57 protein-coding genes (1 of these 57 only partly in view) are annotated in these 54,621 nt (G+C 63.5%); 28 read left to right on the forward strand and 29 right to left on the reverse strand.

Going from position 1 to position 54,621, the window contains the following annotated elements; all coding sequences use genetic code 11:
* Window positions 1–874 precede the first annotated feature (874 nt).
* The 3 genes from rpsN to rpmB are packed head-to-tail and all read right to left on the reverse strand — an operon-like array spanning window position 875 to window position 1,588.
* Complete coding sequence (rpsN, locus tag AB0N72_RS07455) at window positions 875–1,180, reverse strand: 30S ribosomal protein S14 (RefSeq protein WP_011776360.1); 306 nt, start codon at window positions 1,178–1,180, stop codon at window positions 875–877.
* Between the two features lie 4 nt (window positions 1,181–1,184).
* A complete protein-coding gene (gene rpmG, locus AB0N72_RS07460; protein ID WP_003798558.1) occupies window positions 1,185–1,352 on the reverse strand; it encodes a 50S ribosomal protein L33 in 168 nt (55 codons plus the stop codon).
* Entirely contained in the window at window positions 1,352–1,588 is a 237-nt protein-coding gene (rpmB, locus tag AB0N72_RS07465; RefSeq protein WP_011776361.1) for a 50S ribosomal protein L28, read from the reverse strand. The genes rpmG and rpmB overlap by 1 nt, the downstream gene beginning before the upstream one ends.
* A 384-nt stretch (window positions 1,589–1,972) precedes the next feature.
* Between rpmB and AB0N72_RS07470 the strand changes: the two genes are divergently transcribed.
* From AB0N72_RS07470 to AB0N72_RS07480, 3 genes are read left to right on the forward strand one after another with little or no spacing between them, the layout of a single operon-like run.
* Complete coding sequence (locus AB0N72_RS07470) at window positions 1,973–3,457, forward strand: ferredoxin reductase family protein (protein ID WP_363934177.1); 1,485 nt, start codon at window positions 1,973–1,975, stop codon at window positions 3,455–3,457.
* The gene (locus AB0N72_RS07475) at window positions 3,454–3,906 is read left to right on the forward strand and encodes an FMN-binding protein (RefSeq protein ID WP_363934179.1); all 453 of its coding nucleotides are present in this window, start codon (window positions 3,454–3,456) and stop codon (window positions 3,904–3,906) included. Before AB0N72_RS07470 ends, AB0N72_RS07475 begins: the two co-directional genes overlap by 4 nt.
* 34 nt (window positions 3,907–3,940) lie before the next feature.
* Window positions 3,941–4,681 (forward strand): FAD:protein FMN transferase, encoded by a 741-nt coding sequence (locus AB0N72_RS07480; protein WP_363934181.1) that lies wholly within the window; start codon window positions 3,941–3,943, stop codon window positions 4,679–4,681.
* Here AB0N72_RS07480 and AB0N72_RS07485 read toward each other — a convergent pair.
* Complete coding sequence (locus AB0N72_RS07485) at window positions 4,665–5,432, reverse strand: SGNH/GDSL hydrolase family protein (protein WP_363934183.1); 768 nt, start codon at window positions 5,430–5,432, stop codon at window positions 4,665–4,667. The two genes, AB0N72_RS07480 and AB0N72_RS07485, sit on opposite strands and share 17 nt — an antisense overlap.
* Window positions 5,433–5,495: 63 nt before the next feature.
* Entirely contained in the window at window positions 5,496–5,975 is a 480-nt protein-coding gene (locus AB0N72_RS07490; protein ID WP_363934185.1) for a MarR family transcriptional regulator, read from the reverse strand.
* Between the two features lie 69 nt (window positions 5,976–6,044).
* On the opposite strand from AB0N72_RS07490, the gene AB0N72_RS07495 reads away from it, so the two are divergent.
* Window positions 6,045–6,332 (forward strand): YciI family protein, encoded by a 288-nt coding sequence (locus AB0N72_RS07495; protein ID WP_363934186.1) that lies wholly within the window; start codon window positions 6,045–6,047, stop codon window positions 6,330–6,332.
* A gap of 18 nt (window positions 6,333–6,350) precedes the next feature.
* Here AB0N72_RS07495 and AB0N72_RS07500 read toward each other — a convergent pair whose 3' ends face one another.
* From AB0N72_RS07500 to AB0N72_RS07525, 6 genes are all read right to left on the reverse strand, one after another.
* The gene (locus AB0N72_RS07500; protein WP_363934188.1) at window positions 6,351–7,187 is read right to left on the reverse strand and encodes an SGNH/GDSL hydrolase family protein; all 837 of its coding nucleotides are present in this window, start codon (window positions 7,185–7,187) and stop codon (window positions 6,351–6,353) included.
* Between the two features lie 107 nt (window positions 7,188–7,294).
* Window positions 7,295–8,350 (reverse strand): siderophore-interacting protein, encoded by a 1,056-nt coding sequence (locus tag AB0N72_RS07505; protein WP_363934190.1) that lies wholly within the window; start codon window positions 8,348–8,350, stop codon window positions 7,295–7,297.
* Entirely contained in the window at window positions 8,347–9,171 is an 825-nt protein-coding gene (locus tag AB0N72_RS07510; RefSeq protein WP_363934191.1) for an ABC transporter ATP-binding protein, read from the reverse strand. Before AB0N72_RS07510 ends, AB0N72_RS07505 begins: the two co-directional genes overlap by 4 nt.
* 1 nt (window position 9,172) lies before the next feature.
* Window positions 9,173–10,156: an iron chelate uptake ABC transporter family permease subunit gene (locus AB0N72_RS07515; protein WP_363934445.1), complete on the reverse strand. Its 984-nt coding sequence runs from the start codon at window positions 10,154–10,156 to the stop codon at window positions 9,173–9,175.
* Between the two features lie 122 nt (window positions 10,157–10,278).
* Window positions 10,279–11,394, reverse strand: coding sequence for an iron chelate uptake ABC transporter family permease subunit (locus AB0N72_RS07520; protein ID WP_363934192.1), 1,116 nt, complete (start codon window positions 11,392–11,394; stop codon window positions 10,279–10,281).
* A gap of 5 nt (window positions 11,395–11,399) precedes the next feature.
* A complete protein-coding gene (locus AB0N72_RS07525) occupies window positions 11,400–12,479 on the reverse strand; it encodes an iron-siderophore ABC transporter substrate-binding protein (protein WP_363934194.1) in 1,080 nt (359 codons plus the stop codon).
* 478 nt (window positions 12,480–12,957) lie between these two features.
* Here AB0N72_RS07525 and AB0N72_RS07530 point away from each other — a divergent pair, with 478 nt between their 5' ends.
* Window positions 12,958–13,455 (forward strand): FBP domain-containing protein, encoded by a 498-nt coding sequence (locus AB0N72_RS07530; RefSeq protein ID WP_363934196.1) that lies wholly within the window; start codon window positions 12,958–12,960, stop codon window positions 13,453–13,455.
* A 77-nt stretch (window positions 13,456–13,532) separates the two neighbouring features.
* Here AB0N72_RS07530 and AB0N72_RS07535 read toward each other — a convergent pair whose 3' ends face one another.
* The 3 genes from AB0N72_RS07535 to AB0N72_RS07545 are packed head-to-tail and all read right to left on the reverse strand — an operon-like array spanning window position 13,533 to window position 19,457.
* Entirely contained in the window at window positions 13,533–17,015 is a 3,483-nt protein-coding gene (locus tag AB0N72_RS07535) for an ATP-binding protein (RefSeq protein ID WP_363934197.1), read from the reverse strand.
* A complete protein-coding gene (locus tag AB0N72_RS07540; RefSeq protein WP_363934200.1) occupies window positions 17,012–18,007 on the reverse strand; it encodes a DUF4194 domain-containing protein in 996 nt (331 codons plus the stop codon). Before AB0N72_RS07540 ends, AB0N72_RS07535 begins: the two co-directional genes overlap by 4 nt.
* Complete coding sequence (locus tag AB0N72_RS07545; RefSeq protein WP_363934201.1) at window positions 18,000–19,457, reverse strand: DUF3375 family protein; 1,458 nt, start codon at window positions 19,455–19,457, stop codon at window positions 18,000–18,002. Before AB0N72_RS07545 ends, AB0N72_RS07540 begins: the two co-directional genes overlap by 8 nt.
* A gap of 291 nt (window positions 19,458–19,748) precedes the next feature.
* On the opposite strand from AB0N72_RS07545, the gene AB0N72_RS07550 reads away from it, so the two are divergent.
* Entirely contained in the window at window positions 19,749–20,051 is a 303-nt protein-coding gene (locus tag AB0N72_RS07550) for a hypothetical protein (protein ID WP_363934202.1), read from the forward strand.
* Between the two features lie 62 nt (window positions 20,052–20,113).
* Entirely contained in the window at window positions 20,114–22,078 is a 1,965-nt protein-coding gene (locus AB0N72_RS07555) for an acyl-CoA dehydrogenase family protein (protein WP_363934204.1), read from the forward strand.
* A gap of 1 nt (window position 22,079) precedes the next feature.
* On the opposite strand, the gene AB0N72_RS07560 is transcribed toward AB0N72_RS07555, so the two are convergent.
* Complete coding sequence (locus tag AB0N72_RS07560; protein ID WP_363934206.1) at window positions 22,080–22,484, reverse strand: YchJ family protein; 405 nt, start codon at window positions 22,482–22,484, stop codon at window positions 22,080–22,082.
* A gap of 185 nt (window positions 22,485–22,669) precedes the next feature.
* Here AB0N72_RS07560 and AB0N72_RS07565 point away from each other — a divergent pair, with 185 nt between their 5' ends.
* Window positions 22,670–23,461 (forward strand): hypothetical protein, encoded by a 792-nt coding sequence (locus tag AB0N72_RS07565; RefSeq protein WP_363934208.1) that lies wholly within the window; start codon window positions 22,670–22,672, stop codon window positions 23,459–23,461.
* 13 nt (window positions 23,462–23,474) lie between these two features.
* On the opposite strand, the gene AB0N72_RS07570 is transcribed toward AB0N72_RS07565, so the two are convergent.
* Window positions 23,475–23,966 (reverse strand): flavin reductase family protein, encoded by a 492-nt coding sequence (locus AB0N72_RS07570; protein WP_363934209.1) that lies wholly within the window; start codon window positions 23,964–23,966, stop codon window positions 23,475–23,477.
* A 246-nt stretch (window positions 23,967–24,212) separates the two neighbouring features.
* Here AB0N72_RS07570 and AB0N72_RS07575 point away from each other — a divergent pair, with 246 nt between their 5' ends.
* From AB0N72_RS07575 to AB0N72_RS07595, 5 genes are all read left to right on the forward strand, one after another.
* Window positions 24,213–25,247: an aldo/keto reductase gene (locus AB0N72_RS07575; RefSeq protein WP_363934211.1), complete on the forward strand. Its 1,035-nt coding sequence runs from the start codon at window positions 24,213–24,215 to the stop codon at window positions 25,245–25,247.
* Between the two features lie 163 nt (window positions 25,248–25,410).
* Window positions 25,411–26,511 carry a sulfite oxidase gene (locus AB0N72_RS07580; protein ID WP_363934212.1) on the forward strand — a complete coding sequence of 367 codons (1,101 nt, stop codon included), beginning with the start codon at window positions 25,411–25,413 and terminating at the stop codon, window positions 26,509–26,511.
* Window positions 26,512–26,582: 71 nt separating this feature from the next.
* Window positions 26,583–26,960, forward strand: coding sequence for an RNA-binding S4 domain-containing protein (locus AB0N72_RS07585; protein WP_363934214.1), 378 nt, complete (start codon window positions 26,583–26,585; stop codon window positions 26,958–26,960).
* Window positions 26,961–27,090: 130 nt separating this feature from the next.
* Window positions 27,091–27,735 (forward strand): DUF6318 family protein, encoded by a 645-nt coding sequence (locus AB0N72_RS07590; RefSeq protein WP_363934215.1) that lies wholly within the window; start codon window positions 27,091–27,093, stop codon window positions 27,733–27,735.
* 332 nt (window positions 27,736–28,067) lie between these two features.
* A complete protein-coding gene (locus AB0N72_RS07595) occupies window positions 28,068–28,679 on the forward strand; it encodes a hypothetical protein (protein ID WP_363934216.1) in 612 nt (203 codons plus the stop codon).
* A 637-nt stretch (window positions 28,680–29,316) separates the two neighbouring features.
* Here AB0N72_RS07595 and AB0N72_RS07600 read toward each other — a convergent pair.
* The 3 genes from AB0N72_RS07600 to AB0N72_RS07610 all read right to left on the reverse strand — a co-directional run bounded on the left by AB0N72_RS07600 (window position 29,317) and on the right by AB0N72_RS07610 (window position 31,031).
* On the reverse strand, window positions 29,317–29,778 hold the full coding sequence (locus tag AB0N72_RS07600) for a DUF3817 domain-containing protein (protein WP_363934218.1): 462 nt from the start codon (window positions 29,776–29,778) through the stop codon (window positions 29,317–29,319).
* A gap of 62 nt (window positions 29,779–29,840) precedes the next feature.
* Complete coding sequence (locus AB0N72_RS07605) at window positions 29,841–30,446, reverse strand: hypothetical protein (RefSeq protein WP_363934220.1); 606 nt, start codon at window positions 30,444–30,446, stop codon at window positions 29,841–29,843.
* 78 nt (window positions 30,447–30,524) lie between these two features.
* Window positions 30,525–31,031: a hypothetical protein gene (locus tag AB0N72_RS07610; RefSeq protein WP_363934447.1), complete on the reverse strand. Its 507-nt coding sequence runs from the start codon at window positions 31,029–31,031 to the stop codon at window positions 30,525–30,527.
* 93 nt (window positions 31,032–31,124) lie between these two features.
* On the opposite strand from AB0N72_RS07610, the gene AB0N72_RS07615 reads away from it, so the two are divergent.
* The 5 genes from AB0N72_RS07615 (at window position 31,125) to AB0N72_RS07635 (ending at window position 36,794) form a co-directional block, all read left to right on the forward strand.
* Window positions 31,125–31,853 (forward strand): FadR/GntR family transcriptional regulator, encoded by a 729-nt coding sequence (locus tag AB0N72_RS07615; RefSeq protein WP_363934222.1) that lies wholly within the window; start codon window positions 31,125–31,127, stop codon window positions 31,851–31,853.
* Window positions 31,850–32,899 (forward strand): asparaginase, encoded by a 1,050-nt coding sequence (locus AB0N72_RS07620; RefSeq protein ID WP_363934224.1) that lies wholly within the window; start codon window positions 31,850–31,852, stop codon window positions 32,897–32,899. The genes AB0N72_RS07615 and AB0N72_RS07620 overlap by 4 nt, the downstream gene beginning before the upstream one ends.
* A gap of 13 nt (window positions 32,900–32,912) precedes the next feature.
* Window positions 32,913–34,328: an aspartate ammonia-lyase gene (locus AB0N72_RS07625; protein ID WP_363934225.1), complete on the forward strand. Its 1,416-nt coding sequence runs from the start codon at window positions 32,913–32,915 to the stop codon at window positions 34,326–34,328.
* A gap of 146 nt (window positions 34,329–34,474) precedes the next feature.
* Window positions 34,475–35,983 carry an amino acid permease gene (locus AB0N72_RS07630; protein ID WP_363934226.1) on the forward strand — a complete coding sequence of 503 codons (1,509 nt, stop codon included), beginning with the start codon at window positions 34,475–34,477 and terminating at the stop codon, window positions 35,981–35,983.
* Window positions 35,984–36,122: 139 nt separating this feature from the next.
* Window positions 36,123–36,794, forward strand: a complete 672-nt coding sequence (locus tag AB0N72_RS07635) for a FadR/GntR family transcriptional regulator (protein ID WP_363934227.1) — start codon at window positions 36,123–36,125, stop codon at window positions 36,792–36,794.
* Here the strand turns inward: AB0N72_RS07635 and AB0N72_RS07640 are convergent.
* The 5 genes from AB0N72_RS07640 to AB0N72_RS07660 are packed head-to-tail and all read right to left on the reverse strand — an operon-like array spanning window position 36,791 to window position 41,510.
* The gene (locus tag AB0N72_RS07640; RefSeq protein ID WP_363934229.1) at window positions 36,791–37,660 is read right to left on the reverse strand and encodes an amidohydrolase family protein; all 870 of its coding nucleotides are present in this window, start codon (window positions 37,658–37,660) and stop codon (window positions 36,791–36,793) included. The genes AB0N72_RS07635 and AB0N72_RS07640 overlap by 4 nt on opposite strands.
* A complete protein-coding gene (locus AB0N72_RS07645) occupies window positions 37,657–38,595 on the reverse strand; it encodes an aldo/keto reductase (protein ID WP_363934230.1) in 939 nt (312 codons plus the stop codon). The genes AB0N72_RS07640 and AB0N72_RS07645 overlap by 4 nt, the downstream gene beginning before the upstream one ends.
* On the reverse strand, window positions 38,592–38,906 hold the full coding sequence (locus AB0N72_RS07650; RefSeq protein WP_363934231.1) for an L-rhamnose mutarotase: 315 nt from the start codon (window positions 38,904–38,906) through the stop codon (window positions 38,592–38,594). Before AB0N72_RS07650 ends, AB0N72_RS07645 begins: the two co-directional genes overlap by 4 nt.
* Window positions 38,899–40,209, reverse strand: coding sequence for an alpha-L-fucosidase (locus AB0N72_RS07655; protein ID WP_363934233.1), 1,311 nt, complete (start codon window positions 40,207–40,209; stop codon window positions 38,899–38,901). The genes AB0N72_RS07650 and AB0N72_RS07655 overlap by 8 nt, the downstream gene beginning before the upstream one ends.
* Entirely contained in the window at window positions 40,206–41,510 is a 1,305-nt protein-coding gene (locus tag AB0N72_RS07660) for an L-fuconate dehydratase (RefSeq protein ID WP_363934234.1), read from the reverse strand. Before AB0N72_RS07660 ends, AB0N72_RS07655 begins: the two co-directional genes overlap by 4 nt.
* Window positions 41,511–41,649: 139 nt before the next feature.
* Between AB0N72_RS07660 and AB0N72_RS07665 the strand changes: the two genes are divergently transcribed.
* The 4 genes from AB0N72_RS07665 (at window position 41,650) to AB0N72_RS07680 (ending at window position 46,082) form a co-directional block, all read left to right on the forward strand.
* Window positions 41,650–42,561: a fumarylacetoacetate hydrolase family protein gene (locus AB0N72_RS07665; RefSeq protein WP_363934236.1), complete on the forward strand. Its 912-nt coding sequence runs from the start codon at window positions 41,650–41,652 to the stop codon at window positions 42,559–42,561.
* A 4-nt stretch (window positions 42,562–42,565) separates the two neighbouring features.
* Entirely contained in the window at window positions 42,566–43,327 is a 762-nt protein-coding gene (locus AB0N72_RS07670) for an SDR family oxidoreductase (protein ID WP_363934237.1), read from the forward strand.
* A gap of 160 nt (window positions 43,328–43,487) precedes the next feature.
* Window positions 43,488–44,780: a GNAT family N-acetyltransferase gene (locus AB0N72_RS07675; RefSeq protein WP_363934239.1), complete on the forward strand. Its 1,293-nt coding sequence runs from the start codon at window positions 43,488–43,490 to the stop codon at window positions 44,778–44,780.
* A gap of 57 nt (window positions 44,781–44,837) precedes the next feature.
* Complete coding sequence (locus AB0N72_RS07680; RefSeq protein WP_363934241.1) at window positions 44,838–46,082, forward strand: low temperature requirement protein A; 1,245 nt, start codon at window positions 44,838–44,840, stop codon at window positions 46,080–46,082.
* A gap of 76 nt (window positions 46,083–46,158) precedes the next feature.
* Here AB0N72_RS07680 and AB0N72_RS07685 read toward each other — a convergent pair whose 3' ends face one another.
* Together AB0N72_RS07685 and AB0N72_RS07690 are read right to left on the reverse strand one after the other, a co-directional pair.
* Window positions 46,159–46,695 (reverse strand): phosphohydrolase, encoded by a 537-nt coding sequence (locus tag AB0N72_RS07685; RefSeq protein ID WP_363934242.1) that lies wholly within the window; start codon window positions 46,693–46,695, stop codon window positions 46,159–46,161.
* Window positions 46,696–46,779: 84 nt separating this feature from the next.
* Window positions 46,780–47,571, reverse strand: coding sequence for an SDR family oxidoreductase (locus AB0N72_RS07690; RefSeq protein ID WP_363934244.1), 792 nt, complete (start codon window positions 47,569–47,571; stop codon window positions 46,780–46,782).
* Between the two features lie 102 nt (window positions 47,572–47,673).
* Here AB0N72_RS07690 and AB0N72_RS07695 point away from each other — a divergent pair, with 102 nt between their 5' ends.
* Together AB0N72_RS07695 and AB0N72_RS07700 are read left to right on the forward strand one after the other, a co-directional pair.
* Complete coding sequence (locus tag AB0N72_RS07695) at window positions 47,674–48,285, forward strand: WHG domain-containing protein (protein ID WP_363934246.1); 612 nt, start codon at window positions 47,674–47,676, stop codon at window positions 48,283–48,285.
* A 38-nt stretch (window positions 48,286–48,323) separates the two neighbouring features.
* Window positions 48,324–49,091: a hypothetical protein gene (locus AB0N72_RS07700; protein ID WP_363934247.1), complete on the forward strand. Its 768-nt coding sequence runs from the start codon at window positions 48,324–48,326 to the stop codon at window positions 49,089–49,091.
* A gap of 30 nt (window positions 49,092–49,121) precedes the next feature.
* Here AB0N72_RS07700 and gluQRS read toward each other — a convergent pair whose 3' ends face one another.
* On the reverse strand, window positions 49,122–50,009 hold the full coding sequence (gluQRS, locus tag AB0N72_RS07705; RefSeq protein ID WP_363934248.1) for a tRNA glutamyl-Q(34) synthetase GluQRS: 888 nt from the start codon (window positions 50,007–50,009) through the stop codon (window positions 49,122–49,124).
* A 362-nt stretch (window positions 50,010–50,371) separates the two neighbouring features.
* On the opposite strand from gluQRS, the gene AB0N72_RS07710 reads away from it, so the two are divergent.
* From AB0N72_RS07710 to AB0N72_RS07720, 3 genes are all read left to right on the forward strand, one after another.
* Window positions 50,372–50,833, forward strand: coding sequence for an Lrp/AsnC family transcriptional regulator (locus AB0N72_RS07710; RefSeq protein WP_363934449.1), 462 nt, complete (start codon window positions 50,372–50,374; stop codon window positions 50,831–50,833).
* A 106-nt stretch (window positions 50,834–50,939) separates the two neighbouring features.
* Entirely contained in the window at window positions 50,940–52,430 is a 1,491-nt protein-coding gene (locus AB0N72_RS07715) for a WXG100 family type VII secretion target (RefSeq protein WP_363934250.1), read from the forward strand.
* Window positions 52,427–53,074, forward strand: coding sequence for a hypothetical protein (locus AB0N72_RS07720; RefSeq protein ID WP_363934252.1), 648 nt, complete (start codon window positions 52,427–52,429; stop codon window positions 53,072–53,074). Before AB0N72_RS07715 ends, AB0N72_RS07720 begins: the two co-directional genes overlap by 4 nt.
* Here the strand turns inward: AB0N72_RS07720 and AB0N72_RS07725 are convergent.
* Window positions 53,071–53,526, reverse strand: coding sequence for an Lrp/AsnC family transcriptional regulator (locus AB0N72_RS07725; protein ID WP_363934254.1), 456 nt, complete (start codon window positions 53,524–53,526; stop codon window positions 53,071–53,073). The genes AB0N72_RS07720 and AB0N72_RS07725 overlap by 4 nt on opposite strands.
* A 101-nt stretch (window positions 53,527–53,627) precedes the next feature.
* On the opposite strand from AB0N72_RS07725, the gene AB0N72_RS07730 reads away from it, so the two are divergent.
* Window positions 53,628–54,269 (forward strand): LysE family translocator, encoded by a 642-nt coding sequence (locus AB0N72_RS07730; protein WP_363934255.1) that lies wholly within the window; start codon window positions 53,628–53,630, stop codon window positions 54,267–54,269.
* Here the strand turns inward: AB0N72_RS07730 and AB0N72_RS07735 are convergent.
* Window positions 54,266–54,621: the 3' portion of an SRPBCC family protein gene (locus AB0N72_RS07735; RefSeq protein ID WP_363934257.1), read on the reverse strand. The gene runs 109 nt beyond the window's last position; 356 of the gene's 465 nt are visible here — the last part of the coding sequence; its start codon lies beyond the right edge, outside the window; its stop codon occupies window positions 54,266–54,268. The two genes, AB0N72_RS07730 and AB0N72_RS07735, sit on opposite strands and share 4 nt — an antisense overlap.

Raw genomic sequence — 54,621 nt, forward strand, 5'->3', positions numbered from 1 at the left:
AACAGACACAACCACACCCACCGGAAATAACGGTAGAACGCGGCTGCACAAAATTCGAAACCAGCTGAAAACCAGACCACCACACACGGGGGTGCATGACAGAACTGGCATAAATTCAACCAATCAAAAAACAATCGGTATCAACAAACTTGGCACACTATTGAGTTCTCAAACAACAGGTCACTAACCGGCACCACCACCAACCCCCACAGGGCCACTGGATCGCTCCGGAGCAACTTTTCAAACTTACCCGATCAACCGGATCCATGCAAATCAACGTTTCCGCAGATCCTGATCCCATTCCTCGGCCCCACCCAACAACGGCACGCTCAAAAGCGAACCATTTTTCAGGCTGTTATCAAGGGGGTTGGCCCCCGCGGCTACCAGCTCCAAGCTGTCTCACTCGCGGCGACTCAGAAGACATTACACGGCCCCAAGCCCCCACACAAATCCACCCCCAACCCCGCCAAAAACCCCGCAAACACACCAAAAACAACCCCCAAGCACCCGGCCAAAACCCGAAAAGCCCCAAAAGCTGCCACGTGAAGCCCATCACACACCAACCCCAACCCCAACAACCCAACCCAACCACCGCCGTCGAACATCAACATGCACGAGCGTCCGCCCCAAACACCCAGAACATGCACGAGCGTCGGCGCCAAGCACCCGGGATGTGAGCGGGCGTCGGAAGGGGCGGGTATCCGGCAGCGCGCGTCCAAGGGAGGAACGACCGAGCGCGCCGAGGATGACCGCCCCCTACACGCACCCCCTACGCCCCCCCCGGAACATGCCCACCCGAATCACGAAGAGCGCCGCTTAAACACAAAAAAGGCCGGCAACCATAACGGTTGCCGGCCCTTTCAGAGCTTCGTGATTACCAGGAAGACTTGGTGATGCCCGGGAGCTCACCACGGTGAGCCATGTCGCGGAAGCGAACACGGGAGATACCGAACTTCTGGAGCGTACCGCGGGGACGGCCGTCGATCTGGTCGCGGTTACGCAGACGGATCGGGGAGGCGTTGCGGGGCAGCTTCTGCAGGCCGAGGCGTGCAGCTTCGCGTGCTTCGTCAGTCGCGTTGGGGTCAACCAGGGTCTTCTTCAGTTCGAGACGCTTGGCAGCGTAACGCTCAACAATGACCTTGCGCTGCTCGTTGCGAGCAATCTTGGACTTCTTTGCCATGTGTTTAGCGCTCCTCTCGGAATTCGACGTGCTGGCGGATCTTGGGGTCGTACTTCTTCAAGACCAGGCGGTCGGGGTCGTTACGACGGTTCTTGCGGGTTACGTAGGTGTAACCGGTGCCCGCGGTGGACTTCAGCTTGATGATCGGACGTACGTCCTTGTCCTTTGCCATTAGAGCTTTACTCCTCGTGCCAGGATGTCAGCAACGACTGAGTCGATGCCGCGTACGTCGATGGTCTTGATGCCACGGGCTGACAGGGTCAGCGTGACATTACGGCGCAGGGACGGAACCCAGTAGCGCTTCTTCTGAATGTTCGGGTCGAACCGACGCTTGTTACGACGGTGCGAGTGCGAAATGCTGTGTCCAAAGCCCGGCTCGGCTCCGGTCACTTGGCAGTGTGCTGCCATGACTCTCCTCCAAAGATTGAATGTAACGGCGTGCAGATGTTCCTGCGTTGCCGTGCGACAGGCAGTGTCCGCATCCGGGTCCACACCATTTCGGTAGTTTCCGCAGCAAGTACGGCGAAGAAGGCTGGCCTCAGGACCGCAATGGTTCAGGTCCTGGGATACCGGGCGAATACAGGAATGCACGCAACTTGAGCCCCTAACTACCGGCCACCGGGACGTCGGTAAAACCAACTGTCACCACCAACCGGAGCAATTGCACACGATCCGCACTACCTAGCGCCTAACTATTCTACGGGTCAGGCCAAATTAAGACCAATCCGGCATCATACGCCCTCATAAGCTCTTTCACAGCAGAATGAAAGGAAGCTTGGCGAGTCTTGGTACATGACCTCGCTGGCAGCCCCTGACTCTCCCGTGGAAAACCCTGCGTTGCCGGGCCGCCGGACGGCACCTGCCGCCGTCGAACGTTTCCGTCCGCAAGCACGACGGCGGCTGCTCCGGGCCGACGTCCTGGGTTTCGTTGGGTGGTTGTCGCCCGTAGCGGCGGTGTCGCTGTGGCTTGCCGACGGGGGCGCTGACGGGTTTTCCTCGTTCCCGGCAACCGTGACCTCGCTGGGAATCGTGGCGGGACTGCTCGGCATGGACCTGGTGCTGTTGATGCTGCTCCTCGCCGCCCGCATCCCTTTCGTAGACAACACAATCGGCCACGACCACGCCCTTGAGCTCCATAAGAAGCTGGGCAAACCGGCGCTCTACCTGCTCCTGGCCCACGGCCTGCTGATCGCGATCGGCTACGGCGCGGCTGAAGACCTCGACCCTGTCAGCGAATCAGTGTCGCTCTGGGTCAACGTCCCGGACATGTGGCTCGCTTTCCTCGCAATGGCCCTCTTCATCGCCGTGGTTGTGACGTCGCTGGTGGCAGTCCGCCGGAGGTTTCCCTACGAATTCTGGTACGTCATCCACCTGCTGACCTATGCGGCGGTGGGCACTGCCATCCCGCACCAGTTCAGTGTGGGCGGGTTGTTCGAGGACGGCACGTGGCAGCGCTGGTACTGGCTGGCTCTCTGCGTCGCGACTGGAGCGGCACTTCTCCTCTACAGGGTGTACCAACCGGTGGCGGCGACGTTCCGGCACAAGCTAAGGGTCAGCCGGGTGGTGCGGGTTTCCGCGGATGTTTTCAGCATCGAAATGACCGGCCAGCAACTGGAGCGCTTTGCAGGGGCAGGAGGCCGTTTCTTCTTCTGGAGGTTCCTGGCACCGGGCCACTGGTGGCAGCCGCATCCGTTCAGCCTGTCGGCTGAGCCAGCGTCCGGCGTCGGCGGTGAAGTCGTCGGTAACCCGGGCGGCAAACCCGGCACCTTGCGCATCACAGTCCGGAACCTGGGTGACGGCTCAGCCCGGCTCGCAAGGATCAGGCCGGGCACCCGTGTAGCCATCGAGGGTCCCTACGGCATGTTCAGCGCGGCCGCACGCACCCGAAACAACGTGGTGCTGATGGGCGCCGGGATCGGGATTACTCCGCTTCGCTCGCTCCTGGAATCCACGCCGTTCGAGCCCGGCCATGCGACAGTCCTGCTACGGGGACACGACGAGTCCGAGCTTTTCCTCGGCAGGGAAATCATGGAGTTGTGCCAGGCACGCGGTGCCACTCTCTTCCACCTGACGGGCCCCCGCTCCCCGAGCGCCCATGCCTGGCTCCCCCGAACTGCGGTGACGGCCGGCTTCACCATCAACTCCTACGCCCCCGGCATCGCGGACGCGGACGTCTACGTCTGCGGTCCCGGGCCCTGGGCGGCCTCTGTCATCCGCGACGTCCGGGCAGCCGGCGTCCCCGCGGAACAGCTCCACTACGAAAGGTTCGACTGGTGAGAATAAGGGCAGCCATCGCAACCGCACTGGCGTCGGCGGGCATCCTTGTGGCGGGCTGGCAGTCCGGCGCGCACGTCGCCGGTACCGGCACGGCCACAACCACCAGCCTCAGCAGCAGCAACAGCGGTGGCAGCAGCACGGGTTCGTCCGGCACCAACAAAGGAACCACGACGGCGGCAACTTACGACGGCGTGGCCGTCCAGACCCGCTTCGGCACAGTCCAGGTACGCGTCACGGTCCAAGGGGGCAGGATCACCGAAGTCACCGCCCTCAAGCTCACCGATGCTGAACGGAAGTCGGTACAGATCAGCAGCCGCGCGGCGCCGGTGTTGCGGTCCGAAGTGCTCCAGGCCCAGTCCGCGGACGTACAAACCGTGAGCGGGGCGACAGTCACCTCCGACGCCTACCTGACGTCACTCCAGGCAGCCCTCGATGCCGCCCATCTCTAGCAGCACTCAGCTGCGGGCCCGAATATTTCGCAGCATGGGCACCGTGGTGAGCCTGACGTTGGCGAGCGGCCGCTACGCCCAAACAGCTGTTGACGAGCTCGAGTCAGCGATCGCCGTCGTCGAGGATAAGTTCACGGAACTGGACCTGACCTTCAGCCTCTACCGCAGCGGATCCGAAGCGAGCAGGCTGGCGCGCGGGGAACTGGCCTTGCCCTGCGCCTCTGAGTCCATGCAGGAACTGTACGCGCAGGCCGCCGAGTGGCGGCTGGCGACGGATGGCGCTTTTACGGCTGAGCGTCCGGATGGCACGTTGGACCTTTCGGGGATCGTCAAGGCACATGCCGCGCGCGAATCGGCCACGTCCCTTCAGGCCCTCGGCTTGCGGGACTGGTGCTTGAACGCCGGCGGGGACGTTCTGGTGAGCGGCTCGCCCAGGCCTGGTACTCAGGAGCCGTGGATAGCGGGGATCGTTGATCCTCAGGACCGGCAGGCTTTGCTGGGCGCGTATCCAATGGGCACGCTCCCGGCACTCGCGACATCGGGGTCGGCCGAACGGGGCCACCACATCTGGGCGGTTGGCGGCGCCGCGCCGGAGTTCGACCAGGTTTCCGTGTCCGCCACCGACATCATCACCGCCGATGTCCTTGCCACGGCCATCGTTGCAGGCGGGACAAGGACACTGGATCAAGCTGTTGAAAAGTGGAAGGTCGAAGTCCTCGCAGTACACCGCGATGGGACCCTCCTTGCCACTCCGGGATTCAGGAAAGCGGCCTGATCAGTTCGGCGTACTTCGGGTTAAGGCCATCGCCGGAAGAGACTCCGCGGAGTCGCCGGGACACCCACGGCGCAGCCGACTCGCGGAACCATCTGGCGTTGGCTTTCAAGGCTTCAACCCGGTTCAGGAGTCGGAGCGGTGCAAGCTCGGGGACCTCGATGACGTGCTCGTGTTCCAGGACATCCAGCACGCGCTTGGCCATGTTGAGGTGGCCCGCCGTGGACATGTGCATCCTGTCTTCGCCCCACATGCGCCAGTCGTCGTATTCATCGAAGCGCCAGTAGTCCACCAGCAAGGCGCCGTGGTTCTCGGCGATTTCGCGCACGAGTTCGTTGTAGATCGCTGTGCGGCCGCGCATGGCACTGAAGACTTTCGAGCCCTTGGCGTCGAAGCCCGTGAAGAGAACCACGGTGGCGCCGGTCGCGCTCAACCTGGCGATGCCGGCGTCGTACTCCTCCAACAGTGCGTCGATGTCGATCCTGGGCCGCAGGATGTCGTTGGCGCCGGCGTAAAGGGTCACCAACGTCGGCTTCATGGCGACGGCGGCGTCCACCTGTTCTGCCATGATCTGGCGGAGCTTCCGGCCGCGGATGGCGAGGTTGGCGTAGCCGAAACCGGGGTTGCTCTGGGCGAGTTGCCCGGCAACGATGTCAGCCCAGCCGCGAACCCCGTTGGGGCGGGTGGGATCGTCGTCGCCGACGCCCTCCGTGAATGAGTCCCCCAGGGCAACATATCGGGCAGAAAAATCCATGCCGCCAGTCTGCCACCTCGGCGCTCACAGCCACAAAGTTGCTGTTCCAGCCTGAAGGACAAGCTAGGAGTCGCGCAGAATCCAATGGTTGTTATCCAGCCGCGCAACAATCTTCTCGCCGATCCGCGCGAGGTCGGCAACGTCGTCGGGACTTAGCGAATCAAGCATCAGGGTGCGCACGGATTCCACGTGGCCCGGAGCCAGGGAAACGATGGTGGACATGCCGGCGTCGGTCAGGTGGGCCACCGTCACGCGAGCGTCGCCGGGGTGCGCCTGCCGCTCCACCCAACCGCGTTTCTGCAGCTTGGTGACCACATGCGACAACCGCGACAAGGAGGCGCTGGTGCGGGCCGCGAGCTCACTCATGGGAAGGTACCGGCCCTCGGTTTCGGAGAGCATGGCAAGCACGTTGTAATCGAACAGCGACAATTTCCCGGCTGCCTGAAGCTGCGTGTCCAACGCCGAAGGGAGCAAGGTGTTGATGCTCAGGAGGGCCAGCCAGGCACGGCGTTCGTCGGCGTTCAGCCAGCGCGGTTGATTCATGCGTCCATCTTATGAGAATCCGGGGACTTCCCCGCTCCTTGTGGCCGGCCGTGGGGATAGGCTGGCCGCATGTTCGTTGTCTCCTTGACCTACAAAGTTCCCGACGAGATCGTCGACTTTCACCGCCCAGGCCATATGGCCTGGCTGAAAGCAGCGTTCGACGACGGCATCTTCCTTGCGTCCGGACGTCGCGTCCCAGCCACCGGCGGCGTGCTGCTGTCGAAGGTGGACCGCGCTGCCCTGGATGCGTCCTTGGCCGAGGACCCGTTCTACAGCAACGGCGTGGCCGATTTCGAGATCATCGAATTCACCGCAACAAGTGTGGCCGAGGGTTACGAGAACCTGCTGGACAGCTGAATCCCCCGGGGCGACTGGTTATTGTGCTGCCTCCCGGTCTTCCAGGAGCTTCCTCAGGCCGCCTTTGCGCGGGACTTTGACCGGTTGGGGCCAGCGGGCTTGCAGTGAATCCCCCAGCGTGACGCCGCGCAATTTGCGCCCGAACAGCGGCACCACCCAATCGTTGACCCAGCGCCGCTGCCGGCGCTCCCATTCGCGAAGCGTCAAGCGCGACGGCGGTCCCCACGCCTTGGGTTCGATCTTGTGCGGGATATCCAGATGGTCCAGGACCTGGGCTGCAAGGTACTTGTGCCCCGCCTTGGACATGTGGAGGCGGTCCGGAGCCCACATCCGGGGGTCCTTGTAAGCGTCAAAGCACCAGTAGTCCACCAGCACGGCGCCATATTTTGCCGCGATCTCCCGGACCCGGTGGTTGTACAGGGTGTTGCGCTTCTTGAACGGCTCCAGGACGGCGGAAACCTTGACGTCGAAGCCGGTGAAGAGGACCACTGTTGCTCCCGTTTCACTCAGTTGTGCGACCAGGAGTTCGTAGTCCTTAAGGAGGGCGTCCATGTCCGTGCCGAAGTCCAGGATGTCGTTGCCGCCGGCGTAAAGCGTGACCAGCGTCGGCTCCATGGCCAACGCCGGCTGGAGCTGTTCATCGATGATGTGCCGGAGCCTTTTGCTGCGCACAGCCAGGTTGGCGTACTCCCAGCCCGGCTGTGCCTTCGCCAACTTCTCGGCCACCCGGTCTGCCCAGCCGCGGACCCCGTTGGGAAGGACCTTGCTCGGGTCCCCCACGCCTTCGGTGAAGGAATCCCCAAGGGCGACGTACCGCCGTCGACCGTTCTTCCCGGTTCCGAAGTCTCCCCGCACCCCGCCGACGCTACCCGCCGCCGGTTAAGCCCGGGCCAACCTGAAGTGAACAAGCACAGGGGATGTGAGAGAGCGCCTGGCTCAAGCCCGCGGGATGTGAGAGAGGGTCAGCCTTCGGCTTTGCCTCGGCGCCAGTACCCCATGAAAGCGACCTGCTTGCGGTCAATGCCAACGTCCCGGACCAGGTAGCGCCGCATTTCCTTGATCACGAACGCTTCACCCGCGATCCAGGCGTAGAACGGCAGCGCACCTGCGGGCAGCGTGGGGTTTTTCGTGGCTTCGATGGCCGCAGAGTCCATCCGCTGCGGGGTTTCCCAGAGGATGTCCTGGTCCACGTTGACGTCTTCGGGTTCAGGACCGGCTGCGGTTTCGGAACCCTTGATACCCACCCAGCCCGGCACGGGGACAGCCTTGGCAACGGCTTCTTTGAGCAGTTCGCCGTGGGGACGGGAGCGGCCGATGGCGGCACCGCGGGCAAGCCAGGTGATTTCGATGTCGGCTGCCGTGGAGATGTCCTGGAAGTCACCGGCTTCGGGTACCTCGAGGAACGCATGGCCGGTCATGTCGGCGGGCAGGCTCTCCAGGATGGCGCTGATGGCCGGAACAGCCGTCTCGTCGCCGGCCAGGAGCACGCGCTGCGCGAGTCCCGGACGCCACTCGATGCCGCCGTAGGCGCCGGCCGTGGTGCACTGCGCAGCCCGGTTGTTGGGGCCGATGATGGTCAACGCATCACCCGGTTTCGCGGCAACGGCCCAGTTGGCAGCGGGGCCGCCATGCCCGGCGTCGTCGAAGTGCATCACAAAGTCGATGTCAATCTCGGGGTATACGGCGTCGAGCCGTTCGGACCGGACGGTATAGGTGCGCATGTCGCCGCGGACGGATGGGTCCATGGCCAGCCACTCCCGGTACCAGCCGGATTCTTCCATGTTGAAGGACGGCAGGGGGATCTGCTGGCCGCTTTCGTCGAAGGACGGGATCATCAGCTTCACGCGCAGGTCCAGGGTGTCCCCGGCCACGCCGAAGTTACGCAGCGAGTATCCGCCGAAAGTAATCCTGCGGAAGTTGGGGCTGAGGTCCAGCACGGCCGTCACGGTGACGTCGAAGGCGAGGGTCATGGGCTCCACGGCGGCACTTGCGTTTGCCTGCGTCGGTTGTGCACTCATGAGGCGATCTCCAGTTCGTTGGTTGAAACGGGGCTTGCGTGGTGCCGTCCGATGGGAACGATCAGCGGTGTACCTGAGATGGGGTCCGGAACCACCCGGGACTCCAGGCCGAAAACGTTGAACACCAGTTCCTCGGTGACTACATCGCTTGCCGGGCCTTCGGCCACGATGCACCCGCCTTTCATGGCGATCACGTGGTCTGCGTACCGCGCGGCCAGGTTGAGGTCGTGCAGCACGATCGCCACAGTGGTGCCGCGGCGTCGGTTGAGGTCCGTGACCAGGTCCAGAACCTCCACCTGGTGCGCGAGGTCGAGGTACGTGGTGGGCTCGTCCAGCAGCAGGACGTCGGTTTCCTGTGCCAGGGCCATGGCGATCCAGACGCGCTGGCGCTGCCCGCCGGACACTTCATCGATGCTTCGCTCAGCGAGTCCAAGGGTGTCGGTGGCTTCGAGCGCGCGCTGCACCGCGGCGTCGTCGGCGGCTGACCAACTGCGGAAGAAGCCTTGGTGCGGATACCGGCCGCGGCCCACGAGGTCGCGCACCGTGATGCCATCCGGGGCAGTGGGGTGCTGCGGCAGGAGGCCCAGCGTCCGGGCGAGTTCACGCGCCGGGCGCGTGTGGATGTCCTTCCCGTCCAGGGTCACCGCACCCCCGGCCGGCTTGAGCAACCGCGACAACCCGCGCAGGAGCGTCGATTTGCCGCAGGCATTCGCGCCAACGATCATGGTCACTTTGCCCTCGGGAATCTCCGTGGAGAGCCCTTCCACTACCTTGCGGTACTCGTACTGGAGGGTGAGGTCCTTGGCATTAAGGATGGCCATGTCAGGCTTCCTTTCGGTTGGACGTGACCAGAAGCCACAGCAGGAAGGGTGCCCCGAGCGCGCCGGTAATGACGCCGACCGGGAGGACGGTTCCGTCCAGAAGGACGGGAGCGATGTTCGAGGCGAAGAAGTCGGCCAGGAGCACGATCAATGCTCCCGTAAGGGCCGACGCCGGGAGGCTGGGTTTGCGGACGATCCTGCGGGATATCGGCCCCGCCAGGAAAGCGACGAACGCTACCGGACCTGCCGCAGCAGTGGCGACGGCGGCAAGCGCGACGGCGGTCAGCACAACGCCCAGCCGCGCGGCATTGACCCGGATTCCCAGGCCGGCAGCGGCGTCGTCCCCGAGTTCAAGGATGCACAACGGGCCAGCCAAGGCGATAACGGCGGGGACCAGGACCACCAGGGAAACCGCCAGCACCCCGGCCCGGTCCCACGTGGCGGAGTTGAGGGAGCCGTTGAGCCAGATGAGGGCGTCCGCGGCGGTGCGGATGTCGGCCCGGGTCATGAGGAAGTTGACCACCGCATGAAGTGCTGCCGCGATGCCCACGCCAGCCAGGATCAGGCGGTTGCCGGCAGCGTTGCCGCGGCTGCCTCCCCCGGCGCCGGAACCGGTACCGCGGGAGATGGCGTAGATAATGGCCGCGACGCCGAGCGCACCGCCAAGGGCCGCCCAGGAAACCACCGCTCCGGAAGCACCGAAAATGACGATCGCCGTCACGGCAGCGGCGCTGGCACCATAGCTGATGCCAATGATGTCCGGGCTGGCCAGCGGGTTGCGGAGCATGGTCTGGAAGAGTGCGCCGGCGAGCCCGAAAGCCACGCCGATCATGGTTCCCACCACCGCTCGGGGAAGCTTATGCTCCATGACGATGAAGCTGGCGCCAGGGATCTTTTCGCCGCCGGTGAGGTGGTTGATGACGATTGTGAAGAAGTCCGGGATGGTCACGGTGTAGCTGCCCAGGAGCACGTACACGGCGAACATGACCAGGAGGGCCAAAGCTAGGAAGAAAGTGGGGCCCAGCACGCGCCGAAGTGACAATTGATGAGGGTGTTTGGGGGAAACATTGCCATTAACTGCCAACTCGGGCGCGGATTTGAGAGCAGTCACAGCCCGGCCCCCTTTCCACGGCGGATGAGCCAGACAAACACCGGTGCTCCCACGATCGCGGTCATGATGCCGGCCGGGACTTCGCCCGGAAGGAGGATCACGCGGCCAATGACGTCGGCGGTGATGAGCAGGATGGGTGCCGAGACCAGGGAGAACGGCAGGATCCACCGGTAATCGGGCCCCGTCAGCAGCCGGACAGCGTGCGGAATCACCAAGCCGAGGAAGCCAATAGGCCCGGCCAGTGCAGTCGCCGAGCCACACAGCAGCACGATTCCCAAAGCCGTAATTCCGCGGGCCAGTCCGACGTTCTGGCCCAGCCCGCGGGCAATATCGTCACCCAGCGCCAGGCTGTTCAGGACGCGTCCGCCACCCAGGACGATCACGGCGCCAACTGCAAGGAACGGCAGCGCCGGGAGCAGCACGGACCAGTCGCGCCCGCCGATGCTGCCCACCTGCCAGAAACGGAAACGGTCCAGCGTGTCCTGGCTGGAAACGAGAATGACGTTCATCAGCGAAAACAGCCCGGCGCTCAGTGCCGCGCCCGCCAGGGCGAGCTTGACCGGCGTCGCACCGTCACGTCCGCGGGAAGCGATGGCGTACACCACGACGGCGGCCGCTGCGGCTCCGATGAAAGCGAACCAGATGTAGCCGGTCAGGGAGCTGATGCCGAACACGTAAATGCCAACCACCACGGCAAGCGCTGCACCGGCGTTGAGGCCAAGGATCCCGGGATCGGCCAGCGGGTTGCGGGCCACGCCCTGCATCGCGGCCCCGGCCAGACCCAAAGCCGCCCCGGCAAGAAGGCCCAGGACCGTGCGGGGAATCCGAGCAATGACTACGGCATGGTTGCCGTCGGCCGGATTGAAGTTGGTAACGGCGTCCCAAACCGTCGAAAGGGGAAGCCCGCGCGCGCCAATCGCCAGGGATGCGGCGCTCACGGCGGCGAGTACGACGACGGCCACCAGCAGCCAGGCGGCGCGCTTGCCTGCGGTGCCCCGGGACCCGGTTCCCCCTCCGGGTGCCGGCGCGTCAGGGGAGATGCCTCCCGGGCCAGCCGGCACCAAGGTGCCGCTGCCCCGCCCCTGGACGGTCGTCGTCGTACTCAGTTTCATTGCGGTTACTTGCCCGCCGCTGCTGCTTTATCCGCTGCGCTTCCGAGCTGCGGCAGGAACTTATCCAGCGCCCAGGGCAGGCTCAGCGGCGAAGAGGCGGAGATGGAAAGCGTCAGGGTCTGGTCGGTATCGGCAACCAGGGCGCCGTTCTTGATGGCCGGGATCTGGCTGAGCAGGGGGTCGGCCTTGATGGCATCGGCCGTTGCAGCCTCGGGAACCCAGGTAACAAAGATGTCGGAAGCAAGCTCATTGGCCTTTTCAGCGGACCACGGGATGAAGAACTCCGTGTTGCTCTTGGTGTTTTCCGTGACTACCGGTGCCAGTTTCATCCCGATCTCGGACAGGAAGCGGGGACGGTTGTCGATGGCGGTGTAAACGTTGGTGCCGTCGCCCTTGGCGGGCTCAATGTTGCCGTAGATGAAGGTCTTGTCCTTGATCTGCGGGTACTTGGAGACCTTGTCCTTGATGGTGGCCTCGGTGTCCTCCACCAACTTCTTGGCTTCGGCTTCCTTGCCAAGGGCCTTGCCGATGATGGTGGTGCTTTCCTGCCACGGCGTGCCGTAGGCAAGCTCCGGCTGGGCCACCACGGGGGCGATCTCGCTGAGCTTCTTGTAGTCAGCTTCTTCCAGGCCCGAGTAAGCAGCCAGGATGACGTCCGGGTTCAGTTTCGCGATCTCCGTGAAGTTGATGCCGTCAGCCTCGGAGAACTGGACGGGAGCCTTGTCGGTGCCGAAACCGGCGCCGAGCTTCTCCAGCGCTGCGTCCTTCCACGGGGTGGAGCCCTTGTCGTTGTTGCCCCATTCGTTCTTCGGCACGCCTACCGGGACAACGCCCAGTGCGATCGCGACATCGTCGTTGACCCACGAGACGGTAACTACGCGCTTGGGCTGTTCCTTGATGGTGGTCTCGCCGAAGACGTTCTTGATGGTCACGGGGAAAGCCGCGGACTCGGCCTGCTCGGATGCCGGCGTCGAGGTGGCCGGTCCGGTGGAGCAGCCAGTGAGGGAAAGGGCGACGGCGGCGAAAGCGGCTGTCACGGTACCTGCAGTTTTCAGCAGGGCGCGGCGTGGAAGAAGGGAAGCCACGGGACTCCTTAGGTAAGTGATGCGAACCTAAGTAAGGCTAGCCTACCCTCTGGATAATTACGAAACGTTTGCATCACCTAATCCGCCTCCACCTGCAACGCGGGGTCACTTATGGCCCATGTTGCGGGCGTTTATGGGCCATATCTGACCCCGGGTTGCTTTTTGGCGGGGTTAGGATGGGTGATGGCGGACTACCGCTTTTAAGGAAAACGGCTTTCAGGACAACGACGAGGGGAATGAGCGTGCGCACTGTTTCAGTTGCTGCAGCCATGGTTGGCGAGGTGGCCGCTTTGGCCTGCTTGGCACACCCCCACGCGTCGGAACCAGCCAAGTAGCACCAAAAAACAGGACTCCAACGGAGTCCTTGGCTTCTTTGGCGCGCCCTTGGTTCGCTCAGCTTCGGTGACCGACGCCCCAGTGCCACCGCGCAACGCAAACCGCGATGCCGCCGTCGACCATTTCCGAAAGAAGCTTTGCCATGCAGAAAATCACTGCCCAACAGATCCGTTCATCGTTCATCAACGCCAGCCGCTCCGAGGCAGCCAAAGCCAACCTCCCCCGCGATTTCGACACCATCGACTGGGAAAACCTGGAATTCCTTGGCTGGCGGGACGAGAAAATGCCCCAGCGCGGATACCTGGTGGTTCCCTACCGGGGCAAACTCACAGGGATCATGCTCCGGGCCCCTGAAGGCGGGTCCGGCAAGAAGCGCGTTGTGCTCTGCGAGCTGTGCCGGGACGTCTTCTCCAAGGACGACGTCTACCTGTGGGTGGCCAAAAAGGCCGGGCAATCCGGCAAGGACGGCAACACGGTGGGCACCCTGATCTGCGCCGACTTCGGTTGCAGTGCCAATGTACGCAAGGAACCGCCCGCCAATGAGATCAACCCGGACCCGGCCGTCGTCGTGGTCCGTCAGATCGCCGGACTGGAGCAGAGGACGGAACAGTTCCTGGACCGCGTCCGCGGCTCCAAGTAGTACCTGAAGCAACGCGGGGTCACTTTTGGCCCATAAAGGGCCTCCCAAAGGGCCATAAGTGACCCCGCGTTGCTTTTCTAGCGCAGGATGATGTCCACCGGGTTGGCTTCCGAGCGCCAGGCGCCTGGCTCGCCGGGACCTGAGATGACCGGAGCCGTGAGAACTCCGGAACGGTTGGTCCGCTTGTCGCGAAGGATCTCGGTTACTGATCCCAGGTGGCGCGACAGGTCGATCACGTTTTCAGGAGCGGCCAACAGCAACTGGAACCCGAATTCGTGAAGCGCCTTGATGCCCGCGCCCGCAAACTCTTCGGACGCCAGCACAAAGGCTTCGTCCATCATCACGGTGCCGTACGTGGTGAAGCCCTGCTCGGCGATACCCAGTTGGTAGCTCAGTGCCGCGGCCATGATGAAAGCCGTGAAACGTTGCCGCTCACCACCGGACATGGAGCCCGTGTCGGCATGCATGAAGACTTCGGTCTTCTTCTTGGCCGCTTTTCCAGAACCGCCGGCCTTGCCCGGCTTCGCGGCCACCTCCCGGTGCTCCTTGCACTGGATGAAAATGTGTCCACGGACATCGAGCACCTCGGCCCGCCAGCGACGATCCTCAGGGGTCTGCGATCCGAGCCGTTTCACCAGGGTTTCCAACGACTTGTAGCGGGCCGTGAGCTCGGCGTCGTCGTCAGCTTCCGTGCCTGCAGCGGCGGCGGAAGCGCTGCGGTTCGGCCGCGAATGTTTGATTTTCAAAGCGTTCTGGATGGCATCCTTGAACACCTTGGCCGTTGCCGGCAGCGTTTGCTTGATGTCCAGCTCCAGGAAGCTGCCCTCGTGGAAATTGACCTGCGACAAAATGCCGTTGAGGGGAAGGATGCGGCTGGTGATGCTGCGCCGTTCCTCATCGAGCAGGTGCAGGAGCGTGCTGAAGGACTCGTGCGTGCGCTGGTTGAAGAACAACCGGAACTCGGCCTCTTGCGCGGGCAGGCCATCGCTCACGATCGCGTGGTACCGGGCCTCGAAGTCCCCGGCGGCCCCGATCGACGTGCCATGGTCTGCGCTGATGGCGCTCCCCCAGTCACGAACGAACGCTTCGAACATGCGCGTCAACCGCTCGGCGGTGGCTTGGCTGCGGGATTCGGCCGCATGCAGCTCGTCCATCAGCTTGTTCCGGACGCTGTTGGCCAGGTTGTCGAGCTCGTGCAGTTCGGAAACGTCCTCGACGCCGGCAAAGTACGGTTCCAGCGCGGTGACGGTGGCGGCCGACGGCGGCGACTGCTCAAGCTTGAGCCTCGCCGCGTCCAGCATGCCGTCAGCGGCGGTCATCTGATGGTCGAGCGCTTTGTATTCGCTCTGCAGCACAGCTGCCACGCCTGTGGAGGACTGGTGCTTTTCCCGTACCGCCTCGATGTTGGCGCGGAGCGGTTCGAGGTCGGCCTGCGCAGCCAGGGCATCCACGAGTCGTTGCTCAATCCGGGCAAGTTCCTCGGCTGCAACGTCGGCGGAGACCTGGTCCCAGGGCCGCTCGTCTTCAGCTACCCGACGCAGCGCTTCGAGCTGGCGGGCCATGCCTTGGTGCGAGTCCTCGCGGCTTTGGGCCAACTCAGCGGCCTTGGACAGCTCGTTTTCCAGCTCCCCCACCCGGGCTGCCACAAGCTCGAGTTTGGAGGCGTTATCGAAACCGAGGACGTAGTCCTGCCTGCTGGTGAAGCGATCGTCCTTCTCCACGGTGTGCCGGTTGCGTTTGACCACACCGCCCAGGCTCAGGCCTTTGTCCATGGCGGCCAGCTCGTCCGGATCCTCCACGCACGGGTACGCGAAGTCGAGGGCGATCCGCTCACGGATCCATTCCCCCGCGGCCGCGTTGGCGCCCGCGGTGAGGATGCTCAACTTAGTCAAGAGATCGCCGTCGGACACGTCCTCCACAGCCAGCGCGCCACCGGCGAGCGGCTTGGACACATCAACAGCGCGCAGCGCGCCACGGACCGGGTTGTCGTTCAGGTACCGGGTGACGGCCGCAAAGTGCTCCCCCGGAACCAGCAACGTGGTGGCGAGGTTCCGCAGGGCACGCTCGGCGGCGGGCCGCCAATGGTCCTGCCCCTCGGCGAGGTCGATCAGCTCGCCGCCAAAGGGCATCCGCTCTTCCGGAACACCAGTGGCGGCCGCGATGGCGGCCCGGTTCTCAATGCTCGACGGCGGCAGCAGGGACTTGCGCGACCGCAACGACAACAATTCCTGCTGGGCCGCTGCGAGCTCCCGCTTCTTGGTTGCGTGGCCATCGAAGGCCTCGAAGCGAAGTTCCTTCAGTGCCTCGGAATCGTCCTTCAACTCGACCGATCGGGCCGCCGCTTGCTCGTGGGCCTGCTCCCAGCCCTCAGCCGACCATTCCAGGTTCAGCCCAGCGTCAGCCAGCGCTTTCTTGGCCGAGTCCTCCACCTGCTGGCGCAGTTTGAGACCAACTTTGGCATTCTCCAGAGACTGCTCAATAGCCGAAATGGCGTTGCCGCCCCGGTTGTTGTAGTCGAGCTCAAGGTCGCGCAGCTCCTTGGCCAGGGCATCACGGACCACGCGCTCCGCGGCCAGTTCCTGCGCCTTGGTTTGCGCCAGCTCCTTGAACCGGGCCAACGTCTTGGCGTGCACCGTGACGGCCAGTTGTTGTTTGTAGGCTTCAAATTCCCCGCCGGCCAGCTCGCGGAGGCGGTTCGCGTCCAGGAGCGCCTGCGCGTACTCCTTGTTCAAACCCGGAACCGGGGCCAGTTGGTCGCGCTGCAGCCGCACGTCCTCCAGCCTTTGCCGGATGGACATCAGGTTGCTGAATTCCTCCACGACGTCGTCCGCGGCGGCCAAAGTGGCGGGGGCATCCAGTACCTGGTCACGGAAGAAAGTGTTGACGCTTCCACCCAAGCCCTTGCCGGCCTGGATCACCCGAAGCAGCGGGAGCGCTTGGTCCGAATTGATGCCCAGGAGCCGGCGGAAGCGTTCGGCGAACGCCTTGTGGACGTCAAAGACCTGGCCGTCCGGGAAAATCCCCTCCAATGCGCCCTTGGTAAAGCGCTTCTGCGCGATCCCCTCGATGGCCTCGAGGTCCAGGGGTTTGCTGTCGATGACATAGAAGCGGCCGACGCTTGATTCTGTGCCGTTCTTCGGCAGGTCGAAAAGGGCGGATATCGTCACCGTGGTGCCGGCCGCGTTATCAAACGTCAGTGCGACGGCGGACCAGGTGGCCCCCGGGCGCTGGAACGCACTGGCCGAGCTGTCACCTACGGCCTTATCACCTACTTTGCCGCGCATATAGGTGAAGGTGGTCCTCTTGTCCTCCACAGCGCCACCGGATCGCTGGGCCGCGGCCTCATTCGATCGTGGACGGGCATCGAAAACGCGAAGCATGGCATCGAACAGGGTCGATTTGCCCACGCCAGAGTTGCCGGTCAGGAGGGTGCCCTTGCGGTCCACGTGCATGGTGTGGGCGCCATGGAAGGTACCCCAGTTGACCACCTGCACCAGCGCTAGGCGCATCTGGCCGGGATTCGTGAGCTCGCCGAGCGGGAGCATGGTTGCAATCGTCACTTCTGTATCCCGTCAGTCGTGGTTGCGTCCGCCTCCGCGATGGATGCCGGCCCCGCCCCTTCGCCGCGCGGCTGATCTTCGATCAGCTCGACGCGCGGCTTCGACAGGCCCGATGCCACTCCCGGTCCGGCATCCATCGCTCCGGCTTCGGCTCGCCCGTCACCTTCGTCGTCGTCCTCGGCGTTAGCGGGGCCGTCCAGATCCAGCAACGGTTCCGTGCCCGACTCGTCGGCGGCTACGGCAATCAGGGCCTCGATGTGGGCCGGGATGTCGCCGATGTTTTCGAACGGGAGGGCCAAGGGGAGGGCGTTGCTGATGGTGTACGTGTCATCCAGCGGGGTGGGGAGGATGAGCTGCCGGGCCAGGAGCTTGGTGATGGTGCGGGTGACCACGTCGGAGTCGCGCAGGGCATCCTGTTGGCCGGCGGGGGTGTAGTTGGCCACCAGGTCCGAGATTTCCTCGCGGGTGATCGTGGGGTCCGTCTGGGCTATGATGTGGCGGTCCAGCAGCAAACGCAGGCGCAACAAGACGATGGTTTCCACGCGGCTCAAAGCACGCTGCTGGCGGAGGATGCTGGAGCGCGAGCTGGCCCCGACGATCTCCGGATCAACGGGGCGGAGGACGGCGATCTTCCGGTCGTGGTCCAGTTGCAGGGTGAGGAACAGCTCGGAGAGCCGGCTGCGGAGGATCAGCTGGTTGTCCAGGAGCGTGGTCCAGAGTTTCTCGTCCCGTCCGCCGTCGATGTAGGGACCCTTGAGCAGCTTCACCAAGGCATGGCGCACCTTCATGGGCAGCACACCGGTGTCTCCGGGGAAGAGCGCGGCGCCGTCAACGAAGGTGTCCCGCGGCGTGATCCGGAACGGGTCCGCCTGGTGCCCGGGCTCGTCGGTGACCTGCCCGGGCTCTGCCACCGGCCCGGCCTCTGCCACCGGCCCAGCGTCGGTGACGTTTTCCGCTTCGGTGATGTCCGTCGTCGTGATGTCCTCAGTCATTGGAATCCTCATTCAGGGTGACGACCGGCAGGTACGCCGAGCGGATGCTGCCGTCGATTTGTTCGAAGTCGATGTGTTCCCACGCGGCGCGATCGAACGCCGCGCCGGTCTGCAGCGCCATGGACAGCAGGGTCCGGACGCTGTTGATGTGCCGTTCCTCGGCTGGCAGGTTTTCCCAGGCCTCGCCCAGGGTGGCAGAACCGGCCATGGCGGCCCGGATAACGCCGGGCCGGGCCTTGCCTGTGCGGGCGGACCGCACGCGGTCCGAGTCACTGAAGGCGATGGGGTCGGCCAGGCGGGGCGGTGTGGCGAACTCGTCCGGATCAAAGAGCTTGACCATGGCCAGGGACTCGAAACCTGCATTGAACAGGACGGGCCCTGGAACCAAACCTGGCCTGTCCCGCTCGTAAGGCAGGGACCGGATGGCCTGTTCAGCCTCGGCCAGAACCTTGCGGAGGCTTACGGATTGCCGGACATCGTCGCTCTGGATGTACGTATTGAGGCTCTCCGAGAGCTTGCCGTAAATCCGCTGGATCTGGCTGTGCTGGTAACGCAGTTCGGCAACCAGGTTCTTCAACGTTTCGCGGTCCTCGTGGGAGAGGTCGTCAGCGAACTGCCGGCTGAGGACCTCGCCAATGGCCGAGCGGAAACGCAATTGCTGCTGCGGATCCTCCAGGAACGCCGTGAATGAACGGAACGTGCGGCCCTCGGGGCTCTGCCGCAAGCGCTTGTCGGCTTCCAGCACCTGGGCCATGGTGGCGCCCTTGCTCAGCGACTCTTCGATGATCTGGTTACGGAGCTCGCCCACCAGTTCCTCAATGCGGTCACGCATCTTCTTGTAGTCGGCCGGCAGGCTCGCGGCGAGATCAAGAATGTTGCCCGCCGCTTCCACGGCTTCTTCGTCGTCCAGGAGCCCGTCGAATTCTCCCGAGCTGATGTCCTGGACCAATTGTTGCCGCTCGTGGATTTCCTCTTCCAGGGCTTCCAGTCGCGCGCTCTGGTCCGGGTTGGTTTCGTTCGCGAGCTTCTCCACATCGCCCAACAGCGTGCCGAGCCTGGATCCGTTGAGTGTTGAACGTTCACTCGAGAGGCTGTCCAGGAACGCGAGCACGCGGGCTGCGGGTTCGGTGACTTCGTAGACGATCTGGCCGGACTGGTTGCGGCGCGTCAGGAACTGCTTCCGCGTCCACTCGTCTCCGAACAGCTTGCCGTTTTGCTGGCCACCCAGCGCGGGATCCTGGCGCCGGAGCTGCTCAAGGAAAGCGTCGACGTCGGCATGGAACTCTTCGAGCGGAAGCTGCGGCCTGGTGCGGGTAAAGGAGGCTTGGAGGACGGCGATGACCCACGGCGCGGAGCGCGTCAGCGCCCAGGCCGGACCCTTGGTGAGTTGCTCGAGGTCGCGGAGCCTCGCGCCGATAGCCTCGGCGGAGGACATGGCTGAACGGGACAACTACTCTCCTTCAGCTGCTGCGAAACCTGGCTGGCAGCGGAAACTGCCCCGTACAAGGTTAACGCAGAGCGTCGGGGCGGCGTCGGACGGCCCTGACATGCCGCCGTCGAGCGCTTTACCCGAAGCGGGCCGCAACCATTCCGTGACTTACCCTCCGGTACTGTTTCGATCCCATATCAACGCTGCAATGACGCGCGTCAACACTGGCCGGAAAGCACCCCCGCCCCTAATGTCGGATCATCGACGCAGCCACGCCGCGTCGACCCACGCAATGTCGCTCCGGGGGGAACCATGGATTTCGATTTCAGTAGGCTTGAAACAGGCACGTACGTAGTTATTGGAACGCTCTTCTTCGCCGTCATTCTGGCTGCTTTCATTGCTGCCGCAGCGATGGCAACAATTGTCCTCATCGGGGCCATGGGCATGGCCTGGTACACCGTCAAGGCTGTGCTGGGTGGTCTTGTCCACGGCATCAATTTCGCGTGGGATAGCTTGGTCCACCACGCAGGGCAGGTGGAAATTCCGGCAGAATTCCAGCCTCAGGTTTCCTCTGGTACGGGTAGCTACCCGCGGGTAGCATTGAGGGACAGCTGAAGGGTTCCCACCCACGGCGGACCCTGGCTCCATCCGGCACAACCGGCTAGAGGAGTTATCCGATGACGTCCGCTACAGACAGCAGCCTCACCGCCGCAAGCGTCAATGCCACAGCAGAAGAAGCCCGTGCCGTCGCCGAGGCCGCCCGCGAAACCGAATGGAACCGGCCAAGCTTCGCCAAAGGCCTGTACCTGGGGAGCTTCGACCTCAGCCTGATCCACCCGTGGCCACAGGCCAAGACCGAGGATGAGGAGCGCGGCGAAGAATTCATGGCCCGGTTGCTGGCACTGGCGAAAACCATGTCCGGCCGGGTCATCGAACGCGACGCCAGAATTCCGGACGAGTATCTGGCCGGGCTCGCCGAGCTTGGCGTGTTCGGCATGAAAATCCCGCGCGAGTACGGCGGCCTGGGCTTGTCCTTGGTCTACTACGGCCGGGCTCTCGCCCTGCTGGGTTCGGTTCACCCGAGCCTGGGCGCGTTGATTTCGGCACACCAATCCATCGGCGTGCCTGAGCCCGTAAAGGAGTTCGGAACGCCGGAGCAAAAGAAGGAATACCTGCCGCGTTGCGCCGCCGGGGCAATCACAGCGTTCCTCCTGACAGAACCCGACGTCGGCAGCGACCCTGCGCGCATGGGCGCCACTGCTGTACTTTCCGACGACGGCGGCTCTTACCTTTTGGACGGCGTGAAACTCTGGACCACCAACGGCGTTATCGCCGAACTCGTGGTTGTCATGGCGCGGGTGCCAGCCCATACCGATGCCGATGGAACTGAGCACAAAGGCGGAATCTCGGCATTCGTGGTGGAAATGGACTCCCCCGGGATCACTGTGGAGAACCGTAACGCCTTCATGGGGCTGCGCGGCATCGAGAACGGTGTGACCCGCTTCCACCAAGTACGGGTTCCGGCGGCGAACCGCTTGGGCCGCGAAGGCCAAGGGCTCAAGATTGCACTGACGACGCTCAATACGGGCCGCCTCTCCATCCCTGGGCTCTGTGTTGCCGCCGGAAAGTGGAGCCTGAAAATTGCCCGCGAGTGGTCCAACGCCCGTACACAATGGGGCCGGCCCGTGGGTCAGCACGAGGCCGTGGGAAAGAAGATCGCCTTCATTGCGGCCACGACTTTTGCGCTTGAGGCCGTGTTTGAACTGTCCGCGGAAATGGCCGACGCCGGCCAGAAGGATGTCCGCATCGAAGCCGCCCTGGCCAAGCTGTGGTCCACCGAACTCAGTTGCAGGATCGCAGACGAACTGGTCCAGATCCGCGGCGGCCGCGGCTTTGAAACCGCCGACTCCCTGGAAGCCCGGGGCGAACGTGCTGTCCCTGCGGAGCAACTCCTCCGTGACCTTCGCATCAACAGGATCTTCGAGGGTTCCAGCGAAATCATGAAACTCCTGATTGCCCGCGAAGCCGTGGACGCCCACCTTGCCGCCGCGGGCGACCTCGCATCAGCGGACGCGAGCCTGCAGGACAAGGCGAGGGCCGCCGTCGGGGCCTCTGGTTTCTACGCCCGCTGGCTGCCGAAGCTTGTTGCCGGCGCCGGGATGGACCCGCGTTCCTACGCCGAATTCGGGCGTCTTGCCAAGCAGCTGCGGTTCGTTGAGCGGTCCTCGCGTCGGCTGGCCCGGCAGACGTTCTACGGGATGGGCCGATGGCAGGCCAAGCTGGAGCACAAGCAGGCGTTCCTTGGCAGGATCGTGGACATAGGCGCGGAGCTGTTCGCCATGGCAGCCTGCTGCTCACGCGCAGAGGCGCTGCTGCGGACACATCCCGAACAAGGCGCGGCCGCCTTCGAGCTTGCCGAGGCCTTCTGCGAACAGGCACGGGTGCGGGTGGACGAATACTTCGACCAGCTGTGGCGGAACACGGACGACGGCGACCACGACCTTTCGCGCAAAGTCCTTGACGGCGACTACACCTGGATGGAGGCCGGAATCCTGGACCAGTCCGAGGGAACAGGCCCCTGGATCGGGGACGCTTCGCCCGGTGCTTCGACCAAGGAGAACCTCCACCGCAAGTACCGGTGAGCTACCGGACGTCCCCGTCCACGTAATACCAGCGCTTGCCTTCGCGAACGAAACGGCTGATCTCGCGCTGGACGCCGCGTTCGCCGTCGGACCTGTAGTGTGCCGCGAACTCAACGGTGCCGGTCGCGTCCAGCGGACCGCCGTTTACTGCACCAAGGATGTCCAGGCGACGCCATTGGACACCGGGGTCCAGGTCCATGGACGCCGGACGGGTTGAGCTGTGCCATGTCCGCAACAGGTACGCCGCATCCAGGACCACGAACGCCGAGTAGCGGGAGCGCATGAGCTGTTCGGCCGTGGGGGCCTCAGCGTCACCGCGGTGGAAACGGCCACAACACTCGTCATACTGCTCGCCGGAAAGGCAGGGGCATGCACCGTTGCGCAGGCGGGTTGGGTCAAGGGTCACGACGCGCCAATCTGGGCTGGAAATGAGAGCTGGGCAACATATTTTCCCATGCGAGATAACAGCTTTGAAACAACCCTGCCGGAGGGGGCTGCGGCGCGTGATTCCGTCGGTGGCGGACCTTAGGCTGGATACGCAAGCTAGGTGGGCGATGCGCGCATCTCAAAACGACGACCAGGGGAGGTCACGTGGAGGATCCGACAACACTCGCCATCAACCTGACGTATTTGGGAACGTTGGGCCTGGCTGTGTTGATGTTCCTGGGCCTCGGGCTGATCGTCATCATCACCCTGGTGGTTGCCGGAGTGGGGCGGCTTGTGTCTGTCATTCTTCTGGCGCTGATCGGAATCTTCCCAAAAAAGGATTCGACTCCCATCGTGCACCTGCCTGCCCGGCCGGACTACGTCCCGGATCCTGTCGTTGATGAGGACGGGGAAGCTCCGCAGCTTTCGGCCGCCACGCCTGCGAAGCCCGCTGCTGCAGCTGCTCCCGCGGAGGCGCCCGCAGCTGCGGCCCCAGCGCCCAAGCGGGACTTGCTCGGCGGGACCCGACGCCGGATCGCCGGTGCGTCGGAGGCCGTCAAGGGCGGCGCGTGGAAATCGAAAGTCGACCCCCGGAATCTCCCTAAGCCAGCGGAAGTCAAGTCCGTGGTGGAACACCAAACTGCGCACCACCCGATTGTGGTGGCCGCCACCAAGGAACCGCCTGTCCTTGCGAAGGACTGGGCCGACGCCGTTGCCGAAGCGGACAAGCGTGAAGCCGAGCGCGCCGCAGCCCAGCGTCCGCCCGCCATCAAGGTGACTGTCCGCGACCTCGACGAGCCCACGCCGTCGAACTCCAAAGCCCCGGCCCCAAACCTTCCCACCGCCCCTGCCAGGAAGCCGACCGGGCAGCCCGGCAACAAGCAGGCTCCGGCTAAGGGAAAGCCCAAGGGCCCTGGCCAAAAAGGCTCACTCAGCGGCGTGAGCCGCAACTCCTAGCGCGAGCAGCCAGCTAAGCGGCCAGCTGGCGGAACGCTGCGCCATGGTAGATCAGGGGCTTGGACTCAAGGTTGACGTTGGTGGCCTTGACCTCCAGAACCACGATCGCGTGGTCCCCGGCGGGTGTTTCAGAAACGATTTCGCACTCGAAACCCAACACGGCGCCGTCGATCAACACGGCACCTGAATCACTGACGCTGGTGTCGAGCCCGGCGAAGCGGTCCCGCGTTTTTGACGCCAACTGAAGCGCTGCCGCTTCCTGCCCCTCAGCCAGGACCGAGACGCCAAGCCGCTGGGCCTGGCGCAGCTTGGGCCAGGTGGTGGAGGAGTTCTGCACCGCGAACATGACCAGCGGTGGCTCCAGCGAAACGCCCACCGTAAAGGACGACGCCACCAGTGCTTCCGGCGTGAAGTCCACCATCGCGCTGAAGGCCGCTACTCCGGATGGGAACTGCGCAAATGCCGCCTTGATGGCCGCCGTTTCTTCCACTGTGGTCTGTGTCATCCCGCTGTCCCTTTCGTGCGTTGCCTGAGTTCCTTTCCCATAATTCACCCGCTTGGAAGAACGGCAATATTTGTTGATCCGCAAGACATTTGTGTTGCCGCATGTCAAGAAATGTCGCGAAGTAAGGCCGCTTCCATTACTCCGCAAGACGAAAAACGAAGAACTTCTACCATTTGCGTTTATGCCTCCGCCGGCCGTGTGTAGCCTCGATTGAATCCACCAGCACAGCCACCACAGGAAGCCGACATGAGCCTCAACGAGCTACGAACGCTTGGACGCACTGGCGCCTTGATCAGCCCCCTCACGCTGGGCACCCTCAACTTCGGCACCGGCGCCGCGCCCACGGGCCCTGCCGAGAGCATCCGGATCATCAAGGCGGCCCTCGACGCCGGAATCACCAGCATCGACACCGCCGACATCTACTCCCAGGGCGAGGCCGAAACGGTGGTAGGCCAGGCCATCCACAGCCGCCGCGACGACGTTTTCCTCGCCACCAAGTTCCACGGCCAGATGGGATCCAACCCCGCGCACGCCGGCAATTCCCGGCGCTGGATTGTCCGTGCCGTGGAGGATAGCCTGCGACGCCTGAACACTGACCGGATTGACCTGTACCAAGCGCACCGTCCGGACTACAACACCGATCTGTTGGAGACCATCACAGCCCTGAACGACCTCATCCGCCAGGGCAAGATCCTCTACTACGGCACGTCCGTTTTCAGCCCTGCCCAGCTTGTCGAGGCCCAGTGGATTGCCAACACCAACCATCTGACCCCGCCCGTCGTGGACCAGGTTCCTTATTCGCTCCTGGTGCGTGCCAACGAACGGGACGTCCTCCCCATCACCCAGCAGTACGGCGTCGGGGTTTTGAGTTACGGACCGCTCGACGGCGGGTGGCTCGCCGGCGGTTACCGGGTTGGAGCCGGGCAACCGGAGAGCTCGCGTTTCTCCGCACTTCCCGGCCGTTTTGACGTGGCCGCACCGTTCAACCAGGGCAAGCTGCACGCCGCGGACGCACTGGCACAGCTGGCGGCGAGGCACGGGTTGACCCTGATCCAGCTGGCGGTTGCCTTCGCACTGAACCATCCGGCCGTGACCAGCGTGATCATCGGACCCCGCACGGAGGACCATCTCACGGACTACTTGAAGGCCGCGGATGTGGTGCTCAGCGAAGCAATCCTCGACGAGATCGACGACATCGTGGCCCCGGCCGTCAACTTCCTCGAGCGAGACGCCGGCACCGTAGCCCCGCACCTTGAGTACCCGGAATTGCGACGCCGGTAACTCCCCTCCGCTGTGAGGCCCGCTCCGCAGGGTATTTTGGCCGAGTAGCCTGCGGAGCGGGCCCCACAACGGGCTATTGACGGGGTTCGCGCCCGGCGTGATCCTTGACCTAGGTGCTGTGGCACTCCGCAGCTCTTAGCTTCGAGTAGAACGCCGCCGTCCCATGTCCAAGAACGTCGAACAACGCGCTGCCAAAGCCGTCGTCCCCGGGCAGCCGACCGAAGGTCCGCTGACGCACGAAGAGCTCCAACTCTCCGGACGAAATCACTCAATGCCCCTTGAGGCCCTGCAGGACGACGTCACGCCGGCCGGGCTGCACTACCTGTTGATCCACTTCGACATTCCGCATGTTGCGGCCGACTCCTGGCGACTCCGTTTGGGCGGCGCCGTCGACCGCAGCCTTGAGTTGAGCTTGGACGACATCAAAGCCAGACCTGCTGTCACCATGCCCGTCACCCTTGAATGCGCAGGCAACGGGCGGTCACTCCTTCAACCGCGGCCCCTGAGCCAGCCCTGGGTGATGGGTGCCGTGGGCACAGCCGAGTGGACCGGAACTCCGTTGGCGCCCCTGCTGGAGGAGGCAGGGCTGGCGGGTGACGCCGTCGAACTCGTCTTTACCGGTGCCGACAACGGCATCCAAAGCGGTGCCGAAGAGCCGTACGCCCGCAGTCTTTCCATTGCTGAGGCGATGCGTCCCGAAGTCATGCTGGCTTACGAGATGAACGGCACCCCCTTGCCCCCGCAGCACGGATTTCCCTTGAGGCTGCTGGTCCCGGGGTGGTACGGAATGGCGAGTGTGAAGTGGTTGACGTCGATCGAGGCGGTGACTTCGCGTTTTATGGGGTTCCAGCAAGCGGTGGCGTATCACTATCTGCAGGGTCCCGACGGTCCTGGCCTGCCCGTGACGCACATCCGGGTCCGCTCACTGATGGTGCCGCCGGGGATTCCCGACTTTTTCACTCGACGTCGCGTTGTGGATGCCGGTCCGGTGATGCTGCACGGCCGGGCCTGGTCCGGGCACGGTGAAGTGGAGCGCGTGGAGGTGGGGATAGACGGCGAGTGGATGCCCGCACACCTGGAGCCTGCCCTGGGCGATTTTGCGTGGCGGCGATGGTCCATGGTGTGGGTGGCCGGCCCGGGCGAGCATGTCCTGCGCTGCCGGGCGATGGATACCTCGGGCGCGCTGCAGCCCACGGAACAGGTGTGGAACTACCAGGGTTTGGGGAACAACATGACGCAGCGGGTTGAGGTGACGGTGCGGTAATTTCTTGTTTCCGCCGAGTTCGCTGGAACGCTGCGTTGTGCGCGTGACGCCCGGTTAGACTCGTTCCAATCATGAGTATTCCGTCTTCATCCCCAGCGAACGTCCGCGTTGATGCCTGGTTGTGGGCCATCCGCGCGTACAAGACCCGCTCCGCGGCCACTGCTGCGTGCCGGGCCGGGCATATCAGGATCAATGGGAACCCGGTGAAAGCCTCCCAAAGCGTGATCGTCGGGGATACCATCCGCGTTCGGGAATCCGGGTGGGAGCGGATCCTTGAAGTGCGGCGGCTCATCGCGAAACGCGTGGGGGCCGAAGCTGCCTCGCATTGCTTCACTGACCACACTCCCCCGCGTCCTGTCGCCCCCAAGCTTGGCCTCCCCCAGCGTGACCGTGGCGCCGGCCGACCCACCAAGAAAGACCGCCGCGACATGGAGAAGCTGCGGGGCTGATTGTGCTTCCCGGCCACGCAAGCTTTCCCCGGCACTTATCCACAGGCCCTCTTTACTGACGTGATTACTGTCCCGCCCGCTGCTTAGACTGGCCGACACACCACTTGAAACAGCTGTTGGGGAGCTAGCCATGTCACGAGTTACGTTTGCCATTTTTTCGTCCCTTGTGGCCGCTTTGCTTCTCAGTGGTTGCCAAGGCGGGCCACCGGGTGCGGGCCCGTCGGAAACAAGCACGACGACGGCGTCGCCCACCTTGAGTGTCTCGGTTCCGGCTACCTCGGCTACTTCGGTTCCTTCCGGTGCTTACAAGCCAGCAGATGCCAAAGGGAAAGCGCAGAATGTGCCGGTTCCCGTGATGCCGGAGTTGGCGAAGGAGAACTCGAAGGCGGGGTTGGAGGCGTTTATTGGGTACTGGTATGCCACCTATTCTTACGCCACGGAAACGGGTGATCTGGACCCGTGGATTCGGAGCACAGATACGACGACGGAGTCCGGGGCCGCTTACAAAAAGGCTATCGAAGCAAACTACACCCACGGCTGTTGGCTGGTTGGTGGGCGGATATCCACGCCGCGTATAGAGGTCCTATGGCAGACGGGAGCTGTCTCCCAAGTGGCCAAGGTTCAAGTCATCCAAGACGAAATACTCTATCTGGACGCCAATGCAGAGCTACGACAGCAAGCCTCCGAAGCATCAAATACTGCTGAGGCCGTGAGAGCCTCTTTCATGAACGGCGCCTGGCAAGTTGTCGACAACGGCCTGATCTTGGGCTCATGAAGCGGATCTACAGAGCGACTACGGCCACACTTCTTCTCTTTCTCGCTCTAATTTCGCTGCTCTTCCCTGTTTCCGCATTAGCGGCCGAAGAGCCGGAAATTCGAGCTAATAGAGGCGAGACGGGGCTGACGTTGAGTGCGCACTACGTGCTGAATGGCGATAATGGGGCACCCACCTCCGAGCTTGGAGAGCCCCCTGCAGACGATCCTTACCAATACAAGCCTGACTTTCGCTGCACCCTGGGTGGGCCTGGGGCACGCGAAATGGGCTGTCTGACTCTTAAGTGCCCACCTACAACCCCTGAAGGCAAAGAGGGTTCACCGGTTATCTGGTTGAAAGCACCGAAAGCAGTCGCTAATCCGACTTTCACCGATTGGCAGCCTGTCGACGGAAAACCTGCGTGCTTATACGACGCAGAGCCGCAAAACGTCCTCGCCGACATCGCAGCCCGCATCCTCACCGACTTCCGACAACTGCCCGTCAACGTGGGAACCCTCCAAGCCCAACCCTTCCCCCACACACTCAAAGGCGCACCCACCAACTTCTACGCGACCACCACCGAGCAGAGCTTCGACATCACCATCCTCGGACAGGCCGTACACCTCAGCGCCACCCCCGCCAGCTACACCTACAACTACGGCGACGGCACCACCCTCGGCCCCACACCGGCCACCGGCTACCCCATCCCCAACACCGAATGGCTCACCAACCAAACCCGCACCAGCCACGCCTACACCAACACCGGCAACTACCCCGCCACCGCCACCACCACCTTCACCGGCACCTACTCCGTCAACAACGGCCCACCCCTACCCATCAACGGAACCCTCACCCTGACCACACCAGCCATCACCATCCAGGTCTGGAAAACACAACGAGCACTCGTCGCCGACACCTGCCAACAAAACCCCAACTCCTGGGGCTGCCCCCAAGCGGCAAAGTAGCAAGGCAGCACTACTGACCCGGCGGTCACCTGATGCCGTCATGCCCAAATCCATGTCCAAACCGACCAGCTCGAAGGGCCCCAAAAGCAGCTTGTGCAGCCGCTTAATGGTTATCCACAGGTCTTCGAAACGCATTTGGGTCGTTTCCCTTGAGCCGATTTACGCTGATCGACATTTCACCCAAACCAGCTAGGAGAATCCGAATGAAGAGAGACCTTTAAGCCTGCACCACTACAGCCACGCGTCTTGCAACGACGGCGATGGCTCTGTCCGGCCTGCTTCTCATAAGTGGTTGCCAAGACGGTGAAAACCTTGCCGGCTCTCCAAGGACGGCGCCACTTTCGACAGAGGTGTCGTCCGGTGCTCCCGCTTCGGCACAGGCCGTCATTATCTCAGCGGACGGCTTGTACCAACTCATGCCGGACTTCCATTGCCGTGATGATGGTCCGGATTCCGAGGACAACAGGTGTCTGACGCTGGAGTGCCCGGCCACCGCGGAAAGTAAGGCTGAGGGGAGGCCAGTGATCTGGAAGAAGGCGTTGCGATCCATAGTCAGCCCTGGATGGCAGGACTGGGTTCCAGTTAGCGCCCCAACATGCTTCTACGACCCCCACGCCTGATCAAGGTTCAGGAGGGGTCAGGAGAACCAGGTACCCGGAGGGCCCATGAAGAGCAGGAAGCTGAACACTGCGCCTACGGCAACGAGAGTCACCACAACAGCAAGAACCGGATTCCGCAGCACCCAGGCCTGGACTTTTTCGAACCCTCCCTGCGGTGAATCGCCCCCAGCGGCCAGGCGCCAGCCACCAGCAAGGAGTCCCCGGCGGTCAAGGGATTTCTCCATGGGGATGGTTGCGTAGGGAATTACGGCGGACGCGATCGCAAGGACGCCGGTGCGCGCAGGCCACTTCTGGTTGATCCAGGTGAAGGCTGCCGTCGCGGCGTAGCAGAGGAAGACGAAACCGTGGATGCCTCCGGCGATGCTCACGCCTAGGTCAGTGGTACGGGTGACGTACTTAAGGAATAGCCCGATGAGCAGCAGCGTCCAAGTCACGGCCTCAGCGAAAGCAACGGTACGGAACAGGGTGCGGGGCTGCATGGAAGTCCTCGGGTTGGAAGCGGGAGACACATCCAAGTTACCGTGGCGAGGACTCCTGGACCTTATGGGGAGGGCAGTGCTTCCCGGTGCCGGATCCGGGAGTCGCCGAATTCCAGAACCACAGGAGCGATCTCCACGGGCGGTTCGTGCCGCGAGCGCGCCTTCCCCACAGCAACATGGGGCAGCCATCGCGGCGATCTGTAACCCAGTGCGGGGGAACCGAGAATGAAGTCGTCGATGTTGTCCAGGCCGAGCTGGTCAAACAGCACGTGCAGGCCCTGCACCAGGAGCGCTTGGTAGTCGTGGACTTCCTGGGGTACGTCCACTTCGAGTCCCATCAAGCGTCCACCGCCCAAGGGGACGAGTTTGTCGGATTTTCCCAGGAATCCCTGCAGCACGGGTAGCTCCGTCAACCAACTGCTGATTTCAGGAAGCACTTTCGCAGGGGTTGCCCGCCCGTTCGTCCACGCTGAGATATCCGCCGCGAGCTCGTCCAATATCCCCACGTGCAGCAAAGTCATATGCAGCCCTTGCGGCTTGCGCAGCGAGTCTACGAATCGATGGAGCCCGTCGTATTCGGAAGGCCCGGCTCCGATCCGCAGGACAGGCACCTCCACGGTGATGCGCGGCTTGTCCGCTTCGCTTGCAGTGGGGCTGCTGGCCGTCATGGACGCCATTATCCGCCGATCCCCCACCCAGCGGGAGGCCGACGGCGGAACCCGCCTCCCGCCGTCGGCCGCCTTGCCTTATCTTTTGCCGCGGGCCTGAACCAGATTCGCGAAGGGCAGGCGGCCATGGGCAGCGACGAAGTCTGCGTGGTAAGCGGCTTCGGCGGCGTTCACCTCGGCGGGCGGCAGTTCCTTCCAGGCAATGGTGAGGTCCAGGGCGTCGCGCAGCTGCCAGATGAGGCGGGCATCCCACACGACTGTCGGGCGCCCTCGACCGTAGTCCATGAATTCCTGGATCTGCTTGCGGAGGCCGCGGTTGCCCTGGCTGCCGGCACTGGCTTTGCCGATGTACAGCACGGAGGCATCGGCGAGCCATTCGGCCTCCAGACCTTCACGCTTCAGCGACGGGTCCTTCTTTTTAAAGGTCCCGGCAGTGCTCTTGTTCAGGAAGACGGGTTCAAAATCACCGCGTCGCAGGATGACGAAAACACCGGGTCCTTGCGGTATCCGCATGGGATCGAGTTCGTCGAGAGGTCGGAATCCGGTGAACCCGTCCTCGGTGAGGGCCTTTTTGGAGAAGAGCATGTTCCATTGTGGTGAGTCCATTACCAGTCCCCAAACCGTGAAGCAAGCCTTTCAGCGTTGACAGCTTCTTGTGACCCGTGCCATATTCGAAGCGTGAACCTGTCAGACAGCCGGACAGCCGGACAGCCAGAGCCCCAGAGCGGCCCCTCAGCGCACATGCCCATCTCGCGCATTTCCGCAGCTGAGGCCGTCTTTGCTGCGCTGCGTCGCGCCATCGAGGGCGGGCAGTTCGACATCGGCACCAAGCTGAGTTCGGAAGCGACCCTCGCGGCCCAGTACGGCGTGAGCCGCTCGGTCATCAGGGAAGCGCTGAGGTCGTGCAACACCTTGGGCCTCACGGTGACGAAAACCGGCAAGGGCACGTTCATTGTGGCCAACAAGGTTGCTAATGACCTTACCTTGGGTCAGTACAGTGCGCGTGACCTCAACGAGGCCCGACCGCACATTGAGATTCCAGCAGCCGGCCTTGCTGCCCAAAGACGGACCGATGAAGAACTTGAGCACCTCAAGGACATCATCCAGGAAATGCTCCACGAGAACGATCCCGAAGCCTGGGTGAACCTCGACGCGAGCTTCCACTCGGCAGTGGCCCGCGCCAGCGGCAACAGGGTCTTTGCCAGCGTGGTCTCGGATATCCGCGAAGCCCTGGCCCACCAATCCGAAACGCTCAACCTCGTCGCGGATCGGCAACACCGCTCCGACGAGGAACACGTCGCCGTGCTCGATGCGATCGAAGCCGGCGACTCCGAAGCCGCAAGCAAAGCTATGGCCGCCCACCTGCAGGCCGTCAGCGTGGCACTGGACACGATCCTCAGCAAATGACACACCCAAAGGACACTGACACCATGCCCGCCCCCAACGCCACGGCGCACGAAGCACAGGCACCCGCACAGCCCGCCCACCAAACAACGGCCCCCAACCACGTCCCGCTCGTTGAGGTCACCCGCGACGGATTGGTGGAGAGCATCCACTACGGCTCACTGATCGCACTCAAGCAGGACGGCACCACTGCCTTAGAAGCCGGCCAGCCAGAGGCCCCCATGTACCCGCGTTCAAGCCTCAAGCCGCTGCAGGCCGTGGCACTGCTCAAGGCTGGCCTGGACATCCCCGAAAACCTTCTCGCCCTCACGGCGGCCAGCCATTCGGGTGCAAAGATGCACCGCGACGGCGCCAACGAAATCCTGACACTCCACGGCCTTAGTGAAACAGCCCTGGCGAACAGCACCGACCTGCCCTACGGCGTGGCCGAAAGGGAAGACTGGCTGCGCCAAGGCAACGGCCCCACCCACATCGCGCAGAACTGCTCCGGGAAGCACGCCTCCATGACCGCCGTCTGCGTCATCAACGGCTGGCCTGTGGAGGGATACTTGCACCCCGAGCACCCTCTGCAGGTCCTGGTGCGTGAGACCATCACGGACTTGACCGGTGAGGAAGCCGCCGCGGTCAGCACGGATGGTTGCGGCACCCCGCTGTTCGCCCACTCGCTGCATGGCATGGCACGCGCCTACGGCCGCCTCGCCGCTGCAGGGCAGGACACCCTTGAGGGCAGGGTCGCCCACGCCATGCGCCGTTTCCCGGAAATGGTTGCCGGTGAAGGCCGCGATGTCACAGCCCTGATGCGCGCGGTCCCCGGCCTGTTGGCGAAGGACGGCTTCGAAGGCCTCCAGCTGGTGGGCCTGCCCGACGGCACCGGCGTGGCGGTGAAGATTTCCGACGGCGGTGATCGCGCCCGCATGCCCGTCACTGTTGAGGTCCTCCGCCGCTTGGGCGTCGACGGCGGCAGCCTGGACACGCTTCAGAGCCCACCTGTGCTGGGCGGCGGCCTTCCGGTCGGCGAACTCCGTGCAGCCCGAATTTTCAGCAACTAAACCAAGGACAGCTATGACCACCGTCGATCAGGCGATCCCCCTCCGTTCCGAACACGACCTCCTGGGCGATCGGGACGTACCCGCGGACGCCTACTGGGGCGTCCACACGCTCCGCGCCATCGAGAACTTCCCCATCACGGGGCAGCCGCTCTCCACCAACAAGCATCTGGTCCGCGGACTGGCTGCGGTGAAGCAGGCCGCTGCCCGCACGAACCACGAGCTTGGCCTCCTGGACGCAGAGCGCGCGACTGCCATCGAGCAGGCTTGCCAGGACATCATGGACGGCATGCTGCAGGAGCAGTTCATGGTGGACGTGATCCAGGGCGGCGCCGGTACCAGCTCCAACATGAACGCAAACGAGGTCATCGCCAACCGTGCCCTGGAGATCCTGGGACACCCCAAGGGTGACTACTCCAAGCTGCACCCGAATGACCACGTGAACTTGAGCCAGTCCACAAACGACGTCTACCCGACGGCGGTGAACCTCGCCACGATCTTTTCCGTGAAGGAACTCCTGGAAGCCTTGGAGGAACTCGAAGGAGCTTTCGCCGAGAAGGGCCGGGAGTTCCGGACTGTGGTGAAGATGGGCCGGACGCAGTTGCAGGACGCGGTTCCGATGACGCTTGGCCAGGAGTTCGGCGGTTACGCCGTGACCATTGGCGAGGACCGCGCCCGCCTGGACGAGTCCCACATGCTCATCCACGAGATCAACCTCGGCGCCACAGCCATCGGCACGGGCTTGAACGCCCCGGTAGGCTACGCCGAAGCTGCCTGCCGCCACCTGGCCGAGATCACCGGCCTTCCCTTGCTGACCGCCGCGGACCTCATCGAGGCAACCCAGGACGTAGGAGCTTTCGTGCACCTGTCCGGTGTGTTGAAGCGCGTGGCAGTGAAGCTTTCAAAGATTTGCAACGACCTCCGCCTGCTGTCCTCCGGGCCGCGCGCGGGATTGGGCGAGATCAACCTTCCGGCAGTGCAGTCCGGTTCGTCGATCATGCCCGGCAAGATCAATCCGGTGATCCCGGAAGTGGTCAGCCAGGTGGCATACGAAGTCATCGGCAACGATGTCACCGTCACCATGGCCGCGGAGGCAGGCCAGCTTCAGCTCAATGCCTTCGAACCGATCATTGTGCACAGCCTGCACAAGAGCATCTCCCACCTGGAAGCAGCATGCCGCACCCTTACGGCACGCTGTGTCCGGGGCATCACTGCAAATACCGAACGGCTACGGCTTACCGTGGAGCAGTCGATCGGTCTCGTCACGGCATTGAACCCCCATATCGGTTACGCCTCCGCCACCGCTATTGCCCAGGAGGCGCTGGCGACAGGCAAGGGTGTGGCAGAACTTGTTCTGGAGCACGGTCTTTTGACCGCCGCCCAACTTGAAGAATTGCTCAGTCCAGAACGTCTGGCGAATCTGAGCAAATAGGCCGAAACTGGCCAATAAGCCCAGCGGCTCCACTCAGCCGACCCGCCCGATGAGGCAAACCCCCAACGAGGCGCTGTCTTGTGTGCCCGGGACCCCCGCCGGCCGCAAACAGGACAACCCCAAACAGGACACTCCTAAGGATTCCAATGACCAATCCCATCACTGACCACACGGTTCCGGCGCAAGCGCACGCCAGTGAGAAAGCCCTCCACAAAGAGGACTCCGGCTACCACAAGGACCTCAAGCCCCGGCAGATCCAGATGATCGCTATCGGTGGCGCAATCGGCACCGGCCTGTTCCTTGGCGCAGGTGGCCGCCTCAACGCAGCCGGCCCCTCCTTGGTGATCGCGTACGCCGTCTGTGGCTTCTTCGCTTTCCTGATCCTCCGCGCACTGGGTGAACTGGTGCTGCACCGCCCGTCCTCGGGATCGTTCGTCTCCTACGCCCGCGAGTTCTACGGCGAAAAGGCTGCATTCGTTTCAGGTTGGTTCTACTGGATCAACTGGGCCACCACCACCATCGTGGACATCACCGCCGCGGCCCTCTACATGAACTTCTTCGGCAAATACATCCCCTGGATGGGTGCCGTTCCGCAGTGGGCGTGGGCCCTTATCGCACTGGTAGTGGTACTGAGCCTGAACCTGGTCTCCGTGAAGGTCTTCGGTGAGATGGAGTTCTGGTTCGCGCTGGTCAAGGTTGCCGCCCTGGTGGCGTTCCTGCTGGTTGGTACCTACTTCGTCATCTTCGGCACCCCGGTTGACGGGCAGCAGGTTGGCTTCAGCCTCCTTTCGGACAACGGCGGCGTATTCCCCAACGGCATCCTGCCTATGATCATCCTCATGCAGGGCGTGTTGTTTGCCTACGCTTCGATCGAGCTGGTCGGTACCGCAGCAGGTGAAACCCCCAACCCCGAGAAGATCATGCCCAAGGCGATCAACTCCGTGGTCTTCCGTATTGCAGTCTTCTACGTTGGCTCCGTCATCCTGCTGGCCCTGCTGCTTCCTTACACCTCGTACCAGAAGGGTGTCAGCCCGTTCGTGACGTTCTTCGGCTCCATCGGCGTCCAGGGTGTTGACGTGATCATGAACCTGGTGGTCCTCACCGCCGCGTTGTCCTCGTTGAACGCCGGGCTCTACTCCACTGGCCGCATCCTCCGCTCGATGTCCGTAGCCGGTTCGGCTCCGAAGTTCGCACAGCGCATGAACAAGGCCGGCGTTCCCTACGGTGGCATCGCAATCACCGCCGGCGTTTCCCTGCTCGGTGTTCCGCTGAACTACCTGGTGCCGTCCGACGCTTTCGAGATCGTGTTGAACGTGGCGTCCGTGGGCATCATCGTCACCTGGGCCACCATTGTCCTGTGCCAGATGCAGCTCAAGCGCTGGTCCGACAAGGGTTGGGTCAAGCGACCGTCCTTCCGGCTGTTCGGCGCCCCGTACACCGGTTGGTTGTCGCTGATCTTCCTGGCCGGTGTCCTGGTGATGGTGTTCATCGAATCACCGCTCACCATGCTGGTTACCGCGATCGCTTGCGGACTTATGGTCTGGGGCTGGTTCCTCTGCCGTAAGCAGATCCACGAGCTTGCCGCCACACGCGATGGCTACACGGGCAGCGCTCCCGTGATCGCCAACCGTCCGCTGCCTGGCGGGGACAGGTAACCAACCGCTGACTCACGACGGCGGCACCCAGGTTCCGTAACAGCGGAACCCCGGGTGCCGCCGTCGTACGTTAACGCCCCCAACTGGGTCGGGACGCGGCGGACGCAGACATCGGATCATTCGTGGCTACTATTGGTCCATGGCTGTCACAGATGAGGCGATCAGCAAGATCAAGGACATGCTGATCCGCGGCGAACTCAAGGCCGGAGATCGGCTTCCGCCGGAGAAGGAACTGAGTGAACGGCTCGGCCTTTCAAGGAGTTCGCTGCGCGAAGCCGTCAAGGCCCTGGAATTGATCCGGGTTTTGGACGTCCGCCGCGGCGATGGAACCTACGTGACCAGCCTTGACGCCAAGTTGCTCAACGAAGCCGTGGCATTCGTGGTGGACCTGCACCAGGACCGTTCAATCCTGGAGCTCTTCGAGGTCCGACGAATCCTGGAACCTGCCACGGCCCAGCTGGCGGCGGGCAAAATCACCGGGGACGAGCTCATGGCCCTGCGTGCCACGATGGACGGAATCGACGAGACCACGGACGTCGAAGAACTGGTGGCGCACGACCTCGAGTTCCACAGCATCATCACCGAAGCCGCAGGCAACGACTACCTGGGCAGCCTCCTGGAAGCCCTGTCCAGCAGCACAGTGCGGGCCCGGATCTGGCGGGGGCTGACGCAGGAAAAAGCCGTGGCGCACACCCTGGCTGAACACCGTGCCATCGCGGACGCTTTGGAGCGCGGCGACGCGGAGTTGGTAAGGGCGCTGGTGACCGTGCACATCAGCGGAGTGGAAAACTGGTTGCGGCAGGCGCTCTAGGCATCCGCCATGGGGTTGGCTGCCAGGCCGTAAGTGCGGATCGCCGTCCCCTCCAGAACCAGGTCCTGCTCCGAAGGACTCAGTGCGGACACCAGTTCCAGCAGCACATCAATGGTCCGGCCATACGGCGCGCCCAGCGTACTGACAGGCCAATCGCCGCCGATCATCAGGCGCCCTGGACCGAAGGCTTCCAGCGCGGTCTCGAACAGGGGCCGTAGGACTTCACTGCTGTACGGCAGCCCGGGGATATACAGCCCGGACAGCTTCGCCACCGTGTTGGGCTCACGTCCCAGGGCACTGAAATTGGCGCGCCACGAATCCATCAGCCCCGGCTCGGCCAATGGCGGCTTCCCCAGGTGATCCAGCACGATTGTCAGCTCGGGAAGGTCGCGGGCCAGCCGTACTGTCGCAGCCAAATGCCGCGGGAAGGCATCGGGCACATCGAAAACGAGGCCACGGCGCGCCACCGAGGTCAGCGAGTCCCGCACGGAGGAAAGGTCCAGGAAATCCGGCCGGGGATCGTTGTGCACCAGGTGCCGTACGCCGCGGAACAACGAATTCCCACCAAACCGGTCCAGCTGTGAATCCGCTTCGCCCGGGGAATCCAATCGCACCCACCCCACCACGCCGAGCACCCACGGATTCCGTTCGGCGACGGCCAGCATGCTTTCGGTGTCCGCAACAGTGTCATCGGCCTGGACCAGCACCGCGCCCCTGACACCTGCGGCATTCAAGGTCTCACGTGCCTCGTCCTCGCCGAAGCTGCGGAAGAGCACACCGTGCTGCGGACCAAGCCAGGAATAGGAGCGCGCGCCGCCTGTGACGAACGTGTCCAAGGTCCACAGGTGCATGTGCGAGTCAATCATTGCCCGGCACGCTCCAAGGCTTCCCACAGCTCCTCGGGCAGGGCCTCCTCCATCCGTTCAGCATTGGTGGTGACCTGTTCGGGCGTGGTTGCCCCGGCTGTCACGTTGACAACCGCCGGATGCCGCAACGGGAACTGCAGCGCCGCCGTCGGAAGTTCCACGCCAAAGTCGCCGCAGACAGCGGCAAGCGCCCGCGCTCGTTCCAGCACCTCCGGCGGCGCCTGCTGGTAATTGTAGTGCGCGTCCTCGGGGACCTCGGGACGGGCCAGGAGGCCTGAGTTGTAGGCGCCAACACTTACGACGCCGATGCGGCGCTCCACACAGCGTTCAAGCAGCGGGACGCTGGGCTGCTCAAGCAAGGTATAGCGTCCCGCGAGCATCACGAGGTCGAGGTCGGCGGCTTCGACGCATTCCAATGCCGCCTCTGCGGAGTTGATGCCAACGCCGATCGCCGAGACCAGCCCTTCCGAACGCAGCTTTTCCAGCGCCGGCAGTGCCTCCGAGATTCCAGCCCGGAGGTCATGGACATCGGGATCATGCAGATACACGATGTCCACGTGGCCCAACCCGAGCCGCTCCAACGATTCCTCGATGCTGCGCCGGATGCCTGCCTCCGTGAAATCCCAAACGCGTCGGCGGGTGGCGGGGACGTCGAAACCCTCCGGATCCTGGCCGCCGGAGTCATTAGGTTCCAGCAGGCGTCCAACCTTGGTGGAGATGACGAATTCGTCCCGGGGTTTGTCACGCAGGACGGCTCCGAGGCGCTGCTCGGACAGGCCGAGTCCATAGTGCGGGGCGGTGTCGAAGTACCGGATGCCGGCATCCCATGCAGCGAGGACTGTTGCAAGGGCTTCACCGTCCGGAATGGCCCGGTACAGGTTTCCGATTCCCGCACCGCCAAAACCGAGCTTGCCCAGTTTGTGGAGGTCTTTCATGGCAGTTCCCATACCTTCCGGATACCCGCATCGGCCCCGGAGTAATCGTCCTGGACCTCCAAAAGTTCAGCCATCCGGGCTTGCCACGGAACGTTCGCGGGATGTTCGGCGAGCGCATGACGCATTTGCTGGTAGTCGTCGACGTCCACCACGTGGAAAAGATCGAGTCCGCTGCGCCAGATACGCCAGTTCCTTACGCCGGCTTCCTTCAGCGCCGTCACCAGTTCCGAAGGGATGTGGGCGTGGGCGTCCGCGTACTCCTCTTCGGCGCCTGGTTTGAGCCGGGTGTGCAGGGCGATGCTCTCAGCCATTGGATGCCCAGGCTCCAGCTCCGGCCCCGGTGGTGAGGAACAGTTCCAGCACCGGGACGGCAGTGTCGGGCCTTTGCACCGGCAGCTTGATGGTCAGCGTTCCCGGGGGTTGGCCTCCCGGCGTCATGTTGGCGGCCTGCTGCCCGGGATCCACTTCCTGCAGGAACACTTCCGAAGCATCGTTGAGCAACTGCGCGTACTCCACCTTGCCGGCGAGGCCAGGGAGGTGCACGAACTCGAAGGGCCAAGCGAAGAGGTGCACATAGAGACTGTTCCCCCGTTGGGTGTACCGGACATCGGAGGGCGCCGTGAACGAGGAAACCCCCGCCCCGTAGATCGAGCGGGAGTGCAGTTTCATCCACTTCCCGATTCCCTCCAACGACTCCAGCGCGCGCGGATCAAGGGTGCCCCTCCCGGTAGGGCCAACGTTGAGCAGCAGGTTGCCGCCCTTGGACACGCCGTCCACCAGCATGCGGATGAGCAGGTCCACGGACTTGTAGTTCTGGTTGTCCCGGTCGTATCCCCAGCTGCCGTTCAGGGTCTGGCAGGCCTCCCAGGTGACGGGCTCGCCGTCGAGCATCATAGGCCCGGCAGGCTGGTACTGCTCGGGCGTGACAAAGTCGCCCGGGATGTCCAGGCGGTCGTTGACCACGATGCCCGGCTGCAGTTCGCGGACCATGGCGAGGAGGGCGTCCGCGTCCCAGTCCTCGCGCCCCTTGCCGCCCCAGAACTCCGCATGGCCAAGGCCGGCGTAGGAGAAATCGAAAAACAGGTAATCGATGGTGCCGTAGTTGCTGAGGAGCTCCCGCACCTGGCCGTGCAGGTACTCCCGGTATCGGGCCATGTCGCGTCCGCTGTTCAGGCTTTCGACGTCGGCCGCGTTGCGTTGGGGATGTACACCGTCGATGGTGAAGTGGGGGTGGTGCCAATCGACGAGCGAATGGTAGAAGCCCACCTTCAAACCCTCGGCACGGAGCGCCTCCACATACGGAGCCACCAGGTCCCGTCCGGCCGGGGTATTTGTGGCCTTGTAGTCGGTCAGGGCTGAGTCCCACAGGCAGAAGCCGTCGTGGTGCTTGGTGGTGAGGACGACGTATTTCATGCCGGCAGCGCGGGCGGCCCGGGCCCATTCACGGGGATCGTACAGATCCGGGTCAAAGCGGCGGAAGTACTTTGAGTACTCTTCCACAGTGGTCTCTTCCCTGTTCATCACCCATTCGTGTCGCGCTGGCAGGGCGTAGATACCCCAGTGCACGAACATCCCGAAGCGTGCCTCTTCGAACCAGGGGGCGTGCTGGATCACTGGATTTCCTTCCATGCCGGGCCGTCGGGAAAGCTGTATGCAGCCAGTGTTTCACGGTGCATTTCGTTGCCGGCACCAGGGGACGACGGCGGCCAGTACGCGCCGCTGTGGACATCGACCGGTGTGGTGAAGTGTTCATGCAGGTGGTCCACGAACTCAATGGTCCGCTCTTCCTTGGTTCCGGAGACGGCGACGAAATCGAACATGGACAGGTGCTGCACGGCCTCGCAGAGCCCAACCCCGCCTGCGTGCGGGCACACCCGCACCCCGAATTTTGCGGCCAGGAGGAGGATGGCAATGTTCTCGTTCACGCCAGCAACACGGGCAGCATCAATCTGGAGGACCTGGAGCGCCCCGGCCTGGAGCATCTGCTTGAACACCACCCGGTTCTGCACGTGCTCACCTGTTGCCACCGGAATGGGCGCCACCGCCCGGGCGATGGCGGCGTGGCCCAGGATGTCATCCGGACTGGTGGGTTCCTCGATCCAGGCGATGTCGTACGGGGCGAGGTGCGCCATCCAATCGATGGCCTCCTGGACGTCCCAGCGCTGGTTGGCGTCCACGGCGATCCTGATGTCAGGGCCGACGGCGGCCCGCGCGGCCCTGACGCGGCGGATGTCGTCTTCCAGGGATGCCCCCACCTTGAGCTTGATCTGGGTGAATCCGTCCGCGACTGCTTCCTTGGCCAGGCGCGTCAGTTTCGCGTCGCTGTATCCCAGCCAGCCCGGCGTCGTGGTGTACGCGGGGTAACCCTCGGCGCGAAGGGCTGCCTTGCGCTGTTCCCTTCCTGGTTCGGCGGCACGCAGGATCGCCAGCGCCTCGTCCGGGGTAAGGGCGTCCGTGAGGTAGCGGAAGTCCACCAACGCCACCAGTTCCTCGGGGGCCATGCCCGCCAGCAACTCCCACAGCGGCAGTCCGGCACGTTTGGCCTTCAGGTCCCACAGCGCATTGACCACGGCACCGATGGCCATGTGCATGACTCCCTTCTCAGGACCCAGCCAACGGAGTTGGGAGTCGTGGGCGAGTAGCTTCCAGGTTGCACCCATGTCGTCGAGGAGTTCCTCGGCGGAGCGCCCCAGGAGGTGGCCCCGCAGAGCGTTGATGGCTGACGTTTCCACCTCGTTGCCGCGGCCAATGGTGAAGACGAAGCCGTGGCCTTCATGCCCGTCGGCGGCGTCGGTACGGATGACCAGGTACGCGGCCGAGTAGTCCGGGTCCGGGTTCATGGCGTCCGAGCCGTCCAGGTCCAGGGACGTGGGGAAGCGGATATCGAACGTTTCCATTGCGGTGATGGCACTCATGGGACTCCTGGCTGCGTGGTTCTTCTTCATGGAAGCTAAACATCGGATGTATGCCTTGTCAATGGGTCACATTTCCGTATTATGAGTGAAAACAGCACACTAGAGCTCGGATGTTAGTCCCGAACGCACGGAGGAAGCCATGACCTTGAAATTCGCCAGGCTGGGCACGGCCGGAAACGAACAACCGGCCGTCATCGCCCAGGACGCCAACGGCGCTGAAAAGTACTTCAGTCTCACCGCCCTGACCCAGGACATCGACGGCGGATTTCTCGCCTCCGACGGCATCGAACGCACCCGCACGGCCCTGAACAATGGGGAACTTCCCGAAATTTCGGCCGAGGGACTCCGCATCGGCGCACCGGTTGCCCGCCCCGGCGCAGTGGTGGCCATCGGCTTGAACTACACCGCGCACGCCGCCGAATCCGGGGCTGCCCCGCCCGAGGTTCCTGTGGTTTTCCTGAAGCCAAGCAACACCATTGCCGGCCCCTTCGACGCCGCCCCCATCCCGCCGTCGTCGGAAAAGTACGACTGGGAAGTGGAACTGGCAATCGTGATCGGCCGGGAAGCGTCATACCTTTCCTCTGTTTCCGACGCCGAAGCGTGCATCGCCGGTTACGCGGTGGCCAACGACCTCTCAGAGCGGGATTACCAGATCCCGGGCGCCGCAGGGCAATGGACCAAGGGCAAGACACTTCCGGGCTCCACTCCCCTCGGCCCCTGGCTGGTGCCGGCCGCGGACATCAACCCCGGCAACCTTCGCCTCCGGACCCTGGTCAACGGTGAAGCACGCCAGGACTCCACAACCTCGGACATGATTTTCGACCCCGCCACCATCGTCCACCACCTGAGCCAGTACATGGTCCTGGAACCGGGCGATGTGATCATCACCGGCACTCCCGAGGGCGTGGCTTTGTCCGGCCGTTTCCCGTTCATCCAGCCAGGTGACGTCGTGGAACTGGAGATAGACGGTCTGGGACGCCAGCGCCAGGAGTACTACCGGGCGCAAGCCGGCTCAGCCCACCAAGCACCTTTCGCCAGCACCAACGCCTAGGGCGATGGCTACCACTGTGGGTAACGAATTCGAAGGACTCGCCGCCCTGGTGACAGGTGGGGCTTCCGGGATCGGCGCTGCCATTGCCGACCGCCTGGCCGCCGCAGGCGCCCGGGTCGCGGTCCTTGACCTCGCACCCGGGGCCAGCCCGCACTTCGGCGTGCAGTGCAATGTGGCCGATGACGCCTCAGTGCGTGCCGCCGTCGAAACCGTGGCCGGGGAATTCGGGCGGCTGGACATCGTGGTCAACAACGCCGGCATCGGCGCCCAGGGTGACATCGCGGCGAATGACGACGACGAATGGCTGCGCGTCCTCAACGTGAACGTGGTGGGCATCGCCCGCGTCAGCCGCGCCGCCCTGCCGTACCTGCGTGAATCCCCGGCAGCGGCGATCGTGAACACCTGTTCCATCGCAGCAACCGCTGGCTTGCCGCAACGCGCCCTGTACTCTGCGTCCAAGGGTGCGGTCCTGTCCCTGACCTTGGCCATGGCCGCCGACCACGTCCGCGAAGGGATACGGGTGAACTGCGTCAATCCGGGCACAGTGGACACTCCGTGGGTGGGCCGTCTCTTGGACTCGGCGGCTGATCCGGCCGGCGAGCGCGCCGCCCTCAACGCCCGCCAGCCGCACGGCCGTATGGTGGACCCCGCTGAAGTAGCCGGCGCCGTCGCCTACCTCGCGAGCCCACTGTCGGGTTCGACGTCGGGAACTTCGCTGGCGGTCGACGGCGGCATGCAGGGCCTGCGGTTGCGCCCAGTTCAGTAGGTGGCGGTTCAGTAGTGGCGGGTTCAGTAGAGGCCGTTGAGGAGGTTCGGGGTCCGACTTCGTAACGCAACGGGGCCGCAACGTTCGGCAGCACTCATTCGCCTATGCTCAACTCCAAGGAATCAACGGCGACTCACTTACGGCCCCAGGAGAAGAACACATGACCAATTGGCGCATCCGGGACTTCCATTCGTCCGATCTCGACGGGATCCTGCACCTGTGGGAATCCCTCAAGGCCGATGGCGTCGAGCCGGTCTATGCGTTGTCCGAGGTCTTGGCGTCCTGCGAGAAGGACCATGCCGTGGTGGCCGTTCAGGGCGACCAGGTGGTAGGCGCAGCTGTTGGCCGTGCGGCGCACGATCAGGGCTGGATCGTTTTCCTGGCCACGCTCACCGAATTCCGGGGCCGCGGCATCGGCACTTCGCTGCTGTCCGCCGTCGAGAACCGCATGGCGCCGCACGGACTCAACAAACTGTCCGCACTCATGCCAGAAACCGAGACCCGCGTTGAGGCGTTCCTGGGCCGCGGCTTCGTGGTGAAGAAGAACCTTCGCTACTTCGAGCGGACCATTCCTGTGCAACGCCAGGAACTCGGTGCGCTCGGATTGCTCGGCGGGCGCATCCTGGCGCGGGATCTGTGGGAGAACGTGGCAGGCATGCGCCGCGAGAAGGAACTGCTGGAGCGCCGGCTGGTGCTTCCGTTAGCGGAGGCAGACCTTGCGGACGAGTACGGTGTGGTGCCGCCGCGTGCCGTGGTCCTTTTCGGTCCTCCCGGTACGGGCAAGACCACTTTCGCCAAGGCCATTGCGTCGCGGCTGGAGTGGCCTTTTGTTGAAGTGTTCCCGTCCCGCCTTGCCTCTGATCCCAAGGGTTTGGCCGGAGCCTTGCGGGAAACCTTCCTGGAGATTGCCGAGTTGGAGCACGCAGTGGTGTTCATCGACGAGGTGGAGGAGATCGCTTCGCAGCGTGCGGGCGATCCGCCGTCGCCGCTGCAGGGCGTCACCAACGAGCTCCTCAAAATCATCCCCGCCTTCCGCGAACAGCCCGGCCGCCTGCTGGTCTGCGCTACCAACTTCATCCGGGCGCTGGACACCGCGTTCCTGCGGCATGGGCGCTTCGACTACGTCATCCCCATCGGCCTTCCCGACGTCCACGCGCGAGAGGCAATGTGGCAGCGCTTCATCCCCGCATCCGTGGTTGATGCCGTGGACATCGCGCAACTGGTGGAAAGGACCGAGGGATTCTCGCCCGCGGATATCGAGTTCGCAGCGCGCAGCGCCTCCCAGCGCGCCTTGGAAAAAGCCGTGTACGACGGCGGTGCTGCCGCCCCCAACGGCCAGAAGGGACCTGTTACCCAGGACTACCTGGACGCGATCGCCGACACCCGGACGACCGTGAGCGCCGAAGTGCACCAGGATTTCCTGGAAGACATCGACGTCCTGGGCCGCGTATAGGGTTTCGGCGACGGCGATCCCGGCGCGATATTGCCGGGCAACGGTAATCTTTGAGCCATGTCCACGAATCCCCTTCGCCATGCCCTCTCACGGATGGGTGGCCGCGATCCCCACGAGAAGCACCGCACGGCCACCCCGCTTGAGCTGTTCTTCGACCTGACCTTTGTTATCGCCTTCGGAGTGGCCGGAAACCAGTTCGCGCATGCTGTGGCGGAAGCCCATTTCGGCCCGGGGTTGCTGGGATTCTGTTACGCCATGTTCGCGGTGATCTGGGCGTGGGTGAACTTCACATGGTTTGCCAGCGCCTACGACACCGACGACTGGGTGTTCAGGGTGGTCACCATGGTCCAGATGGTGGGTGTCCTTATCCTGGCCATGGGCATCGAACCGATGTTCCATTCATTGGTGGAGGGCGATCACGTGAACAACGTGGCCATCCTCATCGGCTACATCATCATGCGCGTTGCCTTGGTCTTCCAGTGGCTGCGTGCTGCCCGGCAGGATCCCGAACGCCGGGAAACGTGCTTGCGCTACGCCAAGTACCTGGCGTTGGTGCAACTGGGCTGGATCGCGGCGTTGGTGATCGAAACGGATGTGCTCACCACATTCCTCCTTGCCGCCCCCTTGTTCGTCCTGGAGATGTCCGTTCCGGGGCTCGCCGAACGCAAAGCCCGGACGCCTTGGCACGCCCACCACATCGCCGAGAGGTACGGACTCCTTGCCATCATTGCCCTGGGTGAGTGCCTGATCGGTGCCATTGAGACGCTCCGGGCAATTGTCGCCCTGCACGGCTGGACGCTGGATGCGGCATTGGTTGGCTTCAGCGGCACTGGATTGGCCTTTGCCATGTGGTGGATCTACTTCATCCTGCCGTCAGGGCCCGCACTCCATCTCCAGCGGCACCGCTCCTGGGTCTTTGGCTACGGGCACATGTTCATCTTCGCCGCCATCGCCGCCACCGGGGCCGGACTGCATATCGCCGCCTACTTCATCGACCACGAAGCCCAGATCAGTGGAGCAGCGGCTGTGGCCTCGATAGCCATCCCCATCATTCTCTTCAAGGTCTCCCTGACCACGCTCTACGCCATCATGCTCAACCCCGACCGCGAGTTGCTCTGGAGCACCGCCGCGGTGGTGGTTGGCCTGGCCGGAAGTATCGCCATGGCCGCGGCAGGTGCGTCCGTGCCCGTGTGCATGCTGGAGATGATGCTCATCCTGGGACTGTCCATCGCGTACGACGAACGGCGAGGACACAAGGGCCGGGCCGCAGCGCTCCGTCGGCTGCAAGAGGCTGCCGGCTGACCCGTTGTGTGGCCCGCTCCGCAGGCCAAGATGCGCTCGAGGCCTGCAGAGCAGGCCCCGCAACGCAGAGGGGTGGCTACTCGGGAACGATCTCATCCAGTTCGGCCAGGAGGTGCGGGTTGATGCGCTCGAGGATCCGCTGGACTTCCTCGCGGGGTACCGCCCTGTACAGCACCGGGCGGGCATCCGCGTACCGCGTAACCGGAGGTTTGTCCGGCCACTTCTCCGCGAGTGCCTGCACCCGCTCCGGCAAGGAGTTGTGGGCGTTGTCCGCGATCTTCACCAACGTGGCGTCGTGGTCCTCCGCAACGTAACGGATGCCGGCGTCGTAATCATCCGGATCGTCGTGGAAGCGGCGGGTGACGCGCTCGATGATCGCGACTGCCCGCTCTGACACGCCCATGTCCAGCAGGGCTTGCCGGGTAATGGGCGTGTCCTCGGCGATGTCGTGCAGGTAGCCCGCAATCTGGATGTCCTCATCAAAATCAGCCAAAGCGTCACCCACGGCCAGGACGTGCTCCCGATAGGGACGCTTGAGTTTGTCCTTCTGGCGGTTGTGGGCCACCTCGGCCAGCACCTGGGCTGTTTCTACAGTGAAGCGTGGTTCGGTCATGCGGGCCTCCGGCTTTGGCAACGGACCAGCGGGGACGGGTCTCTTACTCAGGCTATCCGTTGTTCGCCCACGGCAAGTACCGGGTCAGGAGTCCTGAACTGCGCGAGCGGCGATCGCCACAGTCACGGCCCGCGGCAACCGCTGGGCGAAGGCCGCGCCCACCCGGTTCATCCAGCCCGACACAACGCTGCCCGGCGTTACCTTGCGGTCAAGTGCTTTGATGGCCGTCTCCACAACCTGGGCTGACGTCTGCATCCTGCCTACGGCGGCCGATTGGCTGCCCAGGACATCGAAGAACTCCGTCCGCGTGGCTCCAGGGCAAAGAGCAAGGACATTCAGACCGGAGTCCTTGGTTTCGTGGGCCACGGCCTCAGTGAAGCTCAGGACGAAGGCTTTTGTGGCGCCATAGACCGCCATGCCAGGGATGGGTTGGAACGCTGCGGTGCTTGCGACATTCACCAGCGCACCCTTGCCGGACGAGAGCAAGCCGGGCAGGAACGCCCGCGTGATATCGACCAGCGCCGCCACATTGAGTGAGATTTCGGAGGCAATGACCGCCGGGTCTTCCTCCACCAGGAGTCCATGGGTGCCAAACCCCGCGTTGTTGACCAAGGTGTCCACGGCAATCCCACGTCCGGCGAGTTCCTTGAGGAGCTCCGCCCCGACGCCCGGCTGCCCGAGGTCCATGGGAAGGACCGTCACGGCAACACCGTGTTCGCTGCGCAGTTGCTGCGCCAAATCTTCCAACCGCTCCGCGCGCCTGGCAACCAGTACGAGGTTGGATCCGCGGGCGGCGAAACGCTGCGCGAATTCGGCGCCGAGCCCTGAGCTGGCTCCCGTGATGAGTGCGGTAGTGCCGGAGTAGGTCATGGTCATGATGAGTCCAATCGTCTTAGAGGGAGACTGATGTAGTCGCTGTCTACATGGTAGGCAGCGACTACATTGTTGTCAATGCCTACATTGCCCTAGACTGGATCCATGATCGAGCAGCCCTACCACCATGGAAAACTCCGGGAAGCCCTCTTGGAACGTGCCATGGAGACCATAGAAGAAGCCGGCGTGGAAGGACTTTCCCTGCGCCAGCTCGCCCGGGACCTCAACGTCAGCCATGGGGCACCGGCCAAGCACTTCCGCGACAAGCAGGCGCTGATCGACGCCCTGGCAATGGCCGGCTTCGAGTTGATGAACCGCCGCATCCGGACCGCCTCCGAGGCCCGCGACAACCTGCGGGAGCGCTTCGTCAGCGTTGCGAAAGCCTATGTGGGCTTTGCAGTAGCCCACCCGGCCCTGCTGACCGTGATGTATTCCACCAAGCACCACCCGGATTCCAGCGCTGAGCTGCGAAACACCGGAGGCCAAGGCATTGAGATAGCCAAGGCGATGATTATCGAGGCCCAGGAAGCCGGCGAACTGGCCCCCGGCAACCCGGAGACGCTGGCCATGGTGTGCTTCGTCAGCCTCCACGGTGCCGCCCTCCTCGCGGCAGGGCAACACTTGGACGGCATGCCCGTGGATGATGCCGTGGCCGCAACAACTGACACGCTGTGGGCGGGCATGGCCACCGGGGTCCCTGCCGCGCAGGCCGCTTAGGACGCGCAGGGTCAAGGTCTGGGTGCAATACTGCTCACATGACCACCATTAACCCTTTGGAAGCTGCCGAACGACGTCGGCAAAAGCGGGTTGGATCAACAGGCGCCCTGGTGATGTACGTGATTTGCACAGCTCTTGTGGTTGCGTGGTCATTCGGGTGGGGTTTTGGAGTTCTGTATTTGCAGGGCAAAGAGGTCCAGGGCCCTGAGCTGGTTGACGATTCTTCGTCACTCATAGCCCTTATCCTTGGCTTCTTTGTCACCACTGGAGTCTGGGGATTCGGCGTCCTGATGCAAGGCCGGTATTACGGCTCGGGCAACAGCCCAATTAGCCTCCCCGTGCTGGGATGGGCCGCCATCGCCGGGGGCTCATATACCTCGTTGACTATTGCGCCATGGCCTGAGGACCCTGCCGGGTGGCGACTGATACCAGTGATGGCAATCAGCCTTGCCGTAACCGGGCTGGTCCTGAAATTCCTCGCGCGACGCCGGAGGCTCAAGACACAACGCGCATTGGAAGAGACAGCTTCCATCGGAATGGTTACCGAAGGGCTTGTGGAAGACATTCCCATCAACGACGACGGAGCGAGGATCTACGTTGGCGTAGCCACAGTGAAGTTCATTGACCATATGGGAACGGAACGTTGGGTTCAAAAGATCGGCAAATGGCGTGCCGACCTTCTCCCCCGAAAACATGACGCCGTTGCGGTGCTGTTCAATCCCGCGCACGCCGACGACCAGTCGCGAATCTGGATCGGACCATCAGGGTCCAAAACAGCCAAGGAGTTTCTCGCCTGGAAGCCATGAAGCCAGGTCCGGCCAGCCTGTGGTGCCCGCTCAGGCAAGCGGAGTTTTCCACACCCAGGGCTCGTTGGGGAGGGCTGCAGGGTCGAATTCCACCAGGGCGTCCTGCAGTGGGCCACCGGGCAGGCCGAGGGACTCCAGCAGTACGTCGCGTACACGGTGGGCAGGAATTCCGACGGCGGCGAGGTCGCCCAGCGTGACCGCGCCGTCGCGCTTTGCCAGCCTCACGCCGTCGTGGTTTACCACCAGCGGAACATGCGCATATTCAGGGACCGGAAGGCCCAGCAGGGTGGCCAGGTACGCCTGCCGCGGGGTGGACGGGAGGAGGTCGTCGCCTCTCACCACCTGGTCGATTCCCTGGGCGGCGTCGTCCACCACCACAGCCAGGTTGTAGGCGGTTACACCGTCGTTTCGACGCAGCACAAAGTCATCCACCACTCCCACGAAAGTGCCGCGCAACTGGTCCTCAACAGCCCACTGCATGACCTCGGACCGCAAGCGGATCGAGGCCGGACGCGACGCACGCCGAATCTCTGTTTCAGCAGCAGAGAGCCGGCGGCAAGTCCCCGGATATGCACCCTGGGGAGCGTGCGGGGCCGATGGCGCCTCCTGGATCTCCTTGCGGGTGCAGAAGCACTCGTAGGTGCGCCCCTCTGATGCCAGGCGTTGGATCGCCTGGTCGTAGAGTGCGCGGCGCTCCGTTTGGCGGACCACGTCGGCATCCCACGTGATCCCAACGGCTTGAAGGTCGCGGAGCTGCTCCGCTTCCGCGCCGGACCGCGCCCGGTCCAGGTCCTCGACCCGGAGGAGAAAGTCCCGGCCGCTTGCCTTGGCAAAAAGCCACGCCAGGATGGCCGTTCGGAGATTGCCCACGTGCAGTTCACCGGAGGGGCTCGGGGCAAATCGCCCTGCGGAAGTCATGGTCCAAGCCTATGCGTGCGAGCCGGTGCGTCCGTTCGGGGACGCCGGAAACACAAGAGCCCCTCAGCTACCGCAACGATCCGGTGGCTCAGGGGCTCTTATTGTGCTGCCCACATCAGCGGGCGAGTGCAGAATGACAATGCTGTGAACAAGAGTCAATCAGCGGCTGCTTCCTTGCGGGAAACCTGTACAGGACTCCGGGTGGTGTTCCGGATACCTGGTGCCGGCGGGTTTCGGCGGTAGCCTCGTCCTGCTTCGTTGCCACTATTTCAGCAGGAGGCATACAGTAGGTGCAACAGACTTGGTCTTGATTGGTCAATCTGACTACTCGTGGATCGAAACATGGACAGGAAGTGGGCATTTTGCAGGAACTCGACGCCACCGACCGCCGGATACTGGCTGCTCTGGACGAAGACCCACGCGTCCCCATCATGGTCCTTGCCCAACAGCTGCACCTCGCGCGCGGAACAGTCCAGTCACGTTTGGAACGGATGACGACCTCGGGTGCGCTCCGCTCAAACAGCAGTCGGGTCCTCCCCTCGGCCCTGGGTCGCGGAGTGGCTGCCGCGGTCAGCGCGGAACTCGACCAAAGCCACCTGAACGAGGCCATCGCGGCCCTGCGCGAGATTCCGGAAGTCCTCGAATGCCACGCGCCTGCGGGAGATACCGACCTCATCATCAGGGTGGTCGCCAAGAGCCCGGACGACCTCTACCGGGTTTCCGAGGAAATCCGGCTGTGCCCGGGAATTGTCCGCACGTCCACCAGCATGTTCCTTCGGGAGGTAATTCCCTACCGGACAACGGGGCTGCTCAACGAGCAGTGATGTATCGGGTAGTTATGCACATAAGGGAAGTTGTCCCCATGTGCCGCGCGCGGGCCCCGGCCTAGTATGGGGGTCAGGCCGAGGGCAGAAAACAATTGGGGGCAACGTGGCGGGTAACTTCTATGGCGCAGATGTCGCGCAATTGCGGCAGTTGGCCAAGGAACTGGCCCGCAATGCGGACAGCCTCACCACCTTGGGCCAACAGTTGTCGGGGTCCATCACCAATAGTCCCTGGCGGGGTAACGACGGCGACCGCTTCCGTCACGAATGGAACAGCTTGCACTTGCGGGCCCTCCAGAGTGCGGCCTCCGGCATCACGGCCGCTTCCCGGAGCATTCTGAAAAACGCGGATGAGCAGGACGCTGCAAGCACCGGGGGTGCCAGCGGACCAGGGGCTGGCGGTCAAGGCTCGGGCGGGCCGGGGTCCGGCGGAAACGGCCAGGAGCTCACGGATTTACTGAACGGGATGACACCCTCCGAGCGGGCGGAGTACCTTCGCAGCGACGAATTCAAGAAGTGGGCGCTCGAGCATCCCGAAGCAGCCAAGGCGGCCATGGATGCGGCGGCCGACTCCGGACTGATCCAGAAGAAGTCGCCCGAGTACTCCCAGTTCCTCAGCGACTACTGGAACCAACAGGCCATGCGGGAGATGGGAATAGACCCCTCCACGTGGGACACCAGCAAGGGTACCGAGTACAACTGGGAAACCATCAAGAAGGTCTACGACTTCTACGGGCAGGCCTTCCTGTCCAACCCGGACCTTCAATGGGCCGGCATGGCGAACATGATCGGCCCGTCCTTCGCCGGCGGATTCAGGGACATGGCAATGCTTCGCGATCTCGCCCAGCAGATCGCTGACAATCCGGCCTCGGACATCCCCATCCCCGTCCTGGACCAGATCGAGCAGCTTGCCGGCATGACCGACGAGGAGATCAAGTTCTACGAAACCTCCATGCTGGACATGAACAAAGAGATCTTCCTGGATCAGGCCCGGCAGCACCAGGCATACATGAATGGTGGAATCGACGAGATCAACCGCCTCAAGGACTCCGGCGCCATCGATCCTGCGACCGCGGAAGCCTGGGCGCAGATCGATTCCGGCGACCCCGCGCAGGTCAAGGAAGGCAACACGGCCCTGCTCTACAGGGAGCAGAACGAGATCATCGCGGACGATTACACTGGCATGCGGAACCATCCGGGAGGGGAAGCCGTGACATACATGGTCACCCTGGCCGGTGAACCCTCGATTCCAGGAGCAAAGAGCTATCCCGAAGTGTTCCCGTACAAGTTCAGCGTCGAAAGCCCCGGACCGGAGAACATTCCGTTCACCAGCTGGGACAACCCGGCTCAGTTCCGGACGGACTTCACCACCGGCTTCCCGGACGGCAACATTGCCGACGCCGGGCAACGGTGGGCCCTGATCAAACAGGACACCCTCCCGGCCTACCAGGACCTGCTGGCCAATAACCCCCAACAAGCCAGGGACATCATCGCCTCCGATTTCAACGACCGGGTGGAACAGTACCGGCCAACCAACAACATTCCGGGCATCATGGACCGGTTCCTGGATGGCTTTGACGCCGAGGTCCACCAATGACCAGGATCCCGAAACCGGCAGCGGCCACCGCCCTGGCCATGGCAATCCTCGCCACCACGGCCTGCCAGTTACCCGTACCCGCTGCACCATCAACTTCCCAAGGGAGCACAGTGATTACCTCGGAATTCTCCACGCTTGATGCCGCAGGTGTTGACCGGATCAGGACGGACAAGCGGGCAAGGCTGGACATGAGCAGCGGCACACTCCAGAAATCGGCCGTGCGTGTGTCCGCGGACAGCTATGGCCCGGAGATCAACACCCAGGACTCGGGGAAAGTAGACCTGACCATCGTGGGCCCCAGCGGGGAGATCAGCGCCCAAACGGACCGAATCCGCTTCAAGACCACCGACGCCCGCCCTGACTTCACCGAGGTCACGTATTTCCTGACTGCAGGCTCCGCCGAGGAATTCAATGCCCTGATCCGCGATGGCGTGCAGAAGTACGGAATCGACGCAGATGACGCCGAGCACTGGATTACCTCCAACGGACAAGACCCTTCTGCCAAGAGCGACTACTCGCTGACCTCAGGAACCAGCACGGGCCTTGAGGTCAACTATGATCTCCGCTTTGACGGATCCAAGGACACCCAGGTCATCATCGTGCATGTGACCCCTGCCAGCTATAAGCCCTCACCTGCTGCCTAAACAGGCGGCCCGATGTTGGTCTTCAGGTTCTTCATGACCAACGTGGACGTCAAGCGTTCCACAGCGGGAAGGGCCGCGAGCTCGTCGTCATAGAAGCGCTGGTAGGCGGGCAGGTCTGCGGCAATGACCTTTAACAGGTAATCCGGCGATCCAAAGAGCCGCTGGGCTTCCACAATGTTGGGGTTGGCCGTAACGCGTGCCTCAAACGCGGCCATGGTTCCCCGGTCAACCTGGCGCAGGGTCACGAACACGATGGCCTCGAAACCCAGCCCCACGGCCGCCGGATCAATGTCCGCCCGGTACCCGCGAATGGCACCAGTAGTCTCCAGATCGCGAAGCCTCCGGTGGCACGGCGCCACGGTCAAGCCGACCTTGGAAGCCAACGCCGTGGCTGTCATTCGGCCGTCCTCTTTGAGGTGACGCAAAATGCTTCTATCGATACCGTCAATCACGCAATAATCTTACCCAAAGCGGCCACTTCAGGGCTAAAAACGGGAACACTTATGGGCGCTTTTTCCCTAGAGTTTTCCTACCAACCAACTCTGGAGAGAACGTGAACCCACAGCTGTTCCTCGCCTTCATCCTCGTGGCGGCCACCTTGGCCTGCACACCCGGCGTCGACTGGGCCTACTCGATTTCAGCCGGGTTGCGCCAGCGCAGTTTCGTTCCCGCCGTTGCCGGTCTCTGCAGCGGCTACGTCATCCATACTCTCCTCATGGCCGCAGGATTGGCCGCCCTTCTGGCCGGGGTCCCCGGTCTCCTGGGGTGGCTGACAATCGCCGGTGCGGCTTACCTGCTGTGGCTCGGCATCGGTACCATCCGCTCGTGGCGGGGTGCGAGCTTCAGTGCGGAAGACGGCGTCGTGAATTCCGGAAACCAAATCCGGACGTTCTTCCAAGGCATGGGCACCAGCGGCATTAATCCCAAGGGGCTCTTGTTCTTCGTGGCCCTGGTGCCCCAGTTCGTCAGTCCGGAAGCGTCGTTGCCCGTCCCGGTACAGTCGGGCTTGCTGGGCCTGACCTTCGTGATCCTTGCCGGAATGGTGTACACGGCCGTTGCCTTGGCCTCCAGAAAACTGCTCGCCTCCCGGCCCGGCGCCGCCCGCGCCGTGACGCTGACCAGCGGAATCGTCATGATCGGCTTGGGGACGGTGCTGTTGTCGGAACAGATCCTGCCACTAATGCCCCTGCACTAGGCGAGCAGTTCGTCCAGCCTCTCGTATCCTTCCACCACGCCGTAGTTCATTCCGGTGGCCAAAGCCATGTCTCGCGCTTCCACCGAGGGGTAGACCTCGTGCGCGACGATGCGCGTGCGGCCGCCGACTTCCTCGAATGTAGTGGTGCTGATGCCCACCTGGTTGGGCGCGCCGTCGAACTCGAACGTCATGATGATCAGCGCGTCGGTTTCCACCGAGTGGAAGATGCCGCGGAAGCCAAACATGGCGTCCTCATGTCCGCTCTCGTAGTGCCAACTGCCGCCGGTGGTCGCGTCGTACCTGGTGATGTTCAGCTTGGCATTGCGCGGCCCCAGCCATTTAGCCAAGAGGT

The sequence above is a fragment of the Paenarthrobacter sp. NPDC089307 genome (genome assembly GCF_040685055.1).
Lineage (GTDB): Bacteria > Actinomycetota > Actinomycetes > Actinomycetales > Micrococcaceae > Arthrobacter.

What these genes read in the sequence shown, in the direction of transcription:
- rpsN (WP_011776360.1), bottom strand. Translation starts at nt 1,180, where the DNA reads ATGGCAAAGAAGTCCAAGATTGCTCGCAACGAGCAGCGCAAGGTCATT.
- rpmG (WP_003798558.1), bottom strand. Translation starts at nt 1,352, where the DNA reads ATGGCAAAGGACAAGGACGTACGTCCGATCATCAAGCTGAAGTCCACC.
- rpmB (WP_011776361.1), bottom strand. Translation starts at nt 1,588, where the DNA reads ATGGCAGCACACTGCCAAGTGACCGGAGCCGAGCCGGGCTTTGGACAC.
- AB0N72_RS07470 (WP_363934177.1), top strand. Translation starts at nt 1,973, where the DNA reads ATGACCTCGCTGGCAGCCCCTGACTCTCCCGTGGAAAACCCTGCGTTG.
- AB0N72_RS07480 (WP_363934181.1), top strand. Translation starts at nt 3,941, where the DNA reads ATGGGCACCGTGGTGAGCCTGACGTTGGCGAGCGGCCGCTACGCCCAA.
- AB0N72_RS07485 (WP_363934183.1), bottom strand. Translation starts at nt 5,432, where the DNA reads ATGGATTTTTCTGCCCGATATGTTGCCCTGGGGGACTCATTCACGGAG.
- AB0N72_RS07490 (WP_363934185.1), bottom strand. Translation starts at nt 5,975, where the DNA reads ATGAATCAACCGCGCTGGCTGAACGCCGACGAACGCCGTGCCTGGCTG.
- AB0N72_RS07495 (WP_363934186.1), top strand. Translation starts at nt 6,045, where the DNA reads ATGTTCGTTGTCTCCTTGACCTACAAAGTTCCCGACGAGATCGTCGAC.
- AB0N72_RS07505 (WP_363934190.1), bottom strand. Translation starts at nt 8,350, where the DNA reads ATGAGTGCACAACCGACGCAGGCAAACGCAAGTGCCGCCGTGGAGCCC.
- AB0N72_RS07510 (WP_363934191.1), bottom strand. Translation starts at nt 9,171, where the DNA reads ATGGCCATCCTTAATGCCAAGGACCTCACCCTCCAGTACGAGTACCGC.
- AB0N72_RS07515 (WP_363934445.1), bottom strand. Translation starts at nt 10,156, where the DNA reads ATGTTCGCCGTGTACGTGCTCCTGGGCAGCTACACCGTGACCATCCCG.
- AB0N72_RS07520 (WP_363934192.1), bottom strand. Translation starts at nt 11,394, where the DNA reads ATGAAACTGAGTACGACGACGACCGTCCAGGGGCGGGGCAGCGGCACC.
- AB0N72_RS07530 (WP_363934196.1), top strand. Translation starts at nt 12,958, where the DNA reads ATGCAGAAAATCACTGCCCAACAGATCCGTTCATCGTTCATCAACGCC.
- AB0N72_RS07540 (WP_363934200.1), bottom strand. Translation starts at nt 18,007, where the DNA reads ATGACTGAGGACATCACGACGACGGACATCACCGAAGCGGAAAACGTC.
- AB0N72_RS07550 (WP_363934202.1), top strand. Translation starts at nt 19,749, where the DNA reads ATGGATTTCGATTTCAGTAGGCTTGAAACAGGCACGTACGTAGTTATT.
- AB0N72_RS07555 (WP_363934204.1), top strand. Translation starts at nt 20,114, where the DNA reads ATGACGTCCGCTACAGACAGCAGCCTCACCGCCGCAAGCGTCAATGCC.
- AB0N72_RS07570 (WP_363934209.1), bottom strand. Translation starts at nt 23,966, where the DNA reads ATGACACAGACCACAGTGGAAGAAACGGCGGCCATCAAGGCGGCATTT.
- AB0N72_RS07575 (WP_363934211.1), top strand. Translation starts at nt 24,213, where the DNA reads ATGAGCCTCAACGAGCTACGAACGCTTGGACGCACTGGCGCCTTGATC.
- AB0N72_RS07580 (WP_363934212.1), top strand. Translation starts at nt 25,411, where the DNA reads ATGTCCAAGAACGTCGAACAACGCGCTGCCAAAGCCGTCGTCCCCGGG.
- AB0N72_RS07585 (WP_363934214.1), top strand. Translation starts at nt 26,583, where the DNA reads ATGAGTATTCCGTCTTCATCCCCAGCGAACGTCCGCGTTGATGCCTGG.
- AB0N72_RS07590 (WP_363934215.1), top strand. Translation starts at nt 27,091, where the DNA reads ATGTCACGAGTTACGTTTGCCATTTTTTCGTCCCTTGTGGCCGCTTTG.
- AB0N72_RS07600 (WP_363934218.1), bottom strand. Translation starts at nt 29,778, where the DNA reads ATGCAGCCCCGCACCCTGTTCCGTACCGTTGCTTTCGCTGAGGCCGTG.
- AB0N72_RS07605 (WP_363934220.1), bottom strand. Translation starts at nt 30,446, where the DNA reads ATGACGGCCAGCAGCCCCACTGCAAGCGAAGCGGACAAGCCGCGCATC.
- AB0N72_RS07610 (WP_363934447.1), bottom strand. Translation starts at nt 31,031, where the DNA reads ATGCTCTTCTCCAAAAAGGCCCTCACCGAGGACGGGTTCACCGGATTC.
- AB0N72_RS07620 (WP_363934224.1), top strand. Translation starts at nt 31,850, where the DNA reads ATGACACACCCAAAGGACACTGACACCATGCCCGCCCCCAACGCCACG.
- AB0N72_RS07625 (WP_363934225.1), top strand. Translation starts at nt 32,913, where the DNA reads ATGACCACCGTCGATCAGGCGATCCCCCTCCGTTCCGAACACGACCTC.
- AB0N72_RS07630 (WP_363934226.1), top strand. Translation starts at nt 34,475, where the DNA reads ATGACCAATCCCATCACTGACCACACGGTTCCGGCGCAAGCGCACGCC.
- AB0N72_RS07635 (WP_363934227.1), top strand. Translation starts at nt 36,123, where the DNA reads ATGGCTGTCACAGATGAGGCGATCAGCAAGATCAAGGACATGCTGATC.
- AB0N72_RS07640 (WP_363934229.1), bottom strand. Translation starts at nt 37,660, where the DNA reads ATGATTGACTCGCACATGCACCTGTGGACCTTGGACACGTTCGTCACA.
- AB0N72_RS07645 (WP_363934230.1), bottom strand. Translation starts at nt 38,595, where the DNA reads ATGAAAGACCTCCACAAACTGGGCAAGCTCGGTTTTGGCGGTGCGGGA.
- AB0N72_RS07650 (WP_363934231.1), bottom strand. Translation starts at nt 38,906, where the DNA reads ATGGCTGAGAGCATCGCCCTGCACACCCGGCTCAAACCAGGCGCCGAA.
- AB0N72_RS07660 (WP_363934234.1), bottom strand. Translation starts at nt 41,510, where the DNA reads ATGAGTGCCATCACCGCAATGGAAACGTTCGATATCCGCTTCCCCACG.
- AB0N72_RS07665 (WP_363934236.1), top strand. Translation starts at nt 41,650, where the DNA reads ATGACCTTGAAATTCGCCAGGCTGGGCACGGCCGGAAACGAACAACCG.
- AB0N72_RS07670 (WP_363934237.1), top strand. Translation starts at nt 42,566, where the DNA reads ATGGCTACCACTGTGGGTAACGAATTCGAAGGACTCGCCGCCCTGGTG.
- AB0N72_RS07675 (WP_363934239.1), top strand. Translation starts at nt 43,488, where the DNA reads ATGACCAATTGGCGCATCCGGGACTTCCATTCGTCCGATCTCGACGGG.
- AB0N72_RS07680 (WP_363934241.1), top strand. Translation starts at nt 44,838, where the DNA reads ATGTCCACGAATCCCCTTCGCCATGCCCTCTCACGGATGGGTGGCCGC.
- AB0N72_RS07685 (WP_363934242.1), bottom strand. Translation starts at nt 46,695, where the DNA reads ATGACCGAACCACGCTTCACTGTAGAAACAGCCCAGGTGCTGGCCGAG.
- AB0N72_RS07690 (WP_363934244.1), bottom strand. Translation starts at nt 47,571, where the DNA reads ATGACCATGACCTACTCCGGCACTACCGCACTCATCACGGGAGCCAGC.
- AB0N72_RS07695 (WP_363934246.1), top strand. Translation starts at nt 47,674, where the DNA reads ATGATCGAGCAGCCCTACCACCATGGAAAACTCCGGGAAGCCCTCTTG.
- AB0N72_RS07700 (WP_363934247.1), top strand. Translation starts at nt 48,324, where the DNA reads ATGACCACCATTAACCCTTTGGAAGCTGCCGAACGACGTCGGCAAAAG.
- gluQRS (WP_363934248.1), bottom strand. Translation starts at nt 50,009, where the DNA reads ATGACTTCCGCAGGGCGATTTGCCCCGAGCCCCTCCGGTGAACTGCAC.
- AB0N72_RS07720 (WP_363934252.1), top strand. Translation starts at nt 52,427, where the DNA reads ATGACCAGGATCCCGAAACCGGCAGCGGCCACCGCCCTGGCCATGGCA.